This window comes from Streptomyces coffeae (assembly GCF_016741875.1).
In the GTDB taxonomy this organism is placed as follows: Bacteria; Actinomycetota; Actinomycetes; order Streptomycetales; family Streptomycetaceae; genus Streptomyces; species Streptomyces coffeae.
This window is the reverse complement of sequence record NZ_JAERRF010000017.1, coordinates 1-57671: the sequence shown is the minus strand read 5'-3', so window position 1 is coordinate 57671 and position 57671 is coordinate 1. Positions and strand designations below refer to the sequence as shown.

General features: G+C 71.1%; 51 protein-coding genes and 2 pseudogenes (1 of these 53 running past the window's edge). 25 read left to right on the top strand and 28 right to left on the bottom strand.

The window, feature by feature from the left end; genetic code table 11:
• Positions 1-691: the 3' portion of a TerD family protein gene (locus JK363_RS26085; RefSeq protein WP_201877768.1), read on the top strand. It extends 398 nt beyond the left edge of the window; the window shows 691 of its 1089 coding nt (coding positions 399-1089); the start codon falls outside the window, past its left edge; it ends in the stop codon at positions 689-691.
• Positions 692-718: 27 nt separating this feature from the next.
• Here the strand turns inward: JK363_RS26085 and JK363_RS26080 are convergent, their stop codons facing one another.
• The 6 genes from JK363_RS26080 to JK363_RS26055 all read right to left on the bottom strand — a co-directional run bounded on the left by JK363_RS26080 (position 719) and on the right by JK363_RS26055 (position 5265).
• A complete protein-coding gene (locus JK363_RS26080) occupies positions 719-1444 on the bottom strand; it encodes a TerD family protein (protein WP_201877767.1) in 726 nt (241 codons plus the stop codon).
• Between the two features lie 110 nt (positions 1445-1554).
• Positions 1555-2730, bottom strand: coding sequence for a DUF475 domain-containing protein (locus tag JK363_RS26075; protein ID WP_201877766.1), 1176 nt, complete (start codon positions 2728-2730; stop codon positions 1555-1557).
• 51 nt (positions 2731-2781) lie between these two features.
• Positions 2782-3357 carry a TerD family protein gene (locus JK363_RS26070; RefSeq protein WP_201877765.1) on the bottom strand — a complete coding sequence of 192 codons (576 nt, stop codon included), beginning with the start codon at positions 3355-3357 and terminating at the stop codon, positions 2782-2784.
• Between the two features lie 161 nt (positions 3358-3518).
• A complete protein-coding gene (locus tag JK363_RS26065) occupies positions 3519-4094 on the bottom strand; it encodes a TerD family protein (protein ID WP_201877764.1) in 576 nt (191 codons plus the stop codon).
• Between the two features lie 156 nt (positions 4095-4250).
• Positions 4251-4709: a peroxiredoxin gene (locus JK363_RS26060; protein WP_201877763.1), complete on the bottom strand. Its 459-nt coding sequence runs from the start codon at positions 4707-4709 to the stop codon at positions 4251-4253.
• Between the two features lie 115 nt (positions 4710-4824).
• Positions 4825-5265, bottom strand: coding sequence for a DUF3052 domain-containing protein (locus JK363_RS26055; protein ID WP_201877762.1), 441 nt, complete (start codon positions 5263-5265; stop codon positions 4825-4827).
• A 468-nt stretch (positions 5266-5733) separates the two neighbouring features.
• Here JK363_RS26055 and aceE point away from each other — a divergent pair, with 468 nt between their 5' ends.
• The gene (gene aceE / locus JK363_RS26050; protein WP_201877761.1) at positions 5734-8463 is read left to right on the top strand and encodes a pyruvate dehydrogenase (acetyl-transferring), homodimeric type; all 2730 of its coding nucleotides are present in this window, start codon (positions 5734-5736) and stop codon (positions 8461-8463) included.
• A gap of 102 nt (positions 8464-8565) precedes the next feature.
• Here aceE and JK363_RS26045 read toward each other — a convergent pair whose 3' ends face one another.
• Together JK363_RS26045 and JK363_RS26040 are read right to left on the bottom strand one after the other, a co-directional pair.
• Positions 8566-8958 carry a peptidase inhibitor family I36 protein gene (locus JK363_RS26045; protein WP_201877760.1) on the bottom strand — a complete coding sequence of 131 codons (393 nt, stop codon included), beginning with the start codon at positions 8956-8958 and terminating at the stop codon, positions 8566-8568.
• A gap of 109 nt (positions 8959-9067) precedes the next feature.
• Positions 9068-10706 (bottom strand): annotated as a pseudogene (locus JK363_RS26040) (MFS transporter); the annotation flags it as partial.
• A gap of 149 nt (positions 10707-10855) precedes the next feature.
• Here JK363_RS26040 and JK363_RS26035 point away from each other — a divergent pair.
• From JK363_RS26035 to JK363_RS26005, 7 genes are all read left to right on the top strand, one after another.
• Positions 10856-11527 (top strand): TetR family transcriptional regulator, encoded by a 672-nt coding sequence (locus JK363_RS26035; protein ID WP_307821870.1) that lies wholly within the window; start codon positions 10856-10858, stop codon positions 11525-11527.
• Positions 11528-11621: 94 nt separating this feature from the next.
• Entirely contained in the window at positions 11622-12827 is a 1206-nt protein-coding gene (locus tag JK363_RS26030) for an alpha/beta hydrolase (RefSeq protein ID WP_201877757.1), read from the top strand.
• Positions 12828-12901: 74 nt separating this feature from the next.
• Positions 12902-13837, top strand: coding sequence for a DUF4429 domain-containing protein (locus tag JK363_RS26025; protein WP_201877756.1), 936 nt, complete (start codon positions 12902-12904; stop codon positions 13835-13837).
• A 113-nt stretch (positions 13838-13950) separates the two neighbouring features.
• The gene (locus JK363_RS26020; protein ID WP_201877755.1) at positions 13951-15318 is read left to right on the top strand and encodes a sensor histidine kinase; all 1368 of its coding nucleotides are present in this window, start codon (positions 13951-13953) and stop codon (positions 15316-15318) included.
• Positions 15319-15338: 20 nt separating this feature from the next.
• Positions 15339-16019: a response regulator gene (locus JK363_RS26015; protein ID WP_201877754.1), complete on the top strand. Its 681-nt coding sequence runs from the start codon at positions 15339-15341 to the stop codon at positions 16017-16019.
• Between the two features lie 226 nt (positions 16020-16245).
• Complete coding sequence (locus JK363_RS26010; RefSeq protein WP_201877753.1) at positions 16246-17445, top strand: alpha/beta hydrolase; 1200 nt, start codon at positions 16246-16248, stop codon at positions 17443-17445.
• A complete protein-coding gene (locus tag JK363_RS26005) occupies positions 17432-17704 on the top strand; it encodes a hypothetical protein (RefSeq protein ID WP_201877752.1) in 273 nt (90 codons plus the stop codon). The genes JK363_RS26010 and JK363_RS26005 overlap by 14 nt, the downstream gene beginning before the upstream one ends.
• Positions 17705-17772: 68 nt before the next feature.
• On the opposite strand, the gene JK363_RS26000 is transcribed toward JK363_RS26005, so the two are convergent.
• On the bottom strand, positions 17773-18249 hold the full coding sequence (locus JK363_RS26000; protein WP_201877751.1) for a MerR family transcriptional regulator: 477 nt from the start codon (positions 18247-18249) through the stop codon (positions 17773-17775).
• Positions 18250-18377: 128 nt separating this feature from the next.
• Here JK363_RS26000 and JK363_RS25995 point away from each other — a divergent pair, with 128 nt between their 5' ends.
• Complete coding sequence (locus JK363_RS25995; protein ID WP_201877750.1) at positions 18378-19196, top strand: serine hydrolase domain-containing protein; 819 nt, start codon at positions 18378-18380, stop codon at positions 19194-19196.
• Between the two features lie 26 nt (positions 19197-19222).
• On the opposite strand, the gene JK363_RS25990 is transcribed toward JK363_RS25995, so the two are convergent.
• On the bottom strand, positions 19223-19891 hold the full coding sequence (locus JK363_RS25990) for a pirin family protein (protein WP_201877901.1): 669 nt from the start codon (positions 19889-19891) through the stop codon (positions 19223-19225).
• 112 nt (positions 19892-20003) lie between these two features.
• Here JK363_RS25990 and JK363_RS25985 point away from each other — a divergent pair, with 112 nt between their 5' ends.
• From JK363_RS25985 to fabF, 5 genes are all read left to right on the top strand, one after another.
• On the top strand, positions 20004-21188 hold the full coding sequence (locus JK363_RS25985) for a PucR family transcriptional regulator (protein ID WP_201877749.1): 1185 nt from the start codon (positions 20004-20006) through the stop codon (positions 21186-21188).
• 89 nt (positions 21189-21277) lie between these two features.
• Positions 21278-22273 carry an ACP S-malonyltransferase gene (locus JK363_RS25980; protein ID WP_201877748.1) on the top strand — a complete coding sequence of 332 codons (996 nt, stop codon included), beginning with the start codon at positions 21278-21280 and terminating at the stop codon, positions 22271-22273.
• Complete coding sequence (locus JK363_RS25975) at positions 22270-23280, top strand: ketoacyl-ACP synthase III (protein ID WP_201877747.1); 1011 nt, start codon at positions 22270-22272, stop codon at positions 23278-23280. The genes JK363_RS25980 and JK363_RS25975 overlap by 4 nt, the downstream gene beginning before the upstream one ends.
• An 82-nt stretch (positions 23281-23362) precedes the next feature.
• Entirely contained in the window at positions 23363-23611 is a 249-nt protein-coding gene (locus JK363_RS25970) for an acyl carrier protein (RefSeq protein WP_176183146.1), read from the top strand.
• 68 nt (positions 23612-23679) lie between these two features.
• A complete protein-coding gene (gene fabF / locus JK363_RS25965; RefSeq protein WP_201877746.1) occupies positions 23680-24966 on the top strand; it encodes a beta-ketoacyl-ACP synthase II in 1287 nt (428 codons plus the stop codon).
• 71 nt (positions 24967-25037) lie between these two features.
• On the opposite strand, the gene JK363_RS25960 is transcribed toward fabF, so the two are convergent.
• Both JK363_RS25960 and JK363_RS25955 read right to left on the bottom strand, forming a co-directional pair.
• Entirely contained in the window at positions 25038-25931 is an 894-nt protein-coding gene (locus JK363_RS25960; protein WP_372444847.1) for an NAD(P)-dependent oxidoreductase, read from the bottom strand.
• A 113-nt stretch (positions 25932-26044) separates the two neighbouring features.
• Complete coding sequence (locus JK363_RS25955; protein ID WP_201877744.1) at positions 26045-26539, bottom strand: DUF3145 domain-containing protein; 495 nt, start codon at positions 26537-26539, stop codon at positions 26045-26047.
• Between the two features lie 371 nt (positions 26540-26910).
• On the opposite strand from JK363_RS25955, the gene JK363_RS25950 reads away from it, so the two are divergent.
• On the top strand, positions 26911-27804 hold the full coding sequence (locus tag JK363_RS25950) for an SGNH/GDSL hydrolase family protein (protein WP_236076111.1): 894 nt from the start codon (positions 26911-26913) through the stop codon (positions 27802-27804).
• Between the two features lie 96 nt (positions 27805-27900).
• Here the strand turns inward: JK363_RS25950 and JK363_RS25945 are convergent, their stop codons facing one another.
• Positions 27901-30420: a glycoside hydrolase family 3 protein gene (locus JK363_RS25945; RefSeq protein WP_201877742.1), complete on the bottom strand. Its 2520-nt coding sequence runs from the start codon at positions 30418-30420 to the stop codon at positions 27901-27903.
• 113 nt (positions 30421-30533) lie between these two features.
• Between JK363_RS25945 and JK363_RS25940 the strand changes: the two genes are divergently transcribed.
• Positions 30534-31142 carry a TetR/AcrR family transcriptional regulator gene (locus tag JK363_RS25940; protein WP_201877741.1) on the top strand — a complete coding sequence of 203 codons (609 nt, stop codon included), beginning with the start codon at positions 30534-30536 and terminating at the stop codon, positions 31140-31142.
• 43 nt (positions 31143-31185) lie between these two features.
• On the opposite strand, the gene JK363_RS25935 is transcribed toward JK363_RS25940, so the two are convergent.
• Both JK363_RS25935 and JK363_RS25930 read right to left on the bottom strand, forming a co-directional pair.
• Positions 31186-31695: a DUF6299 family protein gene (locus tag JK363_RS25935; protein WP_201877740.1), complete on the bottom strand. Its 510-nt coding sequence runs from the start codon at positions 31693-31695 to the stop codon at positions 31186-31188.
• Between the two features lie 158 nt (positions 31696-31853).
• The gene (locus JK363_RS25930; RefSeq protein WP_236076110.1) at positions 31854-33185 is read right to left on the bottom strand and encodes an alpha/beta hydrolase family protein; all 1332 of its coding nucleotides are present in this window, start codon (positions 33183-33185) and stop codon (positions 31854-31856) included.
• A gap of 111 nt (positions 33186-33296) precedes the next feature.
• Between JK363_RS25930 and JK363_RS44740 the strand changes: the two genes are divergently transcribed.
• The gene (locus JK363_RS44740; protein WP_372444846.1) at positions 33297-33527 is read left to right on the top strand and encodes a pentapeptide repeat-containing protein; all 231 of its coding nucleotides are present in this window, start codon (positions 33297-33299) and stop codon (positions 33525-33527) included.
• Between the two features lie 525 nt (positions 33528-34052).
• The gene (locus JK363_RS25920) at positions 34053-35321 is read left to right on the top strand and encodes a PA0049 family protein (protein WP_201877738.1); all 1269 of its coding nucleotides are present in this window, start codon (positions 34053-34055) and stop codon (positions 35319-35321) included.
• 59 nt (positions 35322-35380) lie between these two features.
• On the opposite strand, the gene JK363_RS25915 is transcribed toward JK363_RS25920, so the two are convergent.
• The 5 genes from JK363_RS25915 to JK363_RS25895 form a co-directional block, all read right to left on the bottom strand.
• Positions 35381-36178 carry an EI24 domain-containing protein gene (locus JK363_RS25915; RefSeq protein WP_201877737.1) on the bottom strand — a complete coding sequence of 266 codons (798 nt, stop codon included), beginning with the start codon at positions 36176-36178 and terminating at the stop codon, positions 35381-35383.
• A 59-nt stretch (positions 36179-36237) separates the two neighbouring features.
• Positions 36238-37146 carry a Vgb family protein gene (locus tag JK363_RS25910; RefSeq protein WP_201877736.1) on the bottom strand — a complete coding sequence of 303 codons (909 nt, stop codon included), beginning with the start codon at positions 37144-37146 and terminating at the stop codon, positions 36238-36240.
• 314 nt (positions 37147-37460) lie between these two features.
• Entirely contained in the window at positions 37461-37922 is a 462-nt protein-coding gene (locus tag JK363_RS25905) for a hypothetical protein (RefSeq protein ID WP_201877735.1), read from the bottom strand.
• A 148-nt stretch (positions 37923-38070) separates the two neighbouring features.
• Positions 38071-38625, bottom strand: coding sequence for an IPT/TIG domain-containing protein (locus JK363_RS25900; RefSeq protein ID WP_201877734.1), 555 nt, complete (start codon positions 38623-38625; stop codon positions 38071-38073).
• Between the two features lie 321 nt (positions 38626-38946).
• Positions 38947-39966: an NADP-dependent oxidoreductase gene (locus tag JK363_RS25895; protein ID WP_201877733.1), complete on the bottom strand. Its 1020-nt coding sequence runs from the start codon at positions 39964-39966 to the stop codon at positions 38947-38949.
• A 99-nt stretch (positions 39967-40065) separates the two neighbouring features.
• On the opposite strand from JK363_RS25895, the gene JK363_RS25890 reads away from it, so the two are divergent.
• Complete coding sequence (locus JK363_RS25890; RefSeq protein WP_201877732.1) at positions 40066-40494, top strand: MarR family winged helix-turn-helix transcriptional regulator; 429 nt, start codon at positions 40066-40068, stop codon at positions 40492-40494.
• 42 nt (positions 40495-40536) lie between these two features.
• Here JK363_RS25890 and JK363_RS45040 read toward each other — a convergent pair whose 3' ends face one another.
• Positions 40537-41334 carry an SCO2400 family protein gene (locus tag JK363_RS45040; protein WP_443726307.1) on the bottom strand — a complete coding sequence of 266 codons (798 nt, stop codon included), beginning with the start codon at positions 41332-41334 and terminating at the stop codon, positions 40537-40539.
• A gap of 355 nt (positions 41335-41689) precedes the next feature.
• Between JK363_RS45040 and JK363_RS25880 the strand changes: the two genes are divergently transcribed.
• Positions 41690-42328: a hypothetical protein gene (locus JK363_RS25880; RefSeq protein ID WP_201877730.1), complete on the top strand. Its 639-nt coding sequence runs from the start codon at positions 41690-41692 to the stop codon at positions 42326-42328.
• Here JK363_RS25880 and JK363_RS25875 read toward each other — a convergent pair.
• The 4 genes from JK363_RS25875 to JK363_RS25860 all read right to left on the bottom strand — a co-directional run bounded on the left by JK363_RS25875 (position 42303) and on the right by JK363_RS25860 (position 45564).
• Positions 42303-42728, bottom strand: a complete 426-nt coding sequence (locus JK363_RS25875; protein WP_201877729.1) for an OsmC family peroxiredoxin — start codon at positions 42726-42728, stop codon at positions 42303-42305. The two genes, JK363_RS25880 and JK363_RS25875, sit on opposite strands and share 26 nt — an antisense overlap.
• 66 nt (positions 42729-42794) lie before the next feature.
• Positions 42795-43460 carry a histidine phosphatase family protein gene (locus JK363_RS25870; protein WP_201877728.1) on the bottom strand — a complete coding sequence of 222 codons (666 nt, stop codon included), beginning with the start codon at positions 43458-43460 and terminating at the stop codon, positions 42795-42797.
• Positions 43453-43875 (bottom strand): thioredoxin, encoded by a 423-nt coding sequence (gene trxA, locus JK363_RS25865; RefSeq protein WP_201877726.1) that lies wholly within the window; start codon positions 43873-43875, stop codon positions 43453-43455. The genes JK363_RS25870 and trxA overlap by 8 nt, the downstream gene beginning before the upstream one ends.
• A gap of 111 nt (positions 43876-43986) precedes the next feature.
• Positions 43987-45564 (bottom strand): FG-GAP and VCBS repeat-containing protein, encoded by a 1578-nt coding sequence (locus JK363_RS25860; RefSeq protein ID WP_201877724.1) that lies wholly within the window; start codon positions 45562-45564, stop codon positions 43987-43989.
• 225 nt (positions 45565-45789) lie between these two features.
• Here JK363_RS25860 and JK363_RS25855 point away from each other — a divergent pair, with 225 nt between their 5' ends.
• Positions 45790-46674 carry an AraC family transcriptional regulator gene (locus tag JK363_RS25855; RefSeq protein WP_201877722.1) on the top strand — a complete coding sequence of 295 codons (885 nt, stop codon included), beginning with the start codon at positions 45790-45792 and terminating at the stop codon, positions 46672-46674.
• A gap of 88 nt (positions 46675-46762) precedes the next feature.
• Here the strand turns inward: JK363_RS25855 and JK363_RS25850 are convergent, their stop codons facing one another.
• Positions 46763-47038 (bottom strand): hypothetical protein, encoded by a 276-nt coding sequence (locus JK363_RS25850; protein ID WP_201877720.1) that lies wholly within the window; start codon positions 47036-47038, stop codon positions 46763-46765.
• Between the two features lie 29 nt (positions 47039-47067).
• On the opposite strand from JK363_RS25850, the pseudogene JK363_RS25845 reads away from it, so the two are divergent.
• Both JK363_RS25845 and JK363_RS25840 read left to right on the top strand, forming a co-directional pair.
• A pseudogene (locus JK363_RS25845) lies at positions 47068-47310 on the top strand (DNA-binding response regulator); the annotation flags it as partial.
• A gap of 204 nt (positions 47311-47514) precedes the next feature.
• On the top strand, positions 47515-47769 hold the full coding sequence (locus tag JK363_RS25840) for a hypothetical protein (protein WP_201877718.1): 255 nt from the start codon (positions 47515-47517) through the stop codon (positions 47767-47769).
• 48 nt (positions 47770-47817) lie between these two features.
• Here JK363_RS25840 and JK363_RS43890 read toward each other — a convergent pair whose 3' ends face one another.
• On the bottom strand, positions 47818-47949 hold the full coding sequence (locus JK363_RS43890) for a hypothetical protein (RefSeq protein ID WP_268981094.1): 132 nt from the start codon (positions 47947-47949) through the stop codon (positions 47818-47820).
• A gap of 158 nt (positions 47950-48107) precedes the next feature.
• The gene (gene ccsB / locus JK363_RS25835) at positions 48108-49211 is read right to left on the bottom strand and encodes a c-type cytochrome biogenesis protein CcsB (protein WP_201877716.1); all 1104 of its coding nucleotides are present in this window, start codon (positions 49209-49211) and stop codon (positions 48108-48110) included.
• 725 nt (positions 49212-49936) lie between these two features.
• On the opposite strand from ccsB, the gene JK363_RS25830 reads away from it, so the two are divergent.
• The coding region (locus JK363_RS25830) for a non-ribosomal peptide synthetase (protein ID WP_201877714.1) at positions 49937-57671 on the top strand (7735 nt) is incomplete at its 3' end.

Below are 57671 nucleotides of genomic sequence, written 5' to 3'. Positions count from 1 at the left end.
GCAGCCGGAGACGGGCAAGGAAGCCGCGCTGATCTGCGGGGAGCTGTACCGGCGCAAGGACAGCTGGAAGTTCCGCGCGCTGGGCCAGGGTTATGACACCGGCCTGGTCGGGCTGGCCACCGAGTACGGCATCTCGGTGGACGACGGCGAGGGCGCGGGCGCCAAGCCCGAGCCGGACGAGTCCGCGAGCGCCGCCGAGCCCCCGTCCGCCTCCGCCGCACCACCGTCGCCCCCCTCCCCGACTCCGCCTCCCGCGCCGACCCCGGCACCCTCGTCCGCCCCGACGCCGTCGCAGGCCGAGACCCAGGCACTGCCACCGCAGGTGCCCGCGCCCGCGGCCGGTTACGGCTATCCGCCGCCGCACCCCCAGCCGCATCCGCAGGGGCCGACCCCGGACCCGTGGGACCCGCAGCGGATGCCCCCCGCCGCGGCGCAGAGCGACGGTTACGGCCATGTGCCGCCGCAGCCCACGGCGCCGCCCCCGCCGCCGCCCGGGGGCTATCCGCCGCCGCCGGCGCAGGCGCCCTACTCTCCGCAGCCGTCGTACGGCTATCCGCAGCCGCCCGCGTACGGCTATCCGCAGCAGATGCAGCCGACCGGGGCGGTGCCGCCCCCGCCGCCGCTGCCCGCGCCGGTGCCGGACCCCAACTTCACGCTGCCGCCGCAGGGGCCGCAGTTCCAGAACCGGTAGCGAGGACGGGACGGCAGGGGGCCGGAGCTAGACCTTGGACTTGTAGCCGCGGCCCCACTGGAGCCCCCAGCCGTACAGCCGGTCCAGCTCCGCCTGGAAGCCGTAGACGTACTTCACCTCGCGCCGCACCACCATCTCGCCCTTGACGTTCTCGATCATGACCACGGCGCAGGAGCGGGCCTGTGGGGCCCGCTCGTGCAGGGCGATCTCCACCCGGGGGCCATTGCTCGGGTAGAGCGTGACCATGCCATGGGTGCGGTCGAAGGCGGGGGTGCCGTCGTAGATGTAGACGAACACCAGCAGCCGCTTGATGTCGTCCTTGTGGTCCATGTTGATGTAGATCGTCTCGCCGGTGCCCGACCCGAACCGGTCGTCGCCGCTGAGCTTGACGTACGGCGGCTCATTGAGATTGCCGTAGAAGTTGCCGAGCGGCTGGACCACACCCTTGGATCCGCTCTTCAGCTCGTACATCACCGCCAGGTCGAGGTCCACATTGACCATGGCCGGTCCCTGGGCCTGGACCACCTGGGGTTTGAACATCCGCAGCGGATGGCGCAGCGAGCCGCGTCCGGACTCGTTGAAGTCCGAGGTCCGCATCTGCCAGGAGAGGTTGATCCGGAGGTTGCCACTGGCGGCACCCTGCTTGGTCAGAGAGATCATGGAGTGCCGCTTGGTCAGCTCGACCACCCCGGACGCGTCACCGCTGTCGAACTCGCGCCACGCGGCCCGCCCCCAGTTGCTCCAGAACGCCATCGTGCGCACCCCCACCCTTCATGGCTTTCGCCCGTATCAACTGCCGCGGGGCGGCCGGGAGCTCATACTCTCGGCCGCCCCGCTCAGAGCGTTCCTCAATCGCCCCCCGGTCACACTCCGGAGGTGACTTCCGTCTTTGTCTCGGAACCCTCGCCCGCTGCGCCTTCCCGGCGGTTGCGCACCACCGAGGACCAGTACGAGGCGCCGATCAGCACCACACCCACCAGGCCGGTGATGACCTCGTGGATCTCGTACTTGATGGTGACGATCAGGATCAGGGCAAGCGCGCCGATGGCGTAGTGCGCGCCGTGCTCCAGGTAGACGTAGTCGTCCAGGGTGCCCTTGCGGACCAGGTAGACGGTCAGCGACCGGATGTACATCGCGCCGATGCCCAGACCCAGCCCAATCTCGAAGATGTCGTTGGTGATCGCGAAGGCGCTGATGACACCGTCGAAGGAGAACGACGCGTCGATGACCTCGAGGTAGAGGAACATGAAGAACGCGGCCTTGCCGGCCAGGCCCATCACGGTGGCCCCACCGCGCTGACCGCCGTTCGCGGCCACGGCCTTCTCGTCGGCGTTGTCCTTGCCGCTCTTCTCGTCGCTCTCGTCCTCGTCGTCCTCCTCCTCGTCCTCTTCGAGCTTGTCCTCGAAGTAGCCCGAGATACCGCCGACGATCAGATAGGTGACCAGACCGGCGACACCGGAGAGCAGCACGGTGGAGCTCTTGTCACCACCGCCGTGGGCCACATCGGTGGCCACGGTGGTCGCGGCGATCAGCAGGACACCCAGCGCGACCACGATCGAGAAGGTGTCCAGCTTGCCCAGCTTGGCCAGGGGCTTCTCCAGCCAGGCCAGCCACTTGATGTCACGCTCCTCGAAGATGAAGTCGAGGAAGATCATCAGCAGGAAGATCCCACCGAAGGCGGCGATCGACGGATGGGCCGCCGTGACCAGGTGTTCGTACTTTTCCTTGTCGTTGATCGCGAGGTCCACGGCCTCGATCGGCCCCAGTTTCGCGGTGATGGCGACGATCACCACCGGGAAGACGAGCCGCATACCGAAGACGGCGATCAGAATGCCGACGGTCAGGAAGATCTTCTGCCAGAAGGCGTTCATCTTGCGGAGAATGCCCGCATTGATGACCGCGTTGTCGAACGAGAGCGAAATCTCCAGGATCGAGAGGATCCCGACGATCGCGAGCCCCTTCCACCCCCAGAGGACGCCGGCCAAGGCCAGACCGCCCGCCGTTACGGCGAACGACCAACCAAAGGTTTTGAGGAGCACAGGCAACCCAATCCTTCTTCGTAAGGTCTCCCCCGCGCGCTGTACGCGGCTTTACGAAACGTTGACCCCGAAGTCTAGAGCGATGCCCCGCAGGCCTGACGCGTACCCCTGACCCACGGCCCTGAACTTCCATTCGCCGCCGTAGCGATAGACCTCGCCGAAGATCATCGCAGTCTCGCCGGAGGCGTCCTCGGAGAGGTCGTAGCGAGCCAGCTCCTGGCCGTCGGCCTGGTTCACCACCCGGATGAAGGCATTGCTGACCTGCCCGAACGTCTGACGCCTGGCATCGGCGTCATGGATCGAGACCGGGAAGACGATCTTGTCGACCTGGGGCGGGACACTGGAGAGATCGATCAGCAGCGACTCGTCGTCACCCTCGCCCTCACCGGTGAGGTTGTCACCGGTGTGCTCCACGGAGCCCTCGGGGCTCTTGAGATTGTTGTAGAAGACGAAGTACTCGTCTCCGAGCACCCGCCCGTTCTGACACAGCAGTGCGCTGGCGTCGAGGTCGAACGGCGCTCCGGTGGTGGAGCGCGCGTCCCATCCCAGGCCGACGAGCACATGTGTGAGATTCGGCGCGGCCTTCGAGAGGGAGACATTGCCCCCCTTGGCGAGCGTAACGCCCATGATCCTGATTCCTCCCCGGTGTTGCGTGCGCGAAGCGCGTCCGGCGCCGCACTCCTGCCGGGTGCAGGGATGCGGCGCCGGACGCGGTGATGCCGTGACGGACGCGGGTGCCCACCGGCGGGCGGTGCGCACGCGCGGTCCACGGATCGCCGTGGCGGCTGTCAGACGTTGACGCCGAAGTCCTGCGCGATGCCACGCAGCCCGGAGGCGTACCCCTGGCCGATGGCGCGGAACTTCCACTCCGCCCCGTTCCGGTACAGCTCACCGAAGACCATGGCGGTCTCGGTCGAGGCGTCCTCGGACAGGTCGTAGCGGGCCAGCTCATTGCCGTCGGCCTGGTTGACGACGCGGATGAACGCGTTGCGGACCTGGCCGAAGCTCTGCTGGCGGGACTCGGCGTCGTAGATCGACACCGGGAACACGATCTTGGCGACATCGGCCGGGACCCCGGCCAGGTTCACCTTGATCTGCTCGTCGTCGCCCTCGCCCTCGCCGGTGATGTTGTCACCGGTGTGCTCGACGGAGCCGTCCGGGCTCTTGAGGTTGTTGAAGAACACGAAGTTCTGGTCGTTGGCGACCTTGCCCTCGGTGTTGGTCAGCAGAGCACTGGCGTCGAGGTCGAAGTCAGTGCCCGTGGTGGTACGGGCGTCCCAGCCCAGACCGACGATCACGGCGGTCAGGTTCGGGGCTTCCTTGGTCAGCGAGACGTTGCCGCCCTTGCTGAGGCTGACTCCCACGAGTCCTCCCAAAAAGGTTCGTCAGGAGCACTGCGTGCCCCCTCATGGTGGATGCGGATACCTATGGCGCGCCTTACGGAACCCATAAGGATCAACGCGTCGATCCTAGTGAGCGGTTCCCGGCGGCCATAGGGTTTCGCGGCGTGCGGCCGAGACTCAGAGCGCCTCGAGGGCCTTCACGTAGTCGTTGAGGTCCCGGGCGTCGGGCAGACCGTTGACCACGGTCCAGCGCACCACGCCCTCCTTGTCGATCACGAACGTGCCGCGCACCGCGCAGCCCTTCTCGTCATCGAAGACGCCGTAGGCGCGGCTGGCCTCGCCGTGCGGCCAGAAGTCCGACAGCAGCGGGTACTCAAGACCCTCCTGCTCGGCGAAGACCCGCAGGCTGAAGGGCGCGTCATTGGAGACCGCGAGCAGCTGCACCTCGTCGTTGACGAAGGTCGGCAGCTCATCGCGGAGGGCGCACAGCTCGCCGGTGCACACGCCGGTGAAGGCGAACGGATAGAAGAGGAGCACGACGTTCTTCTCGCCGCGGAAGTCGGAGAGCCTGACCGTCTCTCCGTGCTGGCTCTTCAGCTCGAAGTCGGGGGCCTTGGTACCGACCTCTATCGCCATGGGATGTCCCTTCGCTCTCTCGCTCATGTGATCACATACGGTGGCGTCCACCCTACGCGCCGAGCCCCCCTCCGAAAGCGAACGGAGGGGGGCTCGGATGTGTGGTTTCCCGGTCTCAGCGCTTACCGCTGCGGGCAGCCTTCGGGGTGACCAGGCGGCTGCCGGTCCAGTCCTTGCCCGCGTTGAAGCTCTTGGTCTGGGAGAGGCCGGCGGTGGTCGCGGCCTCGTTGATGTCGCTCGGCTCGACATAGCCGTCGCGGCCGGTCTTGGGCGTCAGCAGCCACACCGGGGCGCCGTCGTCGATCATCTGGATGGCGTCCACCAGCGCGTCCGTCAGATCGCCGTCGTCCTCTCGGAACCACAGCACCACGGCGTCGGCCACGTCGTCGTACTCCTCGTCGACGAGCTCCTGGCCGGTGATCTCCTCGATGGACTCGCGGAGCTCCTGGTCGACATCGTCGTCGTAGCCGATCTCCTGGACCACCTGCTCGGGCTGGAAACCCAGCCTCGCGGCCAGGTTGGTCCGCTCCTCCGCGTGGTCCGCGGTCGCGCTCACGGATTGCCTCCTGTCATCTTTCGTTCACTCTTCGGGTCCGGTGACCCCGCGCGCGTACGCGAGGGGCATGGGGCGTAGTCCACACGGGCCGGGCGGATCGCGCAAGTACCCGGCCAGCGATCCCGCCCAAACGTTGACGTCTCGCCGCAACTCCCATCATGGAGGAACAGCGTGAATCAGCGGGAAGCCGCCTCGATTGCCCCATTATGTCCGGCTTACACGTGTGTATCGCCACCCTACGCCGACCCGGAGCCGAACGGTCGTACGCAGATGCCCTCCGTCGTGGGCGTAAGGTTGCGATTTGGCCGTCACACCCGACCGGCCCGCAGCGCCCATCTCGCCTGGTGGCGGTTACCACCCAGTAGAGGTGACGTATCCCGTACCCGAGGTACACGATGGAGACCGGCGCGACCAAAAGAGCACGAATCCATGTCCGTGCACAGCACGACCGAAAAGCGAAGGAATAGCGTGGCTTCCGGATCCGATCGCAACCCGATCATCATTGGCGGCCTTCCCAGCCAGGTCCCGGACTTCGATCCCGAAGAAACCCAGGAGTGGCTTGACTCGCTCGACGCAGCTGTCGATGAGCGTGGCCGGGAACGTGCCCGCTACCTGATGCTTCGCCTGATCGAGCGCGCCCGTGAGAAGCGGGTGGCCGTGCCCGAGATGCGCAGCACGGACTATGTCAACACCATCGCCACCAAGGACGAGCCGTTCTTCCCCGGCAACGAGGAGATCGAGCGCAAAATCCTCAATGCGACCCGCTGGAACGCGGCGGTGATGGTCTCCCGGGCCCAGCGTCCGGGCATCGGAGTGGGTGGCCATATCGCCACCTTCGCCTCCTCCGCCTCGCTGTACGACGTGGGCTTCAACCACTTCTTCCGCGGCAAGGACCACGACAGCGGCGACCAGATCTTCTTCCAGGGCCATGCCTCCCCCGGTATTTACGCCCGTGCCTTCCTGCTGGACCGGCTGAGCGAAGCGCACCTGGACGGATTCCGTCAGGAGAAGTCCAAGGCCGGTCACGCCCTGTCCAGCTACCCGCATCCGCGGTCGATGCCGGACTTCTGGGAGTTCCCCACCGTCTCCATGGGTCTCGGCCCGCTGGGTGCGATCTACCAGGCCCGGATGAACCGCTACATGGAGTCGCGCGGAATCGCCGACACCTCCAACTCCCACGTGTGGGCGTTCCTGGGCGACGGCGAGATGGACGAGCCGGAGTCGCTCGGCCAGCTCTCCCTGGCCGCCCGTGAGGGCCTGGACAACCTGACCTTCGTCGTCAACTGCAACCTCCAGCGGCTCGACGGTCCGGTGCGCGGCAACGGCAAGATCATCCAGGAGCTGGAGTCGCAGTTCCGCGGCGCCGGCTGGAACGTGATCAAGCTGGTGTGGGACCGCAGCTGGGACCCGCTGCTCGCCCAGGACCGCACCGGCCTGCTGGTCAACAAGCTCAACACCACGCCGGACGGTCAGTTCCAGACCTACGCGACCGAGACCGGCGCCTATATCCGCGAGCACTTCTTCGGTGACGACCAGCGGCTGCGCTCGATGGTCGAGCACATGACCGACGACCAGATCCTGCACCTGGGCCGCGGCGGTCACGACCACCGGAAGATCTACGCGGCCTATGCGGCGGCCAAGGCCCACAAGGGCCAGCCGACCGTGATCCTGGCGCAGACGGTCAAGGGCTGGACGCTCGGCCCGAACTTCGAGGGCCGCAACGCGACCCACCAGATGAAGAAGCTGACCGTCGACGACCTCAAGGGCTTCCGCGACCGGCTGCACCTGCCGATCCCGGACAAGGAGCTGGAGTCCGGCCTCCCGCCGTACTACCACCCGGGCCGCAACTCCGCGGAGATCCAGTACATGCACGACCGCCGCAAGGCGCTGGGCGGCTACGCGCCGACCCGTGTCGTGCGGGCGAAGCCGCTGGCACTGCCGGGCGACAAGACCTACGCGGCGGTGAAGAAGGGCTCCGGCCAGCAGTCGATCGCCACCACCATGGCGTTCGTCCGGCTGCTGAAGGACCTGATGCGGGACAAGGAGATCGGCAAGCGCTTTGTGCCGATCGCCCCGGACGAGTACCGCACCTTCGGTATGGACTCGCTGTTCCCCTCGGCGAAGATCTACAACCCGCTGGGGCAGACGTATGAGTCGGTCGACCGTGAGCTGCTGCTGGCGTACAAGGAGTCGCCGACCGGGCAGATGCTGCACGACGGCATCTCCGAGGCGGGCTGTACGGCCTCGCTGATCGCGGCGGGCTCGGCCTACGCCACCCACGGCGAGCCGATGATCCCGGTCTATGTCTTCTACTCGATGTTCGGCTTCCAGCGCACGGGCGACCAGTTCTGGCAGATGGCCGACCAGCTCGCGCGCGGTTTCGTCCTGGGCGCGACCGCCGGTCGTACGACCCTGACCGGTGAGGGTCTCCAGCACGCCGACGGCCACTCCCAGCTGCTGGCCTCGACCAACCCCGCGGTCGTCGCGTACGACCCGGCGTTCGGCTTCGAGATCGCCCACATCGTGCAGGACGGTCTGCGCCGGATGTACGGCGAGAACAGTGAGGACGTCTTCTACTACCTCACCGTCTACAACGAGCCCATCCAGCACCCGGCCGAGCCCGAGAACGTGGACCGCGAGGGCATCCTCAAGGGCCTGTACCGCTTCAAGCAGGGCGAGAAGGGCGCGATTCCGGCGCAGATCCTCGCCTCCGGTGTCGCGGTGCCGTGGGCGGTCGAGGCCCAGCGCATGCTGGCCGAGGACTGGAACGTCAAAGCCGACGTCTGGTCCGCGACCTCCTGGAACGAGCTGCGCCGGGACGCGGTCGAGGCCGAGGAGCACAATCTGCTCCACCCGGAGGAGGAGCAGCGCGTCCCCTACGTCACCCGCAAGCTGGCGGACGTGGAGGGTCCGAAGGTGGCCGTGTCCGACTGGATGCGTGCCGTTCCGGACCAGATCGCGCGCTGGGTGCCGGGCACCTACCAGTCGCTGGGCGCCGATGGCTTCGGCTTCGCCGACACCCGGGGAGCGGCGCGCCGCTTCTTCCACATCGACGCGGAGTCGATCGTGCTCGGGGTGCTGACGGAGCTGGCCAAGGAGGGCAAGATCGACCGCTCGGCGCTGAAGCAGGCGATCGACCGCTACCAACTGCTGGACGTGGCCGCGGCCGACCCGGGCCCGGCGGGCGGCGACGCATAACCGTCGACGACGGCAACTGACCGGAACACTGGGCGGGCTGGACTTCCAGCCCGCCCAGCGTTCGTTGTGCCGCGTCCCCTGGACCGCCCGGCCGCCCCGCCCTCAGCGCTCCCAGATCTTGACGGCGCGTACCCGGTAAGCGGTTTCCGGCGCCCAGGAGCCGCTGGGGTAGGTGCGGTACTCGCCGGTCTCGGCGCACTCCGCGCTCTGGTACGCGGTGACCGGGCGCCCGGTGCGGTTGGCCAGGGAGGCGGCGGAGGCGCCCGGCGGCAGGGCGATACAGCTCTCGATGTCCGTGTCGGCCAGTTCATGGACCTGGCGTGGCCCGGTGAAGTCGGCGTTGTGCCACAGACACAGCTGTCCGGCGTCGCAGTTCCCGAGCCGTGGCGGCGGTGCGGCCTGGGCCTGTGCGGCCGTGGCCACCGTGAGGGCCAGGGCGAGGACGGAGGCGGCTGCGGTGATGGTCGTGGTGACGATGGTGCGCGTTGGGCGCATGGTGAACGAACTCCCCGTGTGTGAAGCAGAAACGGGAGTCAGCCTCTCGGCCGACTCCCGCTGTCCACCACGGAGTTGATCGGGGACCACCCAGATAGGGGGTGTCCCGCCCGGTCCCGGCAACCGGTTTCCGTACCGGGCCCTCAGATGTGACCCGCCCCGGCGCCCGCCTCCGCGTTCGCACCGCGCTTGGTGAAGCCCGCGACCACCGCGGCGATCACCGAGATGACCCCGGCGACCATGAACGCCGTGCTCATCCCCGACACGAAGGTGTCATGCGCCACGCTGGTGATCTTCCCCGCGAGCTCGGGCGGAGTGCCCTTGGCGATCGGCGCCCGGCCGACCTCGACCGCCTCGGACGCCTTGGACATCTGCTCGCCCGTAACGGGCGGCAGCTTGGCGCCGGCCCACTTGCCGGGCAGTTCGTCGTCCACCTTGGCGGCCATCACCGCGCCCAGGACGGCCGTACCGATACTGCCGCCGACCTGCATGGACGCCTGCTGGAGACCGCCGGCGACACCGGACAGCTCGATCGGCGCGTTGCCGACGATGACCTCGGTGGCGCCGACCATGACCGGGGCGAGGCCGAGACCGAGCAGCCCGAACCACAGGGACATCTCGAGGGTGGAGGTGTCCACGTCCATCGTGGAGGCGCCGAAGAGCGCGACGGCGGTCAGCGACATGGCGACCACCAGCGGGATCCGCGGCCCGACCTTGGTGATGACGGCGCCCGCCACCGGCGAGGACACGATCATCATCCCGGTCAGCGGCAGCAGATGGAGTCCGCTCTTGACCGGGCTCATCCCGTGCACGTTCTGGAGGTAGAAGGTGACGAAGAAGAGCCCGCCCATGAAGCCGAAGGCCATCAGCACCATCAGCACGGTGCCCGCCGACAGCGGGACGGAGCGGAACATGCCGAGCGGGATCAGCGGTTCGGGGGTGCGGGTCTCCCAGAAGGCGAACACCGCGAAGCAGACCACCGTGAGGCCCAGGAAGAGCAGGGTCTTGGGGTCGCCCCAGCTCCACTCCGAGGACTTGATGACCGCCCAGATGAGGCAGAACATCCCGCCGGACAGCAGCAGGATGCCGGGGATGTCGAAGGACTTCGGAGCCTTCTCGGCACGGTGGTCGACCAGGATGAACAGGCCGAGGACCAGGGCGAGCAGACCGACCGGCAGATTGATGAAGAAGACCGACTGCCAGTTGACGTGCTCCACCAGCAGTCCGCCGACGATCGGTCCGCCCGCCGTCGAGGCACCGATGACCATGCCCCAGATACCGATCGCCATATTGAGCTTCTCGGCGGGGAAGGTGGCACGCAGCAGGCCGAGCGCCGCGGGCATCAGCAGCGCGCCGAACAGGCCCTGGATCACCCGGAAGGACACCACCAGCGGCACGGTCGAGGAGAAGCCGATGGCCGTGGAGGAGAGTGCGAAGCCGACCACACCGATGAGGAAGGTCTGCCGGTGGCCGAAGCGGTCTCCCAGCTTGCCCGCCGTGATCAGCGCGACGGCCAGGGCGAGCAGATAGCCGTTGGTGATCCACTGGGCGTCGGCGAGCGAGGCGCCGAGGTCCTCCGCGATGGCGGGGTTGGCGATGGCCACGATCGTGCTGTCGAGGGCGACCATCGCCACCCCGAAGCCGACGGTCAGCAGCGTCAGCCAGGGATGCCCCCGCAGCCCCTTGCGGGGGTCGGATATGGGAGGAGGTTCCGCCGCGGTACCGGCGACGGTGGTCGAAGACGTCATGTCCGGAGGCTAATGTCAGCCTCTGACATTTGACAAACGGAATCATCCGCGGGTTGCTGTCTATTTCCCCACAGGTAATCTGAGCAGCCCGAATGCAGCCCGAATGCAGCCCAAGCGGAGCCGGACGCGGGCAGGAAGCGAGCCGACAGGTGACAACGGACGAGGCGGCAGCGGCCACAGTGACACCCGCGCCGACCGGACTGCGCGAGCGTAAGAAGCAGCGCACCCGAGGCGCTCTGGTGCGCACCGCCTTCGAGCTGTTCACCCGTCAGGGATACGACGAGACCACGATCGACGAGATCGTCGAGGCGGTGGACGTCTCCCAGCGCACCTTCTTCCGGTACTTCGCCAACAAGGAGGAGGTCGCCTTCGCGACCCAGAGCTCGGCGGAGGCACTGTGCTTCGACGCGCTGTGCGCCCGCCCCGCCGACGAGGCACCGCTGACCGCCCTGCGCAACGCCGTCCTGGACGGCTGGGACCGGATGGGCGAGACCATCGAGGAGCTGGTGCCCACCGAACTCCATCTGCGGATGTACCAGGTGATCGAATCGAGCCCCACCCTGCTCGCCGTCCATCTGCGCCGGACCATGGAGATGGAGGAGCGACTCGCCCGGGAGATCGCCCGCCGCGAAGGGCTGGACATCGACCAGGACCCCCGTCCGCGCCTGGTGGTGGCGATGGTCGGCGGGGTGATCCGGGTGACCGGAATGATCTGGGGCGAGGGTGACGACCTCAGTACGACGGCCCTGCGGGACATCGCCGCGCATCAACTCGACCATGTGGGACCGGCACTCGCCGAACATTGGAACAAAAACCAGTAAATCGGACATAGCACCCACATTGGGCAGTCCCCAAACGTGATATGACTCACGGCATTTGGCGACCACCACCGCGCTTCTCCTAGTGTGTCCCGCGGTGACTTCCTTCTCGGAGCTCAGCTCCCCCTCTCCCGGTTCCACCGCCTGGCGCGCGCTGCTCGCCCTGGCGGTGGTGTTCGTCCTGCTCACCACCACCGGCTGGACGGCCGTACGGGCCCAGAGAGGGGACCGGGACCCGCTGGCCGCGTCGCTCGACGCCTGGCGCCAGGCGTCCCTGGGCGGTCACCCGCTGCCCGACCCGTACACCTCGCCGCGGCGGCTCAGCCGCTGGTTCGACGCGCTGGACAAGGCCGGGACCGACCGCCTCGTACGCCGCTTCCCGCTCGTCGTCGGCAATCTCAACGGCGCGCCCGTGGCCCTGCGCTACCGCGCCAACCGGGTCGCGCTGGCCCAGGCCAAGGCCGTGGAGCGCGAGCGGATGCACGACAGCAGGCTCACCCCGCTCGGCCGCACCGACGCCACCCGCCGGATGCACCGCTATGAGGACCTGCTCGGCTCCGGCCGCCAGATCCTCGCGTTCGACCCCTCGGGCCAGGGCCGGGCCGCCGAGGTCTTCGGCGACCTCGCGCACGCGGCCCGGGTCTCGATCGTGGTGCCGGGCGTGGACACCAACATCCTGACCTTCCAGAAGACCGACAAGCCGTACGCCGCCACCGTCGGCATGGCCCGCGCCCTCTACCACAACGAGCGGACCGACGCTCCGGACACCCGTAGCGCCGTCATCGCCTGGGCCGACTACACCTCCCCGGCGGGCATCGGCATGGACGCCGCCACCGGCAAGCTGGCCGCCCAGGGCGCGCTGCGGCTGCGGGCCCTCGTCAACGCACTGCCCGCGCCCTCCCGGGTCTCGCTGATGTGCCACAGCTACGGCTCGGTGGTGTGCGGTGTCGCCGCCCGTGACCTGCCACCCAGCGTCACCGACATCGCGGTGGCCGGAAGCCCCGGTATGCGCGCCGACCACGCCTCCGACCTGGGCACCAGCGCCCGGGTCTGGGCGATGCGCGGCCCGGGCGACTGGATCGCGGACATTCCGCATCTGGAGGTCGGCGGGCTCGGCCACGGCGCCGACCCGGTCTCCTCCGGCTTCGGCGCCCGCAGGCTGTCCGCCGACGGCGCCGACGGCCACGCCGGCTACTTCGAGCCAGGCACGACCAGCCTGGACAACCTGGCCCGGGTGGGCGTCGGTACGGTCCAGTCCGTGAGCTGCGCGGACGGTGACGCATGCACCGCGGGGCTGGCCTGATCGCACACCACACACGCGACGCGCGTAGCGCTCAAGGGGGGACGGGCGGGCAACCGCCGCATACGATGAGCCGCATGGGTGATGTGCTGGCCGGTTTTCAGACCGTCTGGGAGTTCGACACCGACTCCGTGCTCATCCGCTTCGAACGGGGGATCCGCACGCCGAAGCTGCTCCAGACGCTCGGCGAACGCCGCGTTCCCTTCGAGGCGCTGTCCGCGGTGGAGCTCGCTCCCGGCAAACGAGGCACCGTGGTGCTGCGCGCCGTGCCCAGACCCGGCGCCGACCCGCTGATGGACGTGGCGGACGGCCAGCTCAAAGAGGCGTACGACCCGTACCGGTTGGTGCTGCCCGCCGAGCGCGAGACGCTGGCCGAGTACTACGCGGAGGAGATACGCGCCGCGCTCGCCCCCGACGCCGACACCCCCGCCGAAACTCATCTGGTCACCGCGCCCGCGCCGCCGATGTCCTTCAAGGCGTACGACGGCAAGGCGTCGTTCGACGGCAAGGAGGTCGCCTTCCGCTGGTTCTGGACCGGGGCCTCCTCGGCCAAGTGGAAGGTCGGGGACCAGCGCTTCCGGGTCGATGAGTTGAGCGGTGTGGAGTGGTGCTCACCGGAGAGCAAAGGCTCCGCGGGCTCCACCCCCAAGGAGGGCGCCGCCAAGAACGGCAATGGCCATCTGCGGCTGATCGAGCGTGCCCACGAGGACCGCCCCATGGGCCGGGCCGACCACGACCCGGCGGCTGTGGTGTTCGGGATGGGCTACGGCATGGTGCACCAGTCGCTGCCGTTCGCCGCCGCCGTGCTGGAGGCCGTACGGGCCGGCAATCCGGGGCAGGGCGCCGAGGGCGCCCCCGCGTCGGCCGCTCACACGGCCGCTCACCCGGCCGCCCGCCGCGACCCGGCCGACATCGCCGAGCGCATCCGCCACCTCGGCGAGCTGCACATCCAGGGGCTGCTGACGGACGAGGAGTTCAGCGCGAAGAAGGCCGAGCTGCTGGCGGAGCTGTAGCCGCGGCGATGGCGCGCTCCGGCACCGCCACCGCACCGATACCCAGGTATGACCCGCATCCGACTCCCAGGTATGACGTGCGGCTGCGCCGCGAACCCTACGCTGAATCCGCCATGTCCAGCACCTCCTCGGCCAATGCCCCCTCCGCCAACGCCTCCTCCACCGCGCACCAGGGCCTGTTCACCGCCGCCCGGCGGCAAGTGGGCGCCCTGTTCCGCGCTTTGATGACGCCCAGCTATCCGGCCACCCCGCTGTTCTCCCAGTCGCCCCGGCGCTGGCTGCGCAGGCTGCCGTACGGGGTGGCGATCGTGCTCACCACGGTGCTGGTCCCGGCCTCCGCCCAGGTCCTCAGCAACGACTACGGGGAGTCCGGCGAATCCGCCACGCTGCTGGCCTTCGCTCAGACCACCCCGCTGCTGCTCGCCGTCACCCGCCCCCTCCAGGCGTGGTGGATCACCATCATCAGCGATGTGATCGGCGCGCTGATGATCCTCAACCCCGGCATGCAGCGCCCCATCCCCGGCATGGAGCCCCCCATATGGCCCTGGCTGCCCGCCGGGATCGTGGGCTATCTCTTCCTGATGCTGGCCCTCGCGCTGCGTGAATCGCGGCCCACGCTGGTGGCGGTGTGGCTGGTCACCGGCGGCGCCGGACTCGCACTGAGCACGGGCGTCGACAACCAGGTCGACAACACGGGAGTGCTGCTGTTCGTACTCAGCGGTGTGGTGCTGCTGATCGGCGGCGCGTTGCGCGAACGCGGAGACGTCCAGCGCCGACTGGCCGAACAGGAGACCATCAGCGAGGCCGAACGCGCCCACCGCACCCTGCTGGAGGAGCGCACCCGGATCGCCCGTGAACTGCATGACGTGGTCGCCCACCATATGTCCGTGATCACCGTGCAGGCGGACAGCGCGCCCTACCGGATCGGCGGCCTCCCGCCCGACGCGGAGCGGGAGTTCGGCTCCATCGCCGCCACCGCCCGGGAATCCCTCGCCGAGATGCGGCGGCTGCTGGGCGTACTGCGCAGCGAGGAGACCCGCGGCGAGCGGGCGCCGCAGCCGGGGCTGCACCAGGTGCCCCAGCTGGTCGAGGCCACCGTACGGGCCGGGATCCCGACCGAGCTGACCGTCGCGGACGACGTCGCCGGGCTCGGTCCGCTGCCGCAGGCGGTGGATCTGTCGGCGTACCGGATCGTGCAGGAGGCGCTGGCGAACGTGGTGCGGCACGCGCCCGGCGCCGCCACCCGGGTCTCCGTCTCGGCCGCCGCGGACCCCCCGGCGCTCACCGTCCTGATCGTCAACGGACCGGCCACCGGCGTGCCCACCACTCCCCTGGAGACCACCGGCACCGGCCATGGTCTGGTCGGCATGGTCGAGCGGGTCCGGCTGGTGGACGGGATGCTCGACACCGGCCCACTGCCGGACGGCGGTTTCCGCGTCGCGGCCCGGCTGCCCCTGGTAGACATCGAAGAACCCTCGTAAGCCTCCGAAGAAACGGATCCATGACCATCAAGGTGATCATCGTCGACGACCAGGCGATGGTGCGGGCGGGGTTCGCCGCGCTGCTCGCCGCGCAGACCGACATCGACATCGTCGGGGAGGCGCCCGACGGACGGCAGGGTGTGGAGGTCAGCAGGCGCGCCCACCCCGATGTGGTGCTGATGGACGTCCGGATGCCCGAGATGGACGGCCTGGAGGCGGCCCGCCAACTGCTCGATCCACCGCGCGGGGTCACCCACCGGCCCAAGGTGCTGATGCTCACCACCTTCGACGTGGACGATTACGTCTACGAGGCGCTGCGCGCCGGGGCCAGCGGCTTTCTGCTCAAGGACGCCCCGCCCGCCGATCTGATCTCCGCGGTGCGGGTGGTGGCGGCGGGCGAGGCGCTGCTCGCCCCCTCGGTCACCCGCCGGCTGATCGCCGACTTCGCCCGCCAGCGCCCCGCGACCCGCCGCAACAACCTCACGCTGCGCCGCGGCGGGCTGACCCCGCGGGAGACGGAGGTGCTGGAGCTGATCGCGCGCGGGCTGTCCAACCAGGAGATAGCCGAGTCGCTGGTGCTGGCCGAGCAGACGGTGAAAACCCATATCGGCCGGGTGCTGGCCAAGCTGGAACTCCGCGACCGGGCGCAAGCGGTGATCTTCGCGTATGAATCGGGACTGGTGTCGCCCGGCGGGCAGTAGCCCGCGGCGGGTCTGTCGGTGCCCGCCCGTACGGTGCGCACCATGACGGGGACGATGATCACGCACGAGCCGACCCTCGGCCGGCTGGCCACGAACCGGGGGTGAGCCCCCGGACCACCCAATACCCCGGTATGACTCCCGACTTGGCACCGCGGTGTGACGCCCCGCCACCCACCGGCTCCCTACGTTTCCCTCGCCACCGAACGGAAGAGGGAAACCCGCGGCCATGTCCCCGACGCATCGACCCCGGCACTACGCCCGCCGTCTGATCACGGCCGCGCTCACCGTCACCGTCATGGCCGGGACGGCCGGGTGGGCCGTCGCCCACGAGGAGCAGGCCATCACCGGACCGCCGCCCGGCACCTCCGCCTGGCGCGCCGATCACTCGCTGCCGGGCCCCGGGCGGGAGTTGCCCGACCCGGCCACCGCCTCCCCGGCCCATATCGCCCGCTTCTTCGCCGGGCTCACCGATGTCCAGCGGCGGGCCCTGGTCATCCGCCATCCGCAGGTGGTGGGCAACCTCGACGGCGCGCCCCTGGCACTGCGCTACGAGGCCAACGCCCGTGCCATCCGGGCCACGCGCGACAAGGAGCGCGCCGCCGACCCCGACAGCCCGCTCGTCGAGCGCTACACCTCACTGCTCTCCCCGGGCCGTCGGATCCTCGCCTTCGATCCGCGCGGCCGCGGCCAGGTGGCCGAGGTGTTCGGCGATCTGGGGACGGCGCGGCGCACGGCTGTCGTGGTGCCCGGCTCGGACATCGACCTGAACTCCTTCGACCGCGACCACGACCGGTACGGCACCCCCGTCGGCATGGCGCGGGCGCTGCGGGCGCGGATGGCCCGGGAGGCGCCCGGCACCCCCACCGCCGTGGTGGCGTGGGTCGGCTACACCACCCCGGTGGGGGTCGGCCCGGACGCCGCGACCAGCAGGCTGGCCGAGGCGGGGGCACCGCGTCTGGACCGGTTCCTGGCGGGGCTCGCGGTGACCACCGCGGCCACCGCGGAGGCGCCGCCCACCGTCTTCTGCCACAGCTACGGCTCGGTCCTCTGCGGGGTCGCCGCCCCCGCGATGGACCGGACCCGGGTCTCGGACCTGGTGGTCCTGGGCAGCCCGGGGATGCGCGCCGACAGCGCCGAGGGGCTGCACACCCCCGCCCGGGTGTGGGCGACGCGGGACAGCACCGACTGGATACGGCGGGTGACCGGCTATGCGTTCCTGGGCCTCGGCCACGGCGAGGACCCGACCGACGGATCCTTCGGCGCCCGGGTGGTCTCCGCCGACCGCGCCCACGGCCACACCGGTTACTTCGCCCCCGGTACGGACTCGCTGCGCAACTTCGCCCGGATCGCGCTCGGGCAGTTCGACGGGGTCCGGTGCGCGGATCGCGGCGCCGGCGACCAGGACTGCCGCCATGGCCTCGGATGACCCCCACCCCCCGGCGCTCGCGGTGCTGTGCGCCGGTCTCTTCGCCCTGGAACGCCGGGGCCCGGAGGGGCGGGACTCAGCCGCGCGGGACCTGGGGCGTCAGGACCGCCCCGGAGGCCCCGACGAGCGGGCGCGGGCGGACGAGGACACGGGCGGCGGAACGGACCCGGCCGGGGTCCGCCGGGCCGTGCTGGGCCGGGCCGCCGCGGCGTTCGCCGTCCTGTGCGTGACGGTGGTGCTGGCGGCCCTCCGCGGCTGAACGGCTGAACGCAGCTGACCCGGCCGCCCCCGCGGGAAGCCGCGCCCCCGGACGCCCTCGTACCCGTATCAGGCGCCTTCCGTCCGCCGCCGCGCGTCGGAGTAGACGCTGATCTTGTAGTCGATGACCTCGAGGGTGCTCTCCAGCTCCGCGATCCGCGTCCGGACGTTCTCCCGGTGCTCGGTCAGCAGTTCCTCGCGCTCGGGAAAGGTCTGCTGCCCGGCGCGGACCAGCTCGGCGTAGCGGACCATGTCCGCCACCGGCATCCCGGTCAGCCGCAGCTTGCCCACCAGCTCCAGCCAGTCCAGATCGCGGTTGGTGAACCGGCGCTGACCGGTGTGGGTGCGGTCCACATGTGGCATCAGTCCGATCCGCTCGTACCAGCGCAGGGTGTGCGCGCTCAGCCCGGTGTGCGCGGCGACCTCGCTGATCGTGTAGCGGTCCTGTCCGGTCGGCCGCGGGTACGGATGCTCGTCCTCGCAGATCCGCGGCTTCGCCGGAGCCGGAGCCAGAGCCGGAGCCGGAGCGCTCTCCATCACGGTCATGCCGAAACACCCTCTCGCCGATCGCTGCTGTGTGCGCGTTCCACACCCGGGACAACGCTATGGACTTCGAGTGCGCTCCAAGCAAGCGGATTGCGGGGCGGATTCCGGCGGGCATTAGGCTCAGGGCCATGGAAAGCCTGCGGATGATCGAGAACTGGCCGGTCCCCACGGCGGCGGCGGCCGTCGTCACGGCGGACGGCACCCAGGCCGGATCGTACGGCCCGGCCGACCACCGCTTCCCGCTCGCCTCGGTCACCAAGCCGCTCGCCGCCTACGCCGCGCTGCTCGCCGTCGAGGAGGGCGCGGTCGAGCTGGACGAACCGGCCGGGCCCGAGGGCTCCACCGTCCGCCATCTGCTCGCGCACACCTCCGGGCTCGCCTTCGACGAGCACCGCGTGGTCGCCGCCCCCGGCAACCGCCGTCTGTACTCCAACGCGGGCTTCGAGGTGCTGGGCGACCACATCGCCAAGGCCACGGACATCCCGTTCGGCGAGTATCTGCGCCAGGCGGTGCTGGAGCCGCTCGGCATGACCGCGACCGACCTGCCCGGCTCCCCCGCCAAGGACGGTGTCTCCACCGTGGGCGACCTGGTCCGTTTCGCGGCCGAGCTCCAGGCCCCGCGGCTGCTGGCGTCCCAGACGCTGGCCGAGGCCACCTCCGTGGTGCACCCGGGGCTGACCGGGGTGCTGCCCGGCTACGGCCATCAGCGGCCCAACGACTGGGGGCTGGGCTTCGAGATACGCGACGGCAAGTCCCCGCACTGGACCGGTGGTTCCTCCTCGCCCCGCACCTTCGGGCACTTCGGCCAGTCCGGCACCTTCCTGTGGGTCGACCCGGAGGCGCGGGCGGCCTGTGTGGCCCTGACCGACCGGCCCTTCGGGCCCTGGGCCGTGGAGGTCTGGCCCGCCCTGACCGACGCGGTCCTCGCCGAGCTGCGCACGGGCTGAGCTCCCGTACCCCCGCCCGGCCGGCGTCAGCCGTACACCGGCTCCGTGTGCATCTCCCACACCAGCAGCTCCGCCGGGCCCTCGGCGCGCGCCTCCAGCCCGCGCGCGTTCCGCACCCGGGCCGCGTCACCCGCGCCCAGCGTCTCGTCGCCGATCCGCACCGCGCCGCGCACCCCGTGGACGTAACTCCAGGGCGCGTCCGGCAACGCGGTGCGCTCACCGTCCAGCAGCCGCCGTACATGCAGCACCGCCTCGGTGCGCTCCAGCGCGTACGGGGTGCCGTCGGCGATACCGCGCACCACCTCGTACCCGGGCTCGGCCGGGGCGCCGGGGCCGGGCACCAGCCACATCTGCACAAAGACCAGGGGCTCCGGGCCCGCGTTCCGCTCGGTGTGGCGCACCCCGCCGCCCGCGCTGAGCCGCTGTACATCGCCGGGGCGCACCACGGTCCGGGCCCCGGTGGAGTCCTCGTGGGTGAGCTCGCCCTCGACCACCCAGGTCACGATCTCCAGATCGCGGTGGGGGTGCTCGGCGAAGCCCGCGCCGGGCGCCAGCCGCTCCTCGTTGCAGGCCACGAGCAGCCCGAATCGCACATTGTCCGGGTCGTAGTGCCCGGAGAAGGAAAAGGCGTGGCGCGTCTCGATGCCGGTGCCGTCCCCGCCCGGATACCGTGCACCGGACCGCTGTATCCACATCACCCGGTCCACGGTAGTGCGCTCCCCGCCCCCGCCCCGTCCGCCCCGTCCCCTACCGCCCCGTAGCTCCCCGCCCCCCGCGTACACCATCCGATAAGGCAGTCTTGACCCCGTGCCTGAACCAGCCGCGAACCTCCCGCATCCCCACAGTGCCACCCTGCGCCGCCTGGAGAAGTCCTCCGGGAAGCTGGCCGCCGCCGCCATCGCGCGCATGGACGAGCAGCTGCCGTGGTACCGGGCGATGCCGCCCGAGAACCGCTCCTGGATCGGGCTGGTGGCGCAGGCGGGTATCGCGGCCTTCACCGAGTGGTTCCGGCATCCGGAGGCCCCGCAGGCGATCAGCACCGATGTCTTCGGCACCGCCCCGCGCGAGCTGACCCGCGCGATCACCCTGCGGCAGACGGTGGAGATGGTGCGGACCACCATCGAGGTGATGGAGTCCGCGATCGACGAGGTGGCCGCTCCGGGCGATGAGTCGGTGCTGCGCGAAGCGCTGCTGGTGTACGCGCGGGAGATCGCCTTCGCCACCGCCCAGGTGTACGCGCAGGCGGCCGAGGCGCGCGGCGCCTGGGACGCCCGGCTGGAGTCCCTGGTGGTCAACGCGGTGCTCTCGGGCGAGGCGGACGAGGGAGCGCTGTCCCGCGCCGCCGCCCTCGGCTGGAACGCGCCCGAGCATGTGTGCGTGGTGCTGGGCACCGCCCCGGACGGGGACAGCGAGCTGACCGTGGAGGCGATCCGGCGAGCCGCCCGGCATGCCAAGCTCCAGGTGCTCACCGGGGTGCTCGGTGACCGTCTGGTGGTGGTCGCGGGCGGCTCGGACAATCCGCTCCAGGCGGCGAAGGCGCTCATCGGGCCGTACGCCCCGGGCCCGGTGGTGGCCGGTCCGGTGGTCTCCGACCTGCTGGCCGCGACCCGCTCGGCGGGCGCCGCCGCGGCGGGACTCAAAGCGTGCACGGCCTGGCCGGACGCACCGCGCCCGGTGCTGGCGGATGATCTGCTGCCGGAGCGTGCGATGGCCGGGGATCCAGCTGCCCGTGAGCAGTTGGTGGAGGAGATCTACAGACCGCTGGAGGAAGCGGGCTCCGCGCTGCTGGAGACGCTGAGCGTGTATCTGGAGCAGGCCAGCAGTCTCGAGGGCGCGGCCCGGATGCTCTTCGTGCACCCCAACACCGTCCGCTACCGGCTACGACGTGTGACCGACGTCACCGGATGGTCACCTTCCGACGTCAGGTCGGCGTTCACGCTGCGCATAGCGCTGATCCTCGGTCGTCTTGCCGATGGAGACATACTTCCCTGACCCTTTGTTGGACTCCAACAATTCCCCTGACGGTTCTTCGTCCTTGTCCTCACGGGCGAGCCGGACCACCCACAAGAGAGAGTGTGAGAGTGCTCGTACTCGTCGCTCCCGGCCAAGGCGCTCAGAAGCCCGGCTTCCTGACCCCCTGGCTCGATCTTCCCGGTGTCACCGAACGACTGACCTGGTGGTCGGCCGTCTCCGGCCTGGACCTGATCCACTACGGCACCAAGGCCGACGAGGAGGAGATCCGCGACACCGCGGTGGCCCAGCCGCTGCTGGTGGCCGCCGGTCTCGTCTCCGCCTACGCCCTGTTCTCCGACGGCACCGGCGCCCCCTCCGGCCCGGCCGCCTCGGCACACCGTCTGGGCGCCACCGCGGGCCACAGCGTCGGTGAGATCACCGCCGCCGCGGTGTCCGGGGTGCTGACCGACGAGGCGGCCATGGTGCTGGTCCGCCGCCGTGGCCTGGCCATGGCGGAGGCCGCGAGCCGCGCCGAGACCGGCATGGCGGCCATACTGGGTGGTGAGCAGGACGAGGTCGTCGCGCACCTCGGCAAGCACGGTCTGACCGCGGCCAATGTCAACGGCGCCGGGCAGATCGTGGCCGCGGGCACCGCCGAGCAGCTGGCGGCGCTGGCCGAGGACAAGCCGGAGGGCGTGCGCCGGGTCGTTCCGCTGAAGGTGGCCGGTGCCTTCCACACCGACCACATGACCCCGGCGGTCGCCACGCTCGAGGCCCTGGTCGCGGGCGTCCCGGTCGCCGACCCGCGTACCGCGTACGTCTCCAACCGCGACGGCGCGGTGGTGACCTCCGGCGCCGAGGTGATCCAACGGCTGGTCGCCCAGGTGTCCAACCCGGTCCGCTGGGACCTGTGCATGGAGACCTTCCAGGAGCTGGGTGTCACCGGGCTGATCGAGCTGGCCCCGGGCGGGACGCTCACCGGTATCGCCAAGCGCGCCCTGCCGGGCGTCGGACACGTACCGCTCAAGACTCCGGACGACCTCGACGCGGCCCGTGCGCTGATCGCCGAGCATGCCGACCCTGTCGCCGACACAACGGCCGAAGAGGAGCTCCGAGACGCATGACCGCGAAGATCAGGCCCAGCAAGGGCGCACCGTACGCGCGCATCCTCGGTGTCGGCGGCTACCGTCCCACCCGGGTGGTGCCGAACGAGGAGATCCTCAAGCACATCGACTCCTCGGACGAGTGGATCCGTACCCGCTCGGGCATCGCCACCCGCCACTGGGCCGGTCCGGACGAGACGGTCGCCCAGATGTCGGTCGAGGCGGGCGGCAAGGCCATCGCCGACGCGGGGCTGACGCCCGAGCAGATCGGCGCCGTGATCGTCTCCACCGTCTCGCACTTCAAGCAGACCCCCGCGGTCGCCACCGAGATCGCGCATCTGCTCGGCACCGGCAAGCCGGCCGCGTTCGACATCTCGGCGGGCTGCGCGGGCTTCGGCTACGGACTGGCCCTCGCCAAGGGCATGGTCACCGACGGCACCGCCGAGCATGTACTGATCATCGGCGTCGAGCGGCTGTCCGATCTGACCGATCTGGAGGACCGTGCCACGGCCTTCCTGTTCGGTGACGGCGCGGGCGCCGTGGTGGTCGGCCCGTCCAAGGAGCCCGCGATCGGCCCGACCGTCTGGGGCTCGGAGGGCGACAAGTCCGACACCATCAGCCAGACGCTGCCCTGGGACGTCTACCGCGAACAGAGCGGCGAGGACGTACGCTTCCCCGCGCTCCGGCAGGAGGGCCAGGCGGTCTTCCGCTGGGCCGTGTACGAGATGGCCAAGGTCGCCCAGCAGGCCCTGGACGAGGCCGGGATCACCGCCGACGAGCTCGACGCGTTCATCCCCCACCAGGCCAATATGCGCATCATCGACTCGATGATCAAAACCCTCAAGCTGCCGGAGCACGTCACGGTCGCCCGCGACGTGGAGACCACCGGCAACACCTCGGCCGCCTCCATTCCGCTCGCCATGGAGCGGCTGTTGGCGACGGGGCAGGCGAAGAGCGGCGACACCGCGCTCGTCATCGGATTCGGAGCGGGTCTCGTCTACGCAGCGACGGTCGTTACCCTCCCTTAGGCTCCATAGTCCATATCCACGCAGCCCCGTACGGATCGGGCGCTGCGCACCCACCGCAACACACCGAAGAAGGAGCGCCGCAATGGCCGCCACTCAGGAAGAGATCCTCGAGGGTCTCGCCGAGATCGTCAACGAGATCGCCGGTATCCCGACCGAGGACGTCCTGCTGGACAAGTCCTTCACCGACGACCTGGACGTCGACTCGCTGTCCATGGTCGAGGTCGTCGTCGCCGCCGAGGAGCGCTTCGACGTCAAGATCCCGGACGACGACGTCAAGAACCTGAAGACCGTCGGCGACGCCGTCGACTACATCGTCAAGCACCAGGGCTGAGCCGAGGGCTCGTCGCCACCCATGCGGTGGCCGGTCCAGCACCCTCTACACGTGGAGTAAGAATTCCTGTGAACTCGACCAATCGCACCGTGGTCGTCACCGGTGTTGGTGCCACGACGCCGCTGGGTGGCGACGCCCCGTCGACCTGGGAGGCGCTGCTCGCCGGCCGGTCCGGTGTCAGCCTCCTGGAGCAGGACTGGGCAGCCGACCTGCCGGTCCGGATCGCCGCGTCCATCGCGGTCGACCCGGCCACCGTCATTCCCCGGCCGCAGGCCCGCAAGCTGGACCGCTCGGCGCAGTTCGCGCTGATCGCGGCCCGTGAGGCATGGGCGGACGCGGGCTTCACCGCCAAGGCGGGCACTGTGACATCAGCCGCTGGCGCGGCGGGCGCCTCGGTCGACCCCGACCGGCTGGGCGCGGTTGTCGCCTCCGGTATCGGCGGGGTCACCACCCTGCTCGACCAGTACGACGTGCTGCGGGAGAAGGGGGTCCGCAAGGTCTCCCCGCACACGGTGCCGATGCTGATGCCCAACGGCCCGGCGGCCAACGTGGGTCTGGAGGTCGGCGCCCGCGCCGGTGTCCATACCCCGGTCAGCGCCTGTGCGTCGGGGGCGGAGGCCATCGGCTACGCCATCGAGATGATCCGCACCGGCCGTGCCGATGTGGTCGTCGCGGGCGGCACCGAGGCGGCCATCCACCCGCTGCCCATCGCCGCGTTCGGCAACATGATGGCGATGTCCAAGAACAACGACGACCCGCAGGGCGCCTCCCGCCCCTACGACGTCGACCGCAACGGCTTCGTGCTCGGCGAGGGCGCCGGTGTGGTGGTCCTGGAGTCGGCCGAGCACGCCGCCCAGCGCGGCGCGCGGATCTACGCCGAGGCCGTCGGCCAGGGCATCTCCGCCGATGCCCACCACATCACCCAGCCGGAGCCGTCCGGCAACGGCATCGCACACGCCCTCCAGAACCTGCTGGACGCCACCGACCTCAAGCCCGCCGAGATCGCGCACATCAACGCGCACGCGACCTCGACCCCGCAGGGCGATGTCGCCGAGATCAAGGCGCTGCGCAAGGTGTTCGGCCAGGACGTGGACCACATGGCGCTGTCCGCCACCAAGTCCATGACGGGCCATCTGCTGGGCGGCGCGGGCGGTGTGGAGACGGTAGCCAGCGTGCTGGCGCTGCACCACCGGATCGCCCCGCCGACGATCAACATCGACAACCTCGACCCGGAGGCGGACGCGGATGTGGTGCGCGCCGAGCCGCGGGCGCTCCCGGCGGGCACCATCGCCGCGCTGAACGACTCGTTCGGCTTCGGCGGACACAACGTGGTGCTGGCCTTCCGCACCGTCTGACGGTCGCTCGGTTCATCTCACGGTGGCCCGCTTCCGGCTCCGGCCGGAAGCGGGCCTTCGGTGTGTGGGGCTCAGCCGTCGTCGAAGCTGGCGAAGTACGAGGCCGCCATGTCCTCGTCACCGTGGCCCTGGGCGATGGCGCGCCGGAACCGCTCGGCGCCCGCTGCGGCCACGTCCAGCCGTACCCCGGCCCGTTCCCCGGCCGCCACGATCAGCCGGGCGTCCTTCTCCGCGGTCCTGGTAGCGAAGCTGGGGGGTTCGAGGTCGCGCTCGAGCAGCTGACTCGTCTTGACCCGCAGATAGCCGTTGTCCAGCGGCCCGTCGGCGATGGCGTCCAAGAACCCCTGCGGATCCACGCCCAGCCCCTTGGCGAGGGCGAGCGCCTCGGCGGCGCCGTGGGTGACGTTGAGCACCCAGCTGTTGATCACCAGCTTCAGCCGGGTGGCCGCGGCCTCCTCCCCGTGCTCTCCGACCCAGACCGTACGGCTGCCGATCGCGTCGAAAACCGGCCGGACGACGGCGCGGACCGGCACCGGTCCCGAGGCGAGCACCAGCAGTTGTCCGCTCTCCGCGGGCTGTTTGGTGCCCAGCACCGGGGAGTCGATGAGGACGAGCTCCTTCTCGCGGGCGAAGGCCGCGAGGGCGTCGAGCCCGTCCAGTCCCGCGGTGGTGGCCTGGGCCCATACGGTGCCGGGGCGCAGCGCGTCCTGAGCCTGACGCATGGTCTCCAGGGCCGCCTGACCGTCGTACAGGATGGTGAGCACCACATCGGCGCCGGCCACGGCCTCGGCGGGGGTGTCGGTGACCCGCGCCCCGTCGGCGGCGAGCGGCTCGGCCTTGGCGCGGGTGCGGTTCCATACGCGGGTGTCGAGTCCGGACCGGGCGAGGTTACGGGCCATACCGGAGCCCATGATGCCGGTGCCGAGCACGGCGACGGAGCGGGCCGGGAGATTTTTGCTCATCACGCCACGCCAGGACGTGGCGGGCGCCCGGGGGCCAAGGGAGAGCGGCGCGTCCGGCGGAGAGCGTCACGCGGACGGCGGAGGCCCGGGGGCGCGAAGTGGTGCGTTCGGGAAGGTCAGACGACCTGGTGGAGCCAGCGGACGGGGGCGCCCTCACCCGCGTAACGGAAGGGCTCGAGCTCGTCGTCCCACGGCTTGCCGAGCAGCTTGGCGATCTCCGCTTCCAGTTCGCTCTCACCGCGCGCGGAGCGGGCGAGTGCGGCGCGCAGCCGGTCCTCGGGAATGAGGATGTCGCCGTGCATTCCGGTGACGGCGTGGAAGATGCCGAGGTCAGGAGTGGAGCTGTAGCGCTCGCCCTCGGCGGTGGCACAGGGTTCGGCCGTCACCTCGAAGCGCAGCAGATGCCAGCCGCGCAGCGCGGACGCCAGCTTGGAGGCCGTACCGACCTCGCCCTGCCAGGAGAATTCCGCGCGCCAGGTGCCCGGCGCGGCGGGCTGCTTGATCCAGTCGAGCGTGACACGCACGCCGAGGACGCCCGCGACGGCCCACTCGACATGCGGGCACAGCGCGCGCGGAGCGGAGTGCACATACAGAACTCCACGTGTCGTCACCGGGGCCTCCTGTGCGGTTCGAGGTGCGCCTTCCCCAGCGGCCTCATATCCGTACCGGTCGTGCCCGGGACACCACGCGACATTCTGCCCTAGTGATCACCTCCGCACCAGTCCCGACATTACCTGCAGTGAAATTTATCGGGCAGAATTCTCCAAAAAAGGGACAGGATGTGACGCGGCGTAAGGTATCCGTACCGCACAGCGCCCTTCGACACTGGCCGGAAGTGCATCTGCCACAAGAAAAAAGTACCGCGCAAGCCAGTCGGAGGAGTGACGTACCGTCGGTCCCGGTTAGATATCACCCATCAGTCGGAGGGGGAACAGCCATGCGGGCCAGCGCGACACGCCGGAAGCGGTCGACCACCGCGCCCATGACCGGGCGTACGGCCGTGCGTCCGACCGGACGGACCGCGGCGCGCGCCGGTGTTGCGCTGCTCACCACGGCCGCCGTACTCAGCGCCTCCGGCTGTTTCGGCAGCTCGGACAGCCCGTCCCGGCATGGCCCCTCCCGCGGCGGGAAGTCCCCGCACGCCAAACCCAAGATCGTCTGGAACACCAGCCCCGATTCCCTCGCCTCGCTGGGCGACTCCATCACCCGTGGCTTCGACGCCTGCTCCGTGCTCTCCGACTGCCCCGAGGTGTCCTGGTCCACCGGCAGTGATGTGAACAGCCTGGCCCAGCGGCTGCGCTCCGGCACCCGCAGCTGGAACTTCGCCAAGACCGGGGCGGTGATGGACGATCTGCCCGACCAGGTCACGGCGGCCGTGGCACGCAAACCGCAGCTGGTGACCGTGATGATCGGCGCCAATGACGCCTGCCGGGCCTCGGTGTCCGACATGACCTCGCCCGAGGAGTTCCGCACCACCTTCACCTCGGCCCTCACCAAGCTGCGGCGCGAGCTGCCGAAGACCCAGGTGTATGTGGCGAGCGTGCCCAATCTGAAGCGGCTGTGGTCGGAGGGGCGGAAGAACGTCCTGGGCAAGCAGATCTGGAAGCTGGGGATCTGCCCCTCGATGCTCAAGGACTCCGATGCCCTGGACGCGGCCTCGATGGACCGCCGGCGACAGGTGTCGAAGCGGGTGAACGCGTACAACCAGGTACTGAAGGACGTCTGCGGCCGGGATCCGCTGTGCCGTTATGACCCGGCCGTGCACAACTACCGCTTCAGCGTACGTGAGTTGAGCAAATGGGACTGGTTCCACCCCAGCAAGGCCGGTCAGCAGCAGCTGGCCGCGATGGCCTACCGCCGCATCTCGGCACGCTAAGCGCTCCGCACCTGCTACTACCGCCGCCGGACGGACAGGGCCGGGGCGCCCCCTCCACGCCCCGGCCCCAGGACGCCCGCGGGCTCGGGGCCCGCGTCAGCGGACCGGCACCGGGGCCGAGAGCCGGCGGTCGGCCACGCTGTGGGCCGCCTCCGCCGTATAGGTGCCGGTGATCAGGCGCCAGCCGCCGCGGGCCTCGTCCCACACCTCCGCCGCGCGCCGCGGCAGCGGAACGGCCACCTCGGCCGTCTCCCCCGCCGCGGCGGTGACCGACGCAAAACCCGCGAGACGGCGCACCGGCCGCTCCTCGCGGCCGTCCTCCCCCTCCGGCACCGCGAGGTAGATCTGCACCACCTCGCGCCCCGCCCGCGCGCCCACGTTGCGGACCCGTACCGTCACCGTGCCGAGCACATCGTCCGCACCGCCCGGCACGACATCGATCGCCTCGTACGCCCACTCGGTGTACCCGAGCCCATGGCCGAACCAGTACGCGGGGGCGGGGCCGGTGGCGCCATGCCGCCCCCAGGCGCGGTAGCCGATGAACACACCCTCGGCGTACGTCAGTTGGCCATCGGTCGGCGCCACCTCGCGCACCGGTGTGTCCGCCAGCCGCCGGGGCCAGGTCGTCGGCAGCCGGCCGCCCGGCTCCTCCGCGCCGAGCAGCACATCGGCGAGCGCGGCCCCGGCCTCCTGGCCCGGGAACCAGCTCAGCAGCACCGCCTCGACCTCGTCCTGCCAGTCCATCTCCACCGGGGAGCCCGCGTTGACCACCACCACGGTGGGTGTACCGGTGGCCGCCACCCGCCGTACGAGCTCGTCCTGACGGCCCGGCAGCCGCAGATCCCGGCGGTCGAACCCCTCGCTCTCGACGCTCTCGGTGGTCGCCACCACGACCACGGCGGTGTCGGCGGCGGTGGCGGCGGCCACGGCCTCCGCCAGCAGCTCATCGGCGTCGCGCTCCGGGGGCCGGTGGATCAGGCTGAAGCACACCGCCCGCCAGGGCGAGTCCTCGGGCCGTACCACCGCGCAGGTCAGACCGACCTCCACCGGTACGCCCGCGGTGAGCTCGACCCGGCCGCGGCGGATCGGCGCGCCGAGGAACTCCTCGAAGGGGTCGTCCACCTCGGCCGGACGCTCCTCCCCCTCGAAGAGCACCTGCCCGTCCACCACCAGCCGGAGCCCGCCGAGCCCCCGGGTGCCGAAGGAGTGCGGACCGGACTCGCGCGGGGTGAAGGTGCCCACGGTCTCGACGGTGTGCAGCTCCTCGTACGTCACCCCGTCGGGGAAGTCGTCGAGCCACTGCACCTGTCCGCTGGGCAGCCGCGACTCCCCCAGCACCCGCCCCGTGGCGTCCCTGACCACCGCGCGCAGCTCGAACCCCGCACCGGCCGGGGCGAGTTCATCGGTGGGATCGGCTCCGACGGCGTAGGTCAGCGGGACATCGGCGGGCAGAGCCGCGCGCAGCCCGTCCAGCGGCGAGACGATGTGCTCGGGGAAGACCAGCGCCGAGCCGCCGCCGAGCACCCGGGCGTCGCGCGCCGCCGCGCCGATGAGCGCGAGCGACCGCACCCCGGCGGGGCCCGCCGTCTCCAGCGGCAGCACCGGCTTCCCGCCGTCCGCCGTCTCGTTGCGCAGCAGGACGAACGACCGGCGGGCGATCTCCCGGGCGAGCGCGTCCCCGTCGACCGGACCGGGCCGGTCGGCCGGGGCCACGGCCGGCGCCGCACCGTCCAGGGCGCCGACCCGGGCGGCCAGCGTCAGCACCCGGCGCACCGCGTCGTCGACGTCGGACTCCGGCACCCGCCCCTCGCGTACGGCGGCGGCCAGCGCCTCGCCGTAGATGGTCCGCGGACCGGGCATCGCCACATCGAGGCCGCCGGCCAGCGCCCGTACGGTGTCGCGGGCGGCCATCCAGTCGGACACGATGAAACCGTCGAAACCCCACTCACCGCGCAGCACACCGCGCTGCAACGCGCGGTGTTCGGTCATGGTGGCGCCGTTGACCCCGTTGTAGGCGGCCATCACGCCCCAGGGACGGGCGTTCTTCACGATGGCCTCGAAGGGCGCGAGATACAGCTCGCGCAGCGCCCGCGCGTCCACCCGGTTGTCGACGGTGAAGCGCTCGGTCTCCGCGTCGTTGGCCACGAAGTGCTTGACGGTGGTGGCCACTCCGCCGTCCTGGACACCCGCCACATAGCCGGTGCCCATCTCGCCGGTGAGATACGGGTCCTCGCTGTAGGTCTCGAAGTGGCGTCCGCCCAGCGGTGAGCGGTGCAGATTCACGGTGGGCGCGAGCAGGACATGAACCCCCTTGCGGCGCGCCTCCTGGGCCAGCAGCTGTCCCGCGCGCCGGGCCAGCGCCGGATCCCAGGTGGCGGCGAGCGCGGTGGGGCTGGGCAGGGCCACGGACGGGTCATCGGCGGTCCAGCGCACACCGCGGACACCGATCGGGCCGTCCGACATCACCACGGAGCGGAGCCCGATGTGCGGGACGGCGGGCAGGGACCACGTGTCCTGTCCGGAGAGCAGGCGCGCCTTGGTGTCGAGGTCGAGCCTGTCGAGGGCTTTCTCCACGGCTCTGCGGGTGTTGTCGTCGGCGGTGATGACGTCTGCCACGGCTCGGCCTCTCTCATCGCGTTCATGGACCGCACGCCATCCTGAACCCGATTCCCTGTAGTCCGGTAGGTTCCGTTATCATGTCGTTATGCGGTGTGGCATACGGTGAGGACATGGACAGGCTGACGGAGCGCGGCAGCGGAACCAGCCGCGGCGAGGAGCGGCGTGCGGAGATCGTCCGCGCCGCTCTCGAGGTGATCGCCGAGCGCGGCTACCGGGGGGCCGCGCTGGCCACGGTGGCCGAGCGGGTGGGGCTGACCCAGCAGGGTCTGCTGCACTACTTCCCCACCAAGGAATCCCTGCTCATCGCGGTCCTCGAGGAACGGGACCAGTGGGACACCGGCGCGGCGCGGCGCGACGGCGGCGCGTGGCCGCTGGAACTGCTCACCTCGCTGGTGGAGTACAACGCGATGCGGCCCGGCATCGTCCAGACGTTCTCCGCACTCCTCGGTGAGAGCGTCACCGAGGACCACCCGGCCCGTTCGTACTTCACCCGGCGCTACGACCGGGTGCGCGCCGATATGGCGGACACCCTGCGCGGGGAGTTCGGCGACCGGCTGCCGGGCGGGCAGACACCGGAGGAGGTGGCGCCGCTGCTGGTGGCGGTGATGGACGGGTTGCAGTTCCAGTGGCTGCACGACCCGGAGGCGGTGGACATGCCCGCGCTCTTCCGGACGTTCGTCTCGCTGCTGGCGGCGCGGGGGGCCGAGGGAGCGAGCTGAGATGGGGCGGCCCCGTGCGGGGCCGCCCCACTCCGCGCGTGGGTCAGCTCGCGGGGCTGACGAGCGTGATCTCTCGCTCGGTGTCCGCCGTGGTCCGTGGCATCGGCACGAAGTCACCGCGGGCGCCGAACTTCACCAACTGGGCGTCGGCGTAGGCCGGTCCGCGCAGATAGCGCCCGCCGCCGTTGCCGTCGATGACCCAGCGGTGCCGCTGCCCGTCGCAGATCGCCGATGCCGCGCCGATGGTGTGCCGCTGCGCGCCCTGCGTCACCGTGACGAGGATGTGGGCGCGCGGGCTGTCCGTCTCGTCGTACCCACACCGGTAGGTGCCGTACACCGTGACGGTGCCGCCTCGGGTGACATACCCGGTGCGGTCGACGGTCAGGCTGTCGACCCAAGGCACGGGCAGCGCGGTTCGGTCCAGCCGGGGGGCGAGGTCGGACTGCCCGGTGGGGAGTTCGGGGGTGGTGGTGCCGGACGACGTGGCGTAGGCGGCCGGTGCCGCGATGAGCAGGACGGCGACGGCGCCGACGATGCGATGACGGTTGCGCATGGGCGGATTCCCTCTGTGTGCGGGGAGCGGATTCCTGTACAGCTACCGGCCCCGCGGGCCGGGCCGGGGGAACCTCACCCGCCGGGCGGCGTGTCCGCCGCCGCCCAAAGGGTGGCCCCACGGCGGCGGGTTGACCCATGGCGCGGTGGCCGCCCGAATCAATCGATGAAGCGCACATCCGGGTGGCGGGGCGAGGGACCGTCGAACAACCGCTGGTGACGGCCGCGCAGATGCTGCTCGAAGAACGCCGTGAGATACGCCCGTCGGCTCGCGGTGAACCGCCGGGCGTCAACCCGGCCGATCATGTGGGTCGATAGCCCTTCCGGCAGGGTGACGTGTGCGGCCAGACCGGGCAGCAGTGTCTGGTAGTCGGTGAAGGAGTTGTGCTCGGCGGCCTCGGTCCACAGATCGCGTTTCCAGCCGGTGGAGTTGCGCCACATGGCCCGCCAGGACGGGGAGTGGCGGTGGGTGTGCGGACGGCGGTCGTCCGACGTTGTCAACCATGCGCCCATCTGGAGAAACGGCCGGTCCAAGCCGGTGCGGGCGACCGGCAGCAGTTGGTCGGGGTCGGCCCAGTCGTAGCCGAGCGGCCCGTCGAGATTCACCCCGGCCCGGATCCGGCGGTCGAGCCGCATCGCCTCGGCCGTCGCCATTCCACCGAGCGAATGCCCGAACATGCCGATGCGGGACGGATCGAGGGCGGTGGCGAGACCGCGCGGAAGGGTGCGGGGCCGTCCAAGGCTCCGGGGGGCCCGGCCGCGCGCGACCGCCTCCACCTGGTCCAGAACGAAGCGGATGTCGGCGACGCGGACATCGAGCGCGGCCTTGTTGCGCTGTGCGGTCGGCTCGATGGCGCCGAGGCCGGGCGCCGGCTCGACCACCCGGCCGCCGGGGAACTCCACGGCATGCGCCTCGTAGGTGGGGTCGACGGTGATCACGATGTAGCCGTGGCCGGCGAGTTCGGTGACGGCGGACGTGTCGAGGGTGCGTTCGTTGTACATCCCCGGGGAGTAGAGCACGACCGGCCTGCGGGTCCGGCCGGGCGCCACGTGGGCGCCGGTGCGGGCGTGGGTGGTGAACCCCGCCCAGTCGATGTCCCCCGGCTCCAGCTTGAGTATCTTCGCCGCGCCCGCCCCGAACGCGGCGGCGGCACGGGGCCGCATATACGGCGCGGCCGGTGCGCCACTTCCCTTGGCCGCCGGGTACCACACGCCGACCATCAGCTCACGGAACCGCTCCCCCGCCCCGGTCCAGCGCGGCTCGCGCCGTGCCCGGTCCACGAGGTGCAGTTCGGTGACGCCGACGGGGTGGGGCCCGGTGGGCCGAGCCAGTTCAAGCCGTACGGGCTCTTTCGCTCGCGCTCCGGTCCGCTCCCCCGTCGTCTTCCTCTCCTCGCTCTCGGTCCCGGAGGCGAGGGCGACGGAAGTGAGGGTGATGGTGGCGCCGGTGGCGGCGATTCCGCCGAGGAGTTGACGTCGTGACATTCGCATGCCCCGACCCTCTCGGAGGGCCGGGGCATGGGAACACTGCCGAAAGTCAGCCTTGCGACATGACCTTGTGCTGGTCCTACATCTGCTGGCCCTGCATCTGCTGGTCCTGCATTGCCTGGCCCTGCGTTGTCTGGCCCTGCTGGTTCGGGTCCTGCATCTGCTGGCCCTGCTGGTTCGGGTCCTGCCAGCGGTGGTCTTGCCGGTGCTGGTTGTGCCGGTGCTCGTCTTGCCGGTGCTCGTCTTGCCGGTGCTGGTCTTGCCGGTGCTCGTCTTGCCGGTGCTGGTCTCGCCGGTGCTCGTCTCGCCGGTGCTCGTCTTGGTGAGTCGGCGTGGTGCGGATGATCACGTTGGAGCACTTGGAGCCGATGTTTTCGTCCCCGCCACCGCCAAGGATCTCCAGATCGGGCCCGGTTGAGGTATTGCAGTGGTTCTCCTGGACCGTCCCGCCCAAGGCGGAGGCGAGCAGGGCGTCGTTCGATGGCCACGACTGCGCCTGGGCCACGCTGACTCCGCCGAAGGCCACAGCGCAGAACGTGGAAGCGCTCACGGCCATCGCTCGCATTACTCGTCTCATCGGGCCACCCTTCTAGTCTGTTCAACGAATGTCTGCGGGCAGCCTTGCGGGCGGCGGATTCGAGTGATGGAAGCGACACGGTCGCTTAGACCGTTCAGACGTGTGGGGACGGCGGTTGAAGCCATTCGGCGGGTTCTCCACGGCTTCCCGATCGACCTGATGATCACATCGCTGTCGCAGAAACCATCCATGAGGCCCTGTTGACGCCCTGTCACCGTCGTGCGAGAACCGGACGGTGACCGCTCTCCTCCCCCCGGTCGCCCTTCCGCACCCGATAGGAGAACAGATTCCTCATGAGACCAACTCGCGCCCGCCTGACCCTCTTTGGAGCCGCCTTGCTCGCCGCCGCGCCGCTGGTGTTCGCCGGGCCGGCGGTGGCCGAGCCACGTGGTGGGGGTGGTGGGCCGACGGTTGAGGAGCGGCGGCTCGAGCTGGAGGCGCCGCGGGAGATTCTGCGGCGCAGTGGATTCGACACGGTGGCTCCGGACTTCGCGCGATCGCTGGAGGGGGCGCGGTCCGTCGCGGAAGCGGAGACCGTGGTGGCGCGGGACGGGGCGCGGTTGTGGCGGCGGGCCGTGGAGCGGGTGCAGGGACGTGGGCCCGCGGGCGGGGACCTCAGCCGGGACGACGATCGGCCGCTGTACTGGGCGCGGTTGGGGATGACCCGGGCGCTGGGCGAGTGGCGGCCCGGATTCCCGCTGCCCGACGAACGTCGTGCCGCACTGCTCACCACGCTGGAGCGCAGCTCGCGCGGTGAGGACTCCATCGATCTGCCCGCGGGTCCACGGATCAGGCGGATCGTGGTCACCGGCTTCGATCCGTTCCAGCTGGACGCGGATCCTCGCCGGTCCAACCCCTCGGGAGCGGCGGCACTCGCGCTGGACGGGACCACGATCCGTACGGAGCGGGGCCCGGCCAGGATCGAGACCGCCGTGTTCCCCGTGCGCTGGGCGGACTTCGCGGACGGGACGGTCGAGCGGACCCTGCTGCCGTCGTTCCGGTCCGGACCGCGGCGGGCCGATGGGTTCATGACCGTGAGCCAGGGCCGGATCGGCCGGTTCGATGTGGAACGCACCAACGGCGCCTGGCGGGGCGGCTATCCCGACAACGCCACGGTGTCGGAGACCGGGACCGTGCCCATCCCCTCCGGAGTGCCGACCCCCGCACCGCAGCCGCAGTGGACGACCACCACGCTTCCGTACGGACGGATCGTGGCGGCGGACACCGGGCCGTTCCCGGTGTACGACCACACCGAGGTCACCGAGATCCCGGCGGGCGGCAGCGGTCCGGTGGTACGCCCGGACGGGCCGACACCCGGTTCGGCGGCCCGCGCGGGAGGTGGCGGGGACTATCTGTCCAACGAGATCGCCTACCGCGCCACGCTGCTGCGCGACGCGGTCGGGCTGAAGGCGCCCGGTGGCCATCTGCACACGCCCGTCCTCCAGTTCGGCCCCGGAAACACCGACCCGGCGACGGGCGAGGTGACCGATCCGGAGTTCATACGCAATCGCCTCACCATCACGGAACAGGTGCGCGATGTGCTGACTGTGGCAGCGGGCTGAGAAAAGGGGGCGGTGGCGGGTCGCCCGCCACCGCCCCCGGTGCTCCCGCCACTATCGCGTCATGCGTCGCTCAGCGCGTCGGCCGGATGGCCCGAGCCCGAGTTCCCGTCGTCCGGCCCGTCCTCGCCCGTCAGATCGCGTACCAGCAGGGTGGCGCCCGCGACCGCGCCCGGCATCAGGAACACGGCCACCAGGGGCAGCAGGAACAACAGGGCGAGCGGCACACCGAAACCGAAGGTGAGCAGACGGCGGCCGCGCAGCATCCGCCGCCGCTCCTTCAGCAGCACACCGCGGCGCAGCAGCGCGATCGACGTCAGCTCCTCGGTGAGAAAGAAGCCGGTCACGCAGAACGCGAGCGCGGGGATCACGGTCTGGCCGATCACCGGGACAAAGCCCAGCGCGAAGAACAGCACACTCCACAGCGTCACGCGGACGACCAGCGCGATCGCCTCGCGCAGCCCGATCCACAGCTCGCGCCACAGCGGCAGCCCGGACTCGGGGGCGGTGCCGTCCTCGGAGCGGTCGACCGCTTCGGACAGCGACTCGTAGAAGGGCTGGCCGACCAGCAGGGTCACCGCGGTGAAGGTGATGATCGCCAGGAACATGCAGGCGGCGGCGAAGAGGATCGTGAGGGTTCCGCGGAAGACACCGAGCCACGGCGAGGACCAGTCGTCGGCGAACGGGGTGGCCCAGGCGATGACGTCGTCGGTCCAGAAGAAGAGCGCGACGAGCGCCGCCGCGTATCCGACGAGGGTGATGAGGGCGGGCAGCATCCCTATCCCCCACCATCGCCCGTGCCGGGCCACCCAGCGCTGCCCCTTCATCAGGTAACCGAAACCGGTCGCAAGATCACGCATAGGCGAAGCCTACTGGGCCTGAGTGGCGCGAAAACGTCGCCCGGGTGGCTTGCCCGGGCCTACGGCGTCAGCCGCGCCACACTCCCCGTCTCCAGCGCCGCCCACACCGTGCCGTCCGCGGTCACCGCGATGCCGTGCGGTTCCGAGGAGGGTGTGGGCAGCGGGTGTTCGCGGATCTCACCGGTGGTGTCGATATGGCCGATACGTCCGGTGCCCCACTCGGTGAACCAGCAGCCTCCGGCCGGATCGGCGGCGATGGCATGCGGTTTGGCGGTGCGGTCCGGCAGCGGGAACTCCTGGATCCGCCCGTCCGGTGTGATCCGCCCGATCCGGCCCGCGAGGAGTTCCACGAACCACAGCGCGCCGTCGCCACCGAGGGTCATCCCCACCGGCCCGGCGCCCGGTGTGGGCAGCGGGTACACGGTGGTGTCACCGTCGAAGCCGAGACGGCCGATGGCGTTGCCCTGGTTGAGGGTGCACCACAGCGCCTCGTCCGGGCCCGCCACGACGGCCGACGGGAATCCGCCCGCCACCGGCAGCCGGAATTCGGTGACCTCGCCTTCGGTGGTGATCCGGGCGATGGCGTCGCGGTTCATCAGGGTGCACCACAGGGCGCCGTCGGGGCCCGCGGTGATGCCGTACGGACCGCTGTCCGGGGCGGGCAGCGGAAACGACGTGAGCGCGCCGTCCGGTCCGATACGGCCGATCCGGCCGTCGCGGGACCGGGTGAACCACAAAGCCCCGTCCGGGCCGGTGGTGATGACCATCGGCCCGCACTCCCCCGAGTCCAGTGGCCAGACGGTGGTTTCGTCCGCCACCTCCTCCGTGGCGCGCAACCTGGCGATCTCGCCGGAGTGCACCAGGGTGAGCCACAGCGCACCGTCCGGTCCCGCCGTGATGCCGTACGGCCCGGCCCCCGGGCGGCCGATGGCGAACTCCCGGATCGCCGGCTGGTCGCGGTCCGACATGGGGTACCTCCTGCGAGAAACGGGCCGTGAACGAATCCGAGCACACCTTCATGCAGGGGACCGGGGCGCGCAATGTCTTTTCGGAACCGTGCGCGGTGTCGCTCACGTCCGTGGAAACGTACGCACGGCACAGCGCCAACCGCGCGGAGTGCCACCGCACATGAGCACAGGACACCGCCCCGGGCGCCCCGGGGATCTGCCGCACCCCGAGGTGCTCTGGGCTGCCGGAACCGCACGGGTGATATGGACGCCCGGCCCGGTGGTGTGGACGCCCGGTCCGGAACACCGTAGTCACACGGCCGTCACACCCCCGGTCACCGCTCCCGCACCACGCTCACGGCCAGACCCGAGCAGTCGTGGCCACCGGACGGATCGGGCTGGTAGACCCAGTACAGGACGGCGAGTTGCACCAGGAGCAGCAGCGGTACGCAGCACACGGCCGCCGTGGACGTCCACCGCCGCCACCCCGCCACCGGAAGGCCCCCGTGTCCCCGCGCGGAGCGGTGCAGCGCGAACAGCAGGACCGCCGCGGCCACCGCGCACACGGGCGCGGCCCAGGCGGTCAGATACATCCGGGTGGACGGCCCCAGGTACCGGCAGTGCTGGAAGGTGTCGCCGCTGAAGGCGGCATGGGCGGCCAGCAACCCCGCCGAGGCCACCACGAGGAGCGGTACGAATGGGGCCAGGCGCCGCCACACGACGGGAGCGGGCGAAGGAGGCGGCGGGGTCGGTTCCGTGGGGGCGGCGGGGTCGCGGTCGTGCGTATGGCTGGACATCGGTACCCGTCTGGATCGGAGCGGACCCCGGCATCGTACGGCCCGCGTACACACGGCCGTTCCCCGGCCGGACGAGCCGGACGGGGAACGGTGAGCCGGTGCGATCGGCTCGGTTCCGCGCGGAGGAATCCGTCATACGCGGACGTGCTCAGACGTAGAGGTAGCCGCCGAGCACGGTGGCGGATCCGCCGGGGGTCGTGACAACGACGGTGGCGGGGCCTGCCGTACCCGCGGGGGTGACACCGGTCAGCGCCGCGCCGCCCGCGACGACCGTGACACCGGTCGCGGCCACCCCGTTGAAGGTGACCGAGGCACCGGTGAGGTTGGCGCCGATGATGGTGAACGGGGTACCGCCCGCCGCCGGTCCGCTGACCGGGTTGATGAGGAAGGCGAGCGGAGGCAGCGGCGCCAGATAGGTGTAGGCGGCCGGAGCGCTGGCACCCGACGGGTTGGTGGCGACGACCTGCACCGCGCCCGCCGCGTGGGCAGGGGCGGTGACGACGAGCACGGTCCCGAAGAGGGGCTGCGCGATGATGGGGGCCGCGACGCCGCCGAAGGTCACCGAGGTGACGGTGTCCAGATTCGATCCGATGAGCACGACGGGGTTGCCGCCGCCGATCGGCCCGGAGGACGGGATGACGAGGAGGATCGTCGGCACACCGACCGCGAGCGCGACGTCCTGGTTCGACACGGGTGAGGACATGAGGTGTCTCCTCATTGAGTTACAGGGAGGTGGACACCGCGGTCCCTCGGGGGCGCCCTCACCGTCAGCAGGGCGTCGACACTGCCCGACCGGTCCGCACGCTATGAGCGGAGAAATCCGCAGGCCGCGCTCCCCGGGAGGGATGGGCGGCCCACCGTTTGGTTGTTTTCAGTACCTCATTCGCGTGGTTGCGCTACAAGGGAGTTGACGCCAGTTCACTCGGATGGTGCAGCGCGTCGGCGTACGCCGGTAGCCCCGGGGAACACCCCGGGGCCACCGTGTGCGCCGATCCGCTCCGGGCCGCCGCCCGCCGTCGAAAGGTCAGTCCTCGAAGGCGACGATCATCTTGCCGATGTTTTCGCCGCGGAGCATGCCGAGGAATGCGTCCACCGCGTTCTCCACGCCCTTCACGACGGTCTCGCGGTAGTGCAGCTTGCTCTCGCGGATCCAGGTGCCGACCTCCTCGAAGAACTGCTCCTGGAGGTCCTGGTGGTCGTACACCAGCATGCCCTGCATCCGCAGCCGCTTGCCGATGATCAGCCCGAGGTTGCGCGGGGCGGCGGGCGGCTCGGTGGCGTTGTACTGGGCGATCATGCCGCAGACGGTGATCCGGCCGTGCAGGTTGAGGCGTTCGATGGCCGCCTCGAGGTGCTCACCGCCGACGTTGTCGAAGTAGACGTCGATCCCGTTGGGCGCGGCCTCCTTCAACTGCTCGGCGACCGGGTCCTTCTTGTAGTTGAACGCGGCGTCGAAGCCGTACTCGTCGACCAGCAGCCGCACCTTCTCGTCCGTGCCCGCGCTGCCGATCACCCGGGAGGCACCCTTGAGCTTGGCGATCTGGCCGACCTCGCTGCCGACCGCGCCGGCGGCGCCCGAGACGAAGACCGCGTCGCCCTCCTTGAAGGACGCCACCTCCAGCAGACCCGCGTACGCGGTGAGACCGGTCATGCCGAGCACACCGAGGTAGGCGGGGAGCGGGGCGACCTCCGGGTCGACCTTGACCGCGCTCTTGCCCTCCACCACCGCGTACTCGCGCCAGCCGCCGAAGTGCAGGACGTAGTCACCGGGCGCGATGCCGTCCACGTCGGAGACGAGGACCTTGCCGACCGCACCGCCGTCCATCGGCTGGTCCAGCTGGAACGGCGGCACATACGACTTCACATCGTTCATCCGGGCGCGCATGTACGGGTCCACCGACATGTAGAGGTTGCGGACCAGGAGCTGACCCGGGCCGGGCTCGGAGACGGGAGCCTCGCGCAGGGCGAAGTCCTCCTGCTTCGGCCAGCCCTCCGGGCGGGCGACGAGATGCCATTCGCGGCCGGTGGCGGGGATGACGGACATGAGGGGGAGCCTCCCTGGGGACGCGGCAATACTTCAGCAGATGAAACAATCATGCTCCTAGATATTTCATGTTGTCAAGCAAATGGGTACCCTGGTGCCATGGCATCCCGCATCGACCCACTGACCCTCGAGGTCGTCGAGCTCATCGGCACCGTCGTGGCCCGCTACCACGAGGAGTACGAGGAGGCGGCGGCCAAGCACGCGCTGACCGGCGCGCAGGCCCGTTTGCTGGGGCTGCTGTCCCGGGGGCCCACGCCGATGCGGCGGATAGCCCAGCAGCTGAAGTGCGAGCCGTCGAACGTCACGGGGATCGTGGACCGGCTGGAGTCCCGGGGGCTCGTCGAGCGCCGTCTCGACCCGGCCGACCGCCGGGTCAAGCTGGCCGCGGCCACCGAGGCGGGCAAGGAGACCGCCGAGCGGCTGCGCGGCTCGCTCGACTTCGCGCGCGAGCCGCTGGCCGGACTCTCGGCCGACGAGCGCACGGTCCTGCGGGACCTGTTGCGGCGGATGCTCGGCATCGAGACCTGAGGCCGCCCCCGGACCGGCCTGGCCCGGCCCGGCGGAGTGCCGCTAGGTGCACCACCACAGGAAGCGGTCACACGTCTCGGACGGCTTCGGCGTCGGGATCGGCCCGGACGTCTCCGGCGTGGTCGGGCGCGGCTTCGACGGCGGGGACGACGGGCGGGAGGGAGCGGGGCCACCGGTGGCCGGGGCGGAGGGGCCCGGATCGTCGGACGTCTGCCGGTCGGGGCCGGGCGACGTGGCGTCCTTCGCCCTCTGCTCGCCCTTGACCTTCTCCTGGTCGCCGTCCTCGGCGTCCTTGTCCGGCCGGCCGCTCCCGGTGGACGGGTCCGCGCTCGGCCCGCCGCTGTGCCGCGCCACGGGCTCGGCGGACTCCGTCACCCCGCCGCTGGGATCGGCCACCGGCTTCTCGCGGGTGGGCGCCGGGGCCGCCTCGCGGAAGTACCCCTCGGTGGCCAGCTCCGCCACGAACAGCGCGGCCAGGACCGGGCCCAGCACCGCCGCCGTGACCACCACCCGGCGGGCGCGCCCCGATCGGGCCCGGTGCACACGGCTGCCGCCGGCCGACCCACGGGACTTGGGCTTACGGCGGCTTGTGCCGGATGCGCGGCTCGTGTCGGGGGCGTGGCCGGTGTCGGACCTCTGCGACCTGTGCGACTTCTGCGCCCTGCGCCGTTCCGCACGGGACACCGTCGCGCCGGAGGAATCACCGGTCCCCGCCGCTCCCGCTTCCGCCGCCGGCGCTGTCGCCGCCGTGGGCAGCTCGAGCTCCTCAACGGGCTTCCCGCACCCGGGGCAGGAGAGGGCGCCGTTGAGGTGGCGTCGGCAGGGAGGGCAGTAATCCATGACGCCGGGCAGGTTATGTGAGCACTGAACAACGCGGGTAGCGGAACGTGTGAGGATCCTGTGCAGGGAGCCGCCGGAACCGCCGCGTCGGTCCCGGTCTGTCGTGGTTTTCGGTCCCGGTCTGCGACGAAAGCCCCTGGTCCTCCCGGGTTTCAGCCTACGAAGGCAGGTTGTGCCACTCCTCGGCACGCACCCGGGACGACCAGCGCCGAGCCCGTAAGCGGAACCGCGGAAGGGGCGACTCCGACCCGGGCGGAGATGACCTGCCTCGGCATCCACACACAGCCCGTCCGGGAAGCCCGCGCGATCCGGCGGTGAAACCTGGCCGCGGGAATCGTTGCGTCAGGATGGGGGCATGGCTTCCGCGTCCTCGTTCCCCGGGTCCGAACCGTTCCCCACCCCCTTCCCCTTCGTCCTCGTCCTGCTGCGGCGGATGGCCGACTTCCAGCCCGGACTGGTCGAGGACGCACTGCGGGAGCTGGGCTTCGGGCGCGCCGTGATGCGTGAGGCCAACCGCCGCTGGCAGGCGATGCAGCGGTCACCGCGGCGACGGCCGGCCGCCGCCCGCTACCGCTCGGTGCTCGGACCGCCCGAGACCACCGCCAAGCGCCGGATCGGCGATCTGACCTGCGATGCGCTGAGCTGGCCGGTACCCCTGTGGCCGGATCTGCGGTTCGAGGTGCTCACCGCGCCCGGCGGGGCGGTGTGGAACGAGTGGCTGGTGCGCGACCCGGGCGCGGCGGCGCCGACGCCGCGTACGGCCGCCGATCTGGTCCCGTGGTCCTGCACGGTGGACGAGGTGGCGCGCGCCTTCGCGCCCGCGCGGCCCATGGAGGGCTCGGCGCCCACCCGTTGGCGGCTCGCCTTCGACGCCCCCGGCCCGGAGAAAGGTGAACTCCGCCCGTATGTAGCGGAGTTCACCTGGGGTCTGCTCCAGCGCGTGGAGCCGGTGGAGCAGACGGAGAACGTCAGGCCAGCTTCGCCGACAGGGTGATCTCCGTACCGGTGAGCGCCTGGCTCACCGGGCAGTTCTTCTTGGCGTCCTCGGCGGCGGCGACGAACGCCGCCTCGTCCAGACCCTCGACCGTGCCCTCCACGGTGAGGTGGATCCCCGTGATCCCGGTGCCGGGCTGGAAGGTGACGTCAGCCTGCGTGGTCAGCTGCGTCGGCGGGGTCCCGGCCTGCGTCAGGCCGTGCGACAGCGCCATCGAGAAGCAGCTGGAGTGCGCGGCGGCGATCAGCTCCTCGGGGCTGGTCTTGCCGTTCGCCTGCTCGGCGCGGGACGGCCAGGACACCGGCTGCTCGCCGATCCCCGACGAGTCGAAGGTGACGGCTCCCTTGCCGTCGGCCAGATTGCCGTTCCAGACGGTGTGCGCGGTGCGCGTCGTAGCCATGCTCGCTCTTCCCTGCTTCCTTCGGGTGACGTCGTCAGGTGACGTACAACGGGACGGTCGGTCCGATCATCCGGCCGTGACCGCACCGCTACCGGTTGCGACCCGCCCGGAGTTCGGCACCGAGCCTACGTTCCAAGCGACAACGGCCGGGCGGCCGTGCTCGGTTCCCAGTCGGCTGATGGTCGCGGTGTCGAGGCGGAACAGCGCACCGGCCGCCGGTGGCAGGCCCAGCCGGCGGGCGGTGAGCACCCGCAGCACATGGCCGTGTGCCACCAGCACCACATCACCGCCGCTGTCGCCCGGTGCGGTGGCGCCCGCATCCAGTTCGGGCGCGACCCGGGCCAGCACCCGGTCGACCCGGGCGCCGATCTGCTCGGGGGACTCCCCGGGGTGCTCGGTGTCGCCCGGTGCCACCCCGTCGGTCCACAGATTCCAGTCGGGGCGGGTGCGGTGGATCTCGGCGGTGGTGATGCCCTCGTAGCCGCCGTAATCCCATTCGTGCAGCTCGGGCTCGGTCCGTGCGCCGTCAAGACCGGCGAGCCGCGCGGTGTGCGCGGCCCGCCCCAGTGGGCTCACCAGAACGAGCCCGATCTTCCGCTCGGCGAGCAGCGGGCGCAGCGCACGGGCCTGTTCCTCGCCGCGCGCCGTCAGGGGCTGCTCGGTCCAGCTGGTGTGCTTCCCCGACCGGCTCCACTCGGTTTCGCCGTGCCGGATCAGCACCAGTTCACCCATGGCCGTCGGATGCCTTCGCTTCGCCGGAACCCTCCTCGTTCTTCGTGGCGTTCTCGGCGGCGGCGATGTCGGCACGGACCTTGTCCATGTCGAGGGCGCGGGCCTGGCCGATGACATCCTCCAGCGCCTCTTCGGGAAGGGCGCCCGGCTGGGCGAAGACCGCGATGTTCTCGCGCACGATCATCAGCGTGGGGATCGACTGGATGTCGAAGGCGGCGGCCAGCTCGGGCTGTGCCTCGGTGTCGACCTTGGTGAAGGTCACGTCCTGGTGACGCTCCGCTGACCTCTCGTACACGGGGGCGAACATCCGGCACGGTCCGCACCACGAGGCCCAGAAGTCGATCAGTACGAAGTCGCTTCCCGAGACGATCTCGTCGAAGTTGTCCTTCGTGAGTTCAACGGTGCTCGTGCTCATGCCTGAGTTCCCGCTTCCGTACGTCGGCAGATGCCACGACGGTAACCCCTCTCCCCCATCCGGTATTCCTCGGGGCCGTCCTGCCGCAGGTCAGGGATGTGGTGCGGAGGGCTAACGCGTGCGGTAGCGGATACCGAGGGCGGCCGGGGTGAACCGGGTGACCGCGGTGGTGGCCAGCCCCTCGCGGGTGCCCCGGAACACCCAGAAGCCACCGGTCCCGCCGCGTCCGTAGCCGGGCGCCGTGGCGATCACGTCGTCGTGCCCGTCCCCGTCGACATCGAGCAGCGGGGGCTGCGGGGCGAAGGCGTCGAAGCCGTAGGGGGTGTGGCTGCCGGGCACACCGGAGGTGTCCAGGTCGATGGTCTGGGCCCGCTCCCGGCCGTTGCCCTTGCCCTCGTCCTCGTCCTCGGGGTCGCTGGTGGGCGGGGTGTAGCGGCCGTCCTTGCCGCCGAGCCCGGAGCCGGGCAGCAGGGTCAGCCGCCCGCCGCCATGCCCTTTCTCCGGGGCGGCCACCACCAGATCGGGGCGGCCGTCGTCTGTGACATCACCGACGGCCGGGGTGGCGCCGAAACCGTCGTCGCCCCGCGGTTCCCCGGGAACGCCGGGGGCGGACTGGTCCAGGAACCAGTCGGAACGCCCCCGGCCCAGACCGGACTTCGCACCGTGGACAACGGTGAGCCCGCCGGAACGCTCCGGTGTCCGGGCCGGGTTCCCGCCGCTGTCCCCGTCCGTTCCGGTGGGCCGGACGACCGGGCCCTCGCCGGGCGCGAGCAGATCGTCGATGCCGTCGTCGTCCACATCCCCGGCCGCGGGCTCACCCGGCCCGTCCGCGGTCTCCAGGGCGTGGATGAGGCGCGCCTCGGGCCGGCTGTCCCGGACGAGCCCCTTGGCGCCGCCCCGGTAGTGGACCACGGGTGTGAGGTCGGCGGGGGCGGTGGCGGTCGGGTCCCGCTCGGCGTCCTGCCGGTAGGTCAGCACCAGATCGCTGCGCCGGTCGCCGTCGAAGTCCCCGGCGGTGGCGCTGGACGGAGCCTGGTCGTGGTCTGTGGTGGGTTTGCCGTGCTGTGTGCCGTGGGCGCGCGGGAGGGGGGTGCTGCGGGCGGGCTTGCCGGTGCCGGCGTCGAACGGGCCGTACAGCACCCGTGCCGTACCGGTGCGGCGGGTGTTCCCGGCGGCGAGCAGATCCGGCGCCCCGTCCCCGTTGAAATCCCCGGTGGCCAGCGCGGTGAGCCCGTCGCCGCCCAGGGTCCGCGGACGTCCCAGCCCCTTGGGGCCGCCGCGCAGCACGACCGTCTGTCCGGTCCGTTCGGCGTCGGGGGTGCCGCCGTGCGCCCAGCGTGCGGTCACCAGGTCGGTGAAGCCGTCGCGGTCGAGGTCGACGCGGAGCAGCGGGCCCGCGTAGTCGTCCTCGGGTCCGTCGACGACCAGGCGTCGGTGCGGATCCAGACCGCGGGCGGATCCGTAGACCACCGCCAGTCTGCTGGGCAGTGGGCCCCGGGAGACGCTGGTGGGCCGGACGGTGGTGGCGAAGTCGTCGTAGCCGTCGCCGTTGAAGTCCCCGGGCGAGGCGACGCGGCCGTTCGCGGGCGAGCGCGAGGCGCGGGCGCCGCCGCCGTCACTGCATCCGGCGAGGAGGACGACGGCAACGGCGGTCGCGGTGGCGGTGGCGGCATGGACGAACGAACGCACAGCGGCACCTCATGGGCGGTCGACGGCTTCGGACGACTTTCGCGAACAACATCTTCCAGGGGCAAGGACTCCACGGCGGACGAACGGGTTGCCTGGGCCCGAATCGGCCCCCGAAATCGGCCCGGCAGGTTCGGTGCGACCCCACCGTTCCGGGCACGGGATGTCGGGTGCGGCAGGGTGGGTGATCCCTAGCGTGAGTGACCGGAAAGAGGAAGGAGGCCAGGAGTGCTGGAGCAGCTGAACCAGGCCATGGACCACATCGAGGACCGTCTCGACCAGGCCATTGACGCGGCCGAGTTGGCGCGGATCGCCGTCACGTCGGAATACCACTTCCGGCGGCTGTTCTCCGCGCTGGCGGGCATGCCGCTGTCCGTGTACATCCGCCGTCGGCGGCTGACGGTCGCGGGCGCCGAGGTGCTCGCCGGACAGCGCACCCTGCTCGACATCGCGACGCGCTACGGCTACGGCTCGGGCGAGGCGTTCGCCCGCGCGTTCCGCGCGATGCACGGCATCGGTCCGGGCGAGGCCAGGCGTGACGGCGCGGCTCTGCACTCCCAGCCACGGATGTCCTTCCGCCTCATCGTCGAAGGGAGCAGCAGCATGCGGTATCGGATCGTGGAGAAGAAGGAGTTTTGGGTGGTGGGCAGGAAGGCCCGCATCCCACTGGTCCACGAGGGGCTCAACCCGGCCATCGTCGACTTCGTACGGAGCATCGGCCCGGAGACCCTGGCCCGTCTGGAGGCGCTGAGCGACCAGGACCCGCGGGGGATCGTGGCCGTGACGGACAACGCCGACGAGAGCCGCGCCGAGGGGACCGAACTCGACTACTACCACGCGGTGGTGACGGGAGAGGGGACGGCGCGGGCCGGCAACGTCGAGGACCTGGACACGCTCGCCGTCCCGGCCGGGACGTGGGCGGTGTTCGAGGTCTCGGGCGAGTTCCCGCAGGTGATCCAGTACCTGTGGCGGGATGTGTTCACCCAGTGGTTCCCGTCCAACCCGTACCTGAGCAGGCCCGGCCCGGAGATCCTGCGGACCCGGCCGTCGGAGGACGGAAGCCACGGGGACGCGGAGCTGTGGATCCCCGTGGAGCCCGCCACCGCGGACTGACGGCACAGAGCCGTGCGGGGCGGCGTTCGGGAGAACGCCGCCCCGCACGGCCACCGCTCACCCTCACTGGTCGCGCCGGTGCACCACCTCACTGGTCGCGCCGGTGCACCACGGCCACGGTGAGCCCGGCCGCGGCCAGCGCCCAGACCGCGTAGACGATCCACGCGCCACCGGTCGTCCAGGGGTACGGGACCGAGGGCGAACCGAACTCCGCCAGCCGCAACCACGCGCTGAGGAGCAGGGCATGGTCGATGACGGCGCTCCAGTGCTTGCCGTCGCCGAAGACCAGCGGCAGCACGAAGAGTGTCGCCACACTGGCCACCAGGGAGGTCCCGGCCTGCCGGAACACGGCGCCGAGTGCCATGCCGACCAGCGCGGACACCGGCGCGAGCAGCGCGGACGCGCATGGTCGCCGCCGGGGACGGCCTGATCGCCCCGAGCGTCACCCGCCGCCTCATCAAGGAGTTCGCCGTCCGCCCCGCCCCGCGGGACCCGCGCCCCATCGAGGGCATCACCGATCGCGAACGCGAGGTCCTGACCCTCGTGACCCGACTGCTCGCCAAACTCGCGGCCCGCGACCGGGTCCAGCTGGTGATCCTGGCCTACGAGGCGGGCCTGGTGGCCCCGACGCGTTAGCCGTACGCGAACGTATCGGGGTGCCCCCTGACGCCGCAGCGCGCATCCCGGCAGGCACCGATCGGCGGAACGCTGTGAGCAGAACCAGCGATTTTCTGAAGCGGCCGAGCTACGCACCGCCGCGCTTCCCCCGGTACGCATACCTATTCCCCGTTAGATCGGATCGTCAGATATTTCGCCTTTTGGCTCCTCTGGAGGAATCACATGCGTATCAAGAAGGCAGCTCTCCTGGCTGCGGCGTCCGCCACGCTGGTGCTGGCCGGCGCGGGCAGTGCGGCCGCGTACGGCGCGCCCACCGGCGGCTACGGCCGCAGTGCCAGCAGCGACGGTGACCTCACCCTCATCTTCCAGAGCAACGAGTGCGAGACCACCACCGGCGACAACTGGTCGAACGGCTGGCTTGGTGACGGCGGTGACATCAACAACACCACCAACTGCATCAACTCCGTCGGCGGCTGACCGCCGACACAGTTCGGCGGCTTCGGTCGCCGAGGCGTGGCGCTCCCCTCAGCCTTCCGGGCTCGAGGGGAGCGTCGGCCGCGTCAGCCGGTGGTGCCAGCGTCGGCAGAGTTCGACGGTGATCGGTTCGAAGAGCTCGGGGGTCGAGATCTCGACGAGGAACCGGGTCAGCAGGTCCACCTGGCGCCTCGAAGTCCAGGTCTTCCAGGAACTCCACCGCTTGGGCCCAGTCGGTCAGCTCGTCCGGCCGGGCCCGGCCGGTGAGGAGCGACGAGGACGGGCACGCGGCGCGAACACCACCCCGCCCCAAGGGGGATACCGAACGCGCACCCGGCCTGTCAGATGCCGGAGTACGAGTGCTTCCCCGAGACGAAGATGTTGATGCCGTAGTAGTTGAAGAGGAAGCAGGCGAAGGCGATCAGCGCCAGGTAGGCCGCCTTGCGGCCCTTCCATCCCGCGGTGGAGCGGGCGTGCAGATACGCGGCGTACGCGACCCAGGTGATGAAGGTCCAAACCTCCTTGGGGTCCCAGCCCCAGTAGCGGCCCCAGGCCGCCTCGGCCCAGATCGCGCCCGCGACGATGGCGAAGGTCCACAGCGGGAAGATCGCCGCGTTGATCCGGTACGCGAACTTGTCCAGTGTGGCCGCGGACGGCAGCCGGCTCCAGAACCGGGCCAGCTTGGTCTCCTCGCTGTGCGGGAGTCCGGCTTCGTAGCGGTCCCGGCACAGGTAGAGCACCGCGGAGACCGCGCCGAGGTAGAGCGCCCCGCCCGAGACCATGGCGCAGGAGACGTGGATCCACAGCCAGTACGAGTGCAGCGCCGGGACGAGCTGGTCCGAGTCGGTGTACAGCACCGAGACGGCCAGGCCCAGGTCCAGCAGGATGGTGGTCACCATGAACAGGCCCAGCCAGCGGACCGGCTTCTTCAGGGCCAGCAGACCGAGGTAGACGCCCACCGTGATCGCGCCGAAGGTGGTGGAGAACTCGTACATGTTCGCCCAGGGGGCGCGCTGCACGGAGGCGCCGCGCGCGATCACGCCCATCGCGTGGAACGCCCAGGCCAGGGTGGTGAGTCCGATGGCGATCCGGCCGAGCACATCCCCGCGTTCGGAGTCTCCGGCCGCTCCGGGGCCGTCCTCGATACCGCGGTCCCCGGGACCGGTCCGTACGGTGATCCGGGGGCGTTCGAGCGTCGCCGCTCCGCCCCGGCCGCGCTCGGCGGAGACCGTAGCGGCCCCGCTGGCCGCCTCCTTGGCCGCCTCCCCGGCGGCCGGTTCGGCGTCGGTGAGCGCGCGGGACTGCACCGCCACCCGGCTGCGAGTGCCGAACGTCCACTCGCCGATGTGCGCCAGGAAGGCGAGCGTGTAGACGGCCATGGCCGAATAGATCAGGTAGTTGCTGAGTTGGGCCAGATTCTCGTTGACTGATGCGGCGACGGTCATCACGGACTCTCCTTCTCGCGACAGTCGGATAACTGCGGGGAAGACCGGGCGGTTGCGGCGGCTTCCGTGCGGTTGACGACTACGGGGATCCCGGTGCGGGACGGAGTGGCCAACGGGTGTCCGGCGCGGTGCGGCGGGACGGGCGTGGCGAGTGGCTGCGGAGATCGTGACGCCACGGGACGGGGCCGCGAGGGCCCGCCGTCCGCGGGCGGGGTGCGTAACGACACAGCGGTTGATACTCCAGCCGTAGTTCGTGATCTGCTGGTGGAGGTGCACGGTCGCTGTGGCGTCGCGGGTGCTGCACACACCGTCGCACTGCTCGGGTCGCGGCCGCTGGCTACAGCGTAGGACCTGCCGCGCGCGCGTCCGGAGCCAGCCCCCTCCCCGGCCGTTCGACGCCTCCAAGCATCCGGTATCCCGGATTCCGTTCAGTGTGCCGGGATATGCCGGGAATCCAATTCGCCAAGCACGCGACCCACTTGACGGACTCACGGGCGGGGGCTCGAGTTCAACATAGTTGAACATAACAATGGTTGACGCCGGTACCCGCGGGTCATTAGCATGCCAGGGCGACTTAGCTGCCGTGGACAGCTTGTGACCGAAGTCGACACGGTGGCGGTTACGGGGTGATGGGGCGCCCATCACGGGGGAACTTTCTGGGGGATTCTCTGGTGCTCAGTGCGTTCAAGCCTGCCGTTTACCCTCTGACTACGGCTCAGCAGCGGGTGTGGTCCGCCCAAAAGCTGGATCCCACGAGTCCGCTCTACAACATCAGCGCTTATGCCGAAATTCGAGGGCCGCTCGAGCGCACCGTGTTCGAGCAGGCATTGCGGCATGTGGTCGAGGAAGCCGAAACCCTCCGCGTGCGCTTCGGCGAGACCGGCGGGCAACCATGGCAGGAGCTCGGCCCCGCCCCCCACCAGCCGCTACGTTTCCCGGACCTGAGCGGGGAGGACGACCCCCGGCGCCGCGCCCGGGAGATGATGACGGCGGACCTGTACGAGCCGATCGATCTCGAGTCCGGCCCGCTGTTCTTCCATACGCTGTTCCAGGTGGGCGCGGACCATTTCCTTTGGTACATGCGCATGCACCACATCGCGCTCGACGGTTATGGCTACAACCTCGTCGTGCAGCGCGTCGCCGACTGCTACACGGCACTGGCCGCCTCCCAGGAGATACCGCCCACGCCGTTCGCGGGCTTAGGCGAATTAGTCCGGGCGGACGCCGACTACCTCTCTTCCGAGGACAGCGACCGCGACCGTGAATACTGGTGCGGCCGGTTCGCCGACGGCACCGGGGCACTGAACCTCCCCGACCGGTCACCGGGATTGTGGCCGGATTCGATGCGGCACTCGGCCCGGCTGGACGCCGACCTGTTCGCCGAAATCCAAAGGGCCGCCCGAGAAGCCCGAGTCACCTGGCAGGCCACACTGACCGCGGCTGTCGCCGCTTACCTCCGGCCATTCCGCGGCGAAGGCGACGTCATTCTGGGCTTCCCGGTGACAGCACGCCGTGCCGACGCCGCCCGGACCACCCCGGGAATGGTCTCCAACGTACTGCCGCTCCGTCTGGATGTCCGGGCCGACACTCCGTTCGACGAACTCCAGCGCCGGACCGCGGGCGAGATCCGCGAGCTCCTGCGACACCAGCGCTACCGCGGCGAAGACCTCCGCAAGGACCTCGGCCTGGGCAGCGGCACCCGGCGGATGTTCGGCCCCGCCGTCAACTTCCTCCCGCTCCAGCAGGACCTGCGTTTCGGGGCGTGCACCGCCGAGGTGCACAGCATGTCCAGCGGCCCCACCGACGACCTGGTGATCACCTTCGACGGAGGCACCGAGAACAGCGGACTGCGGGTCAGCTTCGACGGGAACCCGGCGGCGTTCGGCGAGGAGGACATCGCCGACCACCGCAGGCGCTTCGTCCCCTTCCTCCGCTCGCTCATCGCCGCTCCGAGCCGGGCGGTGGGGCGTACCGGAGTGCTCGACGCGGCGGACCGGAGCCGGGTGCTGGCCCGGTTCAACACCGCGCGCACGGAAGCCGGTGACGCCGGTGACGCCGGTTCAGCGGCTGGAACCCCAGGCGTCGCCTCAAGCCCTGTCGCGCGCGCCCTGCCCGCGCTGTTCGAGGCGCAGGTCGCCCGCACCCCTGACGCCGCCGCACTGACCTGGCAGGGCCAGACCCTGTCCTACCGCGAGCTGAACGCGCGGGCGAACCGGTTCGCCCATGAGCTGATCGCGCGCGGCGCGGGCCCCGAGCGCCTGGTCGCCCTGGTGCTGCCGCGCTCGGCCGAGCTGGTGGTGGCGGTTCTCGCGGTGCTGAAGTCCGGCGCGGCGTACCTCCCGATCGACCCGGACGCCCCGGCCGCGCGTATCGAGGCCGTCCTGAAGGACGCCGGCCCGGTGACCGTCGTGGACTCCTCGGCGGCACCCGGCGATAGGGCCGGCCGGCCGGACACCGACCCGGTGGACGCCGACCGCGCCGCCGCGCTCCGTCCCGACCACCCCGCGTACGTGATCTTCACCTCGGGTTCGACCGGGGAGCCGAAGGGCGTGGTGGTCTCCCACCGCAATGTCACACGCCTCTTCGCCGCCACCGCCGAGGAGTTCGGCTTCGGCGACCGCGATGTATGGACGATGTTCCACTCCTACGCCTTCGACTTCTCCGTGTGGGAGCTGTGGGGCGCGCTGCTGCACGGCGGCCGGCTGGTCGTGGTGCCCCCGTCGGTGGCCCGCGCCCCCGAGGAGTTCCGGGCCCTGCTCGCCGAGCAGCGGGTGACCGTGCTCAACCAGACGCCTTCGGCGTTCTACGAGCTGATGCGGGCCGACGCACGACAGCCGCGGACGCCGTCCGCACTGCGCCATGTGATCTTCGGTGGCGAAGCGCTGGCCCCCGGCCGGCTCGCGGAGTGGTACGCCGGGCACCCCGACGACCGGCCCCGGCTGGTGAACATGTACGGCATCACCGAGACCACCGTCCATGTCACACACCGCGCCCTGACCCGCGAGACCGCCGCCCAGGACCCCGGCAGCACCATCGGCTCGCCCCTGGCGGACCTGCGCGCCTATGTGCTGGACGCCGGGCTGCAACCGGTGCCGCCCGGTGTCGTCGGAGAGCTGTACGTGGCCGGTCCCGGGCTGGCCCGCGGCTATCTGGGCAAGCCGGGGCTGACCGCCGGCCGGTTCGTCGGCTGTCCGTTCGGCGCGCCCGGCGAGCGCATGTACCGCACCGGAGACCTGGCCCGCTGGACCTCCGATGGGCTGCTGCGCTACGAGGGCCGCGCCGACCACCAGGTCAAGATCCGTGGATTCCGTATCGAACTCGGCGAGATCGAGGCCGAACTGGTCCGGCATCCGCAGATCGCCGCGGCCACCGTGCAGCTGCGCGAGGACCAGCCCGGCGACCCGCGCCTGGTCGGCTACGCGGTGCCGCGCGAGCCCGGCCTCGACCCCGCCGAGGTGCGGGCGTACGTGGCGCGCTCGCTCCCCGGGTACATGGTCCCCGCGGCCGTCGTCGTGCTGGACGCCCTCCCCCTGACGCCCAACGGCAAGCTGGACCGTGCGGCGCTGCCCTCGCCGGTGTGGGACGGACAGGGCACCGGCCGCGCCCCGCGCACGCCGCGGGAGGAGACACTGTGCGCGCTCTTCGCCGAGGTGCTGGGGGTCGAGCGGGTCGGCACCGATGACAGCTTCTTCGACCTGGGCGGCCATTCGCTGCTGGCCACCCGGCTCACCGTACGGATCCGCGCCGAGCTGGGCGTCGAACTGCCGGTCGCCGCCCTGTTCGAGACCCCGACGGTCGCCGGCCTGGCCGGCCGGATCACCGGCACGGCCACGGCGCGCCCGGCCCTCGTCCCACAGCCGCGCCCCGATGCGCCGCCGCTGTCGTACGCCCAGCGCCGGCTGTGGCTGCTGCACCAGGTCGAGGGCATCGGCTCGACCTACAACATGCCACTGGCACTGCGGCTGACCGGCGAGCTGGACCGCACGGCGCTGCGGGCCGCGCTCGAGGACGTGGTGGCCCGGCACGAGTCGCTGCGCACGGTGTTCCCCGAGAGCGGGGGCGAAGCCCACCAGCGGGTGCTGGACGGCGTCGCCATGCCGCTGCCGGTCACCGGGACCGACGGCGCCGGGCTGGAACGGCTGCTGGCCGACGCCGCCACCGCGCCCTTCGACTTCACCCGTGATCTGCCGCTGCGCGCCTCCCTGTTCGCGCTCTCACCGGAGGACCACGTCCTGCTGCTGGTGCTCCACCACATCGCGGGCGACGGCTGGTCCCTGGCACCGCTCGCCCGCGACCTGAGCACGGCCTACGCCGCCCGCGCGGGCGGATCCGCCCCCGGCTGGGCGCCGCTGCCGGTGCAGTACGCCGATTACGCCCTGTGGCAGCGCCGGCTGCTCGGTGACGAGGCCGACCCGGAGAGCCTGGCGCACCGGCAACTGGCCTACTGGCGCTCCGCGCTGGCCGGACTGCCGGAAGAGATCGCCCTGCCCACCGATCACCCCCGCCCCGACCGCTCCGGCCATCGCGGCCAGGCGCTACCGGTTCGCTTCGACGCGGAGCTGCACCGGGCGCTCGACCGGCTGGCCGGTGAACGCCGGGCCACGCTCTTCATGGTCCTGCAAGCCGGTGTGGCCGCGCTGCTGACCCGGCTCGGCGCGGGCACCGACATCCCGCTGGGCACCGCCGTGGCCGGCCGCGGCGACCAGGCGCTGGACGACCTCGTCGGGTTCTTCGTCAACACGCTGGTGCTGCGCACCGACACCTCCGGCGACCCCGCCTTCGCCGAACTGGTCGACCGGGTGCGCGACACCGACCTGGAGGCGTACGCACACCAGGACTTCCCCTTCGAGCGGCTGGTCGAGGTGCTCAACCCGGACCGCTCGGTCCACCGTCAGCCGCTGTTCCAGGTGCTCGTGGTGGTGCAGAACACCCCGAAGTCCGGCTGGGACCTGCCCGGCCTGGAGATACGCACCGAGCCGAGGCACCCCGGCGGCGCCAAGTTCGACCTGTCGCTGGACCTGACCGAGACCCGCGACGCCGACGGCCGCCCTCAGGGGCTCGAGGGCTACCTCGAGTACAGCACCGACCTGTTCGAAGAAGAGACCGTCACCGCGCTCCTGGGGCGGCTGGAGCGCCTGCTGAGCGCCGCGGCCGCCGCCCCGGACCGGCACATCGGCGATATCGACCTGCTCACCGCCGAAGAGCACACCCGGCTCACCGCCGGAGGGGACGGGGACGACACCACCGGCCGAGCCGTGCCGCGGCTCACCATGCCGCGGCTCTTCGAGGCCCAGGTGGCTCGCACCCCCGACGCGCCCGCTCTGCTCTTCCCCGGCGTCGAACTCTCCTACGCCGAACTCAACGCCCGTGCCAACAGGCTGGCCCGGCTGCTCATCGACCGGGGCGTCGGCCCCGAGGACGTCGTCGCGCTGATGCTGCCCCGTTCCGCGGAGCTGGTGGTCGCCGTCCTGGCCGTCGGCAAGGCCGGGGCCGCCTATCTCCCGGTCGACCCGGAGTACCCGGCCGAACGCATCCGCTTCCTGCTCACCGACGCCGCGCCCGGCCTGGCGCTCACCACCGCCGAACTCGCCACCGCGCTCCCCGACGGCACTGCCCACCTCGCCATGGAGGACACGGCGCGGCTCGCCGGGGAGCGGGGCTTCGCCGCGGACGATGTGCGGGACGCCGAGCGCCGCTCGCCCCTGACGCCCACCCACCCCGCGTACGTCATCTACACCTCCGGCTCCACCGGTCTGCCCAAGGGCGTGGTCGGCACGCACACCGGTGTGGCCGCGCTGCTCACCGCCCAGCGCGAACGGCTCGACGTCGGTCCGGGTGACCGCGTGCTGCAATTCGCCTCGTTCAGCTTCGACGCGGCCTTCTGGGAACTGGTCATGGCGCTGCTGTCCGGCGCCACCCTGGTCCTTGCCCCCTCCGACGCGCTGCGCCCGGGCACCCCGCTGGCCGGGCTCGTCGCCGACCGGCAGGTCAGCCATCTGACGCTGCCGCCGACCGTGCTGGAGGTCATGGAACCCGGTGACCTGCCGTCCGTGCGCTCCCTGGTGGTGGCGGGCGAGGCGGCCACGGGCGAACTGGCCGCCCGCTGGTCCCCGGGCCGGCGCCTGGTCAACGCCTACGGCCCCACCGAGACCACGGTCTGCGCCACCATGAGCGAGCCGCTGACCGGCGGCGCCCGGCCGCCCATCGGGACGCCGATCACCCAGGCGCGGGCCTACGTCCTGGACGAGCGGCTGCGGCCGGTGCCGCCCGGTGTCCCGGGCGAGCTGTACGTGTCCGGCGCCGGGCTGGCCCGCGGCTACCTGGACCGGCCGGGCCTGACCGCCACCCGCTTCCTGGCCTGCCCCTTCGGCGCGCCCGGCGAGCGGATGTACCGCACCGGGGACCTCGCCAAGCGCCGGGCCGACGGCACCCTCGTCTATCTCGGCCGCACCGACGACCAGGTCAAGGTGCGCGGTTACCGGGTCGAGCTCGGTGAGGTCGCCTCGGCGCTCACCGACCAGCCGGAGGTGTCCCAGGCCGTCGTGGTGCCCCACCCCGACCGCCCCGGACAGCTCGTCGGCTATGTGGTGTCGGCCGCGGCGGACGCGGCCGACACCAGCGTGCAGCGGCAGGTCGACGACTGGCAGGACATCTTCCAGGCCCAGTACGGCACCGACCCCGACGGGCAGGCGCCCGCACCGGCGTTCGGCGAGGACTTCGCGGGCTGGAACAGCAGCGTGGACGGCAAGCCGATCCCGCTGGAGGAGATGCGCGCCTGGCGCGCCGCGACGGTGGAGCGCATCCTCGAACTGCGTCCCCGCCGGGTGCTGGAACTCGGCGTCGGCAGCGGCCTGATCCTCTCCCAGGTGGCCCCGCACTGCGAGACCTACTGGGGCACCGACTTCTCCCCGGCCGTCATCGACACCCTGCGCCGGCGGATCGACGACGAGCGGCCGGAGCTGCGCGACCGGGTGGAGCTGCGGGCCCAGCCCGCGCATGTGCTGGATGGGCTTCCCCGAGGGTCCTTCGACCTCGTCGTGCTCAACTCCGTGGTGCAGTACTTCCCCAACCTCGACTATCTGCGCACGGTGCTCGCCGGCGTCGACTCACTGCTGACGACAAGCGGCGCCGTCTACCTCGGTGACATCCGCAACCTGCGGCTGCTCCCCCATCTGCGCGCGGTCGCCGAACGCCACCGGCTGGGCGAGGACGCCGATCCCGCTCGGCTGCGGCAGGCGGTCGAGCAGAGCGTGCCGGCCGAGAAGGAACTGCTGCTGGACCCCGAATTCTTCGCTGGGTCGGCGGGCGGTGCGGACATCCGGCTCAAGCGCGGTCGCCACCACAACGAGCTGACCCGCTACCGCTACGAAGTCGTCCTGCACCGGCGGCCCGGCATGGCCCTGGACACGGTCCCCGTCCTGGCCTGGCACAGCGGTGACGACCTCGGCACACTCGCCGAGCGGCTGGCCGCGCACCCCGGGCCGGTCCGGGTGACCGGCATCCCCAACGCCCGTCTGGGCGCCCCGGCGGCCCCGGACCCCGAGGACCTCCACGCACTGGCCGAACGCCTCGGACAGCGGGTGCTGATCACCTGGTCGTCCGAGCCCGAGGACGACAGCCTGGATGCGGTGTTCACCAACACCCCCGCCACCACCCCGGTCACCGGGGTCTACCGGGCCCGCGGTGGCGCTGTGCGTCCGGCGAACGACCCGGGGCTCGGCCGGCGGGCCGGTGCCCTCGTCTCCGATCTGCGCGCCCGGCTCCGGGACCGGCTGCCCGGCTTCATGGTGCCCGCCGCCGTGGTGGTGCTGGAGGCGTTGCCGCTGACGCCGAACGGCAAGGTGGACCGCAAGGCGCTGCCCGCCCCCGAGGCGGGGGTGGACAGGGCGGGGCGTGGTCCGCGGACACCGCGTGAGGAGGTGCTGTGCGGACTGTTCGCCGAGGTGCTGGGGCTGGAACGGGTCGGTATCGACGACAGCTTCTTCGATCTGGGCGGCCACTCCCTGCTCGCCACCCGCCTGGTCAGCCGGATCAGGTCGGTGCTGGGCACCGAGCTCACCATGGGCTCGCTCTTCGAGGCCCCGACGGTGGCCCGGCTGGCGGCACGCTTCGTGGAGGCCGGAACCGCGCGGCCCGCCGTGGTGGCGCGTCCCCGGCCGGACCGGGTGCCGCTGTCGTTCGCGCAGCGGCGGCTGTGGTTCGTGAACCGGCTCCAGGGCTCGAGCGCGCTCTACAACATGCCGGTGGCCCTGCGCCTGTCGGGCGCCGTGGACCAGCAGGCACTACGAGCCGCACTGACCGACCTGGTCCAGCGCCACGAATCCCTGCGCACCGTCTTCCCCGAACTGGCGGGAGACGCCCACCAGCAGATCATCGACAACCCGGCGGTGCCACTGCCGGTCATCGACGTGGCGGACCAGGACAGGCTGACCGAGCTGCTGCGGGAGGAGGTGGCAAAGA

Excerpts from the sequence above, each read along its gene's own strand:
- JK363_RS26080 (WP_201877767.1), bottom strand. The coding sequence starts at position 1,444 with ATGGCGTTCTGGAGCAACTGGGGGCGGGCCGCGTGGCGCGAGTTCGAC.
- JK363_RS26070 (WP_201877765.1), bottom strand. The coding sequence starts at position 3,357 with ATGGGCGTTACGCTCGCCAAGGGGGGCAATGTCTCCCTCTCGAAGGCC.
- JK363_RS26060 (WP_201877763.1), bottom strand. The coding sequence starts at position 4,709 with ATGGCGATAGAGGTCGGTACCAAGGCCCCCGACTTCGAGCTGAAGAGC.
- JK363_RS26045 (WP_201877760.1), bottom strand. The coding sequence starts at position 8,958 with ATGCGCCCAACGCGCACCATCGTCACCACGACCATCACCGCAGCCGCC.
- JK363_RS26025 (WP_201877756.1), top strand. The coding sequence starts at position 12,902 with ATGGGTGATGTGCTGGCCGGTTTTCAGACCGTCTGGGAGTTCGACACC.
- JK363_RS26020 (WP_201877755.1), top strand. The coding sequence starts at position 13,951 with ATGTCCAGCACCTCCTCGGCCAATGCCCCCTCCGCCAACGCCTCCTCC.
- JK363_RS26015 (WP_201877754.1), top strand. The coding sequence starts at position 15,339 with ATGACCATCAAGGTGATCATCGTCGACGACCAGGCGATGGTGCGGGCG.
- JK363_RS26010 (WP_201877753.1), top strand. The coding sequence starts at position 16,246 with ATGTCCCCGACGCATCGACCCCGGCACTACGCCCGCCGTCTGATCACG.
- JK363_RS26005 (WP_201877752.1), top strand. The coding sequence starts at position 17,432 with ATGGCCTCGGATGACCCCCACCCCCCGGCGCTCGCGGTGCTGTGCGCC.
- JK363_RS26000 (WP_201877751.1), bottom strand. The coding sequence starts at position 18,249 with ATGACCGTGATGGAGAGCGCTCCGGCTCCGGCTCTGGCTCCGGCTCCG.
- JK363_RS25995 (WP_201877750.1), top strand. The coding sequence starts at position 18,378 with ATGGAAAGCCTGCGGATGATCGAGAACTGGCCGGTCCCCACGGCGGCG.
- JK363_RS25990 (WP_201877901.1), bottom strand. The coding sequence starts at position 19,891 with ATGTGGATACAGCGGTCCGGTGCACGGTATCCGGGCGGGGACGGCACC.
- JK363_RS25975 (WP_201877747.1), top strand. The coding sequence starts at position 22,270 with ATGACCGCGAAGATCAGGCCCAGCAAGGGCGCACCGTACGCGCGCATC.
- JK363_RS25970 (WP_176183146.1), top strand. The coding sequence starts at position 23,363 with ATGGCCGCCACTCAGGAAGAGATCCTCGAGGGTCTCGCCGAGATCGTC.
- JK363_RS25950 (WP_236076111.1), top strand. The coding sequence starts at position 26,911 with ATGACCGGGCGTACGGCCGTGCGTCCGACCGGACGGACCGCGGCGCGC.
- JK363_RS25940 (WP_201877741.1), top strand. The coding sequence starts at position 30,534 with ATGGACAGGCTGACGGAGCGCGGCAGCGGAACCAGCCGCGGCGAGGAG.
- JK363_RS25935 (WP_201877740.1), bottom strand. The coding sequence starts at position 31,695 with ATGCGCAACCGTCATCGCATCGTCGGCGCCGTCGCCGTCCTGCTCATC.
- JK363_RS25930 (WP_236076110.1), bottom strand. The coding sequence starts at position 33,185 with ATGCGAATGTCACGACGTCAACTCCTCGGCGGAATCGCCGCCACCGGC.
- JK363_RS25920 (WP_201877738.1), top strand. The coding sequence starts at position 34,053 with ATGAGACCAACTCGCGCCCGCCTGACCCTCTTTGGAGCCGCCTTGCTC.
- JK363_RS25915 (WP_201877737.1), bottom strand. The coding sequence starts at position 36,178 with ATGCGTGATCTTGCGACCGGTTTCGGTTACCTGATGAAGGGGCAGCGC.
- JK363_RS25910 (WP_201877736.1), bottom strand. The coding sequence starts at position 37,146 with ATGTCGGACCGCGACCAGCCGGCGATCCGGGAGTTCGCCATCGGCCGC.
- JK363_RS25905 (WP_201877735.1), bottom strand. The coding sequence starts at position 37,922 with ATGTCCAGCCATACGCACGACCGCGACCCCGCCGCCCCCACGGAACCG.
- JK363_RS25900 (WP_201877734.1), bottom strand. The coding sequence starts at position 38,625 with ATGTCCTCACCCGTGTCGAACCAGGACGTCGCGCTCGCGGTCGGTGTG.
- JK363_RS25895 (WP_201877733.1), bottom strand. The coding sequence starts at position 39,966 with ATGTCCGTCATCCCCGCCACCGGCCGCGAATGGCATCTCGTCGCCCGC.
- JK363_RS25890 (WP_201877732.1), top strand. The coding sequence starts at position 40,066 with ATGGCATCCCGCATCGACCCACTGACCCTCGAGGTCGTCGAGCTCATC.
- JK363_RS45040 (WP_443726307.1), bottom strand. The coding sequence starts at position 41,334 with ATGGATTACTGCCCTCCCTGCCGACGCCACCTCAACGGCGCCCTCTCC.
- JK363_RS25880 (WP_201877730.1), top strand. The coding sequence starts at position 41,690 with ATGGCTTCCGCGTCCTCGTTCCCCGGGTCCGAACCGTTCCCCACCCCC.
- JK363_RS25875 (WP_201877729.1), bottom strand. The coding sequence starts at position 42,728 with ATGGCTACGACGCGCACCGCGCACACCGTCTGGAACGGCAATCTGGCC.
- JK363_RS25870 (WP_201877728.1), bottom strand. The coding sequence starts at position 43,460 with ATGGGTGAACTGGTGCTGATCCGGCACGGCGAAACCGAGTGGAGCCGG.
- trxA (WP_201877726.1), bottom strand. The coding sequence starts at position 43,875 with ATGAGCACGAGCACCGTTGAACTCACGAAGGACAACTTCGACGAGATC.
- JK363_RS25850 (WP_201877720.1), bottom strand. The coding sequence starts at position 47,038 with ATGGCACTCGGCGCCGTGTTCCGGCAGGCCGGGACCTCCCTGGTGGCC.
- JK363_RS25840 (WP_201877718.1), top strand. The coding sequence starts at position 47,515 with ATGCGTATCAAGAAGGCAGCTCTCCTGGCTGCGGCGTCCGCCACGCTG.
- ccsB (WP_201877716.1), bottom strand. The coding sequence starts at position 49,211 with ATGACCGTCGCCGCATCAGTCAACGAGAATCTGGCCCAACTCAGCAAC.